The organism is Paraburkholderia atlantica, from assembly GCF_009362785.1.
Taxonomy (GTDB): Bacteria; Pseudomonadota; Gammaproteobacteria; order Burkholderiales; family Burkholderiaceae; genus Paraburkholderia; species Paraburkholderia atlantica.
In genome coordinates, this window is the sequence record NZ_WHNQ01000015.1 from 1 (window position 1) to 56343 (window position 56343).

51 protein-coding genes, 1 tRNA gene and 3 pseudogenes (1 of these 55 only partly in view) are annotated in these 56343 nt (G+C 63.9%); 28 read left to right on the forward strand and 27 right to left on the reverse strand.

From position 1 onward, the window contains the following. The coding region (locus GCT19_RS21130) for a Phenylacetic acid catabolic protein (RefSeq protein WP_193727433.1) at positions 1 to 298 on the reverse strand (298 nt) is incomplete at its 3' end. Between the two features lie 169 nt (positions 299 to 467). Between GCT19_RS21130 and GCT19_RS21135 the strand changes: the two genes are divergently transcribed. Next, a complete protein-coding gene (locus tag GCT19_RS21135; RefSeq protein ID WP_152853036.1) occupies positions 468 to 1457 on the forward strand; it encodes a zinc-dependent alcohol dehydrogenase family protein in 990 nt (329 codons plus the stop codon). Positions 1458 to 1498: 41 nt separating this feature from the next. Here the strand turns inward: GCT19_RS21135 and GCT19_RS21140 are convergent, their stop codons facing one another. The 3 genes from GCT19_RS21140 to GCT19_RS21150 form a co-directional block, all read right to left on the reverse strand. Continuing rightward, positions 1499 to 2530 carry an Acg family FMN-binding oxidoreductase gene (locus GCT19_RS21140; RefSeq protein WP_152853037.1) on the reverse strand — a complete coding sequence of 344 codons (1032 nt, stop codon included), beginning with the start codon at positions 2528 to 2530 and terminating at the stop codon, positions 1499 to 1501. A gap of 82 nt (positions 2531 to 2612) precedes the next feature. Then, complete coding sequence (locus GCT19_RS21145; RefSeq protein ID WP_018432616.1) at positions 2613 to 3260, reverse strand: response regulator; 648 nt, start codon at positions 3258 to 3260, stop codon at positions 2613 to 2615. A 336-nt stretch (positions 3261 to 3596) separates the two neighbouring features. Further along, positions 3597 to 5288, reverse strand: coding sequence for a bifunctional aminoglycoside phosphotransferase/ATP-binding protein (locus tag GCT19_RS21150; protein WP_152853038.1), 1692 nt, complete (start codon positions 5286 to 5288; stop codon positions 3597 to 3599). A 297-nt stretch (positions 5289 to 5585) separates the two neighbouring features. Here GCT19_RS21150 and GCT19_RS21155 point away from each other — a divergent pair, with 297 nt between their 5' ends. Next, positions 5586 to 6566 carry an acetyltransferase gene (locus GCT19_RS21155; RefSeq protein WP_152853039.1) on the forward strand — a complete coding sequence of 327 codons (981 nt, stop codon included), beginning with the start codon at positions 5586 to 5588 and terminating at the stop codon, positions 6564 to 6566. Between the two features lie 302 nt (positions 6567 to 6868). Continuing rightward, entirely contained in the window at positions 6869 to 7558 is a 690-nt protein-coding gene (locus GCT19_RS21160) for a CBS domain-containing protein (RefSeq protein ID WP_026228122.1), read from the forward strand. A gap of 82 nt (positions 7559 to 7640) precedes the next feature. On the opposite strand, the gene GCT19_RS21165 is transcribed toward GCT19_RS21160, so the two are convergent. Together GCT19_RS21165 and GCT19_RS21170 are read right to left on the reverse strand one after the other, a co-directional pair. Beyond that, positions 7641 to 7970: a hypothetical protein gene (locus tag GCT19_RS21165; RefSeq protein WP_152853040.1), complete on the reverse strand. Its 330-nt coding sequence runs from the start codon at positions 7968 to 7970 to the stop codon at positions 7641 to 7643. Positions 7971 to 8002: 32 nt separating this feature from the next. Further along, positions 8003 to 8524 carry a universal stress protein gene (locus GCT19_RS21170; RefSeq protein ID WP_152853041.1) on the reverse strand — a complete coding sequence of 174 codons (522 nt, stop codon included), beginning with the start codon at positions 8522 to 8524 and terminating at the stop codon, positions 8003 to 8005. A 183-nt stretch (positions 8525 to 8707) separates the two neighbouring features. Between GCT19_RS21170 and GCT19_RS21175 the strand changes: the two genes are divergently transcribed. The 3 genes from GCT19_RS21175 (at position 8708) to GCT19_RS21185 (ending at position 10611) form a co-directional block, all read left to right on the forward strand. Then, positions 8708 to 9385 carry a phosphoribosyltransferase gene (locus GCT19_RS21175; protein ID WP_152853133.1) on the forward strand — a complete coding sequence of 226 codons (678 nt, stop codon included), beginning with the start codon at positions 8708 to 8710 and terminating at the stop codon, positions 9383 to 9385. Between the two features lie 55 nt (positions 9386 to 9440). Next, complete coding sequence (locus GCT19_RS21180; RefSeq protein ID WP_321576843.1) at positions 9441 to 9890, forward strand: CBS domain-containing protein; 450 nt, start codon at positions 9441 to 9443, stop codon at positions 9888 to 9890. A gap of 151 nt (positions 9891 to 10041) precedes the next feature. Further along, positions 10042 to 10611: a hypothetical protein gene (locus GCT19_RS21185; protein ID WP_152853042.1), complete on the forward strand. Its 570-nt coding sequence runs from the start codon at positions 10042 to 10044 to the stop codon at positions 10609 to 10611. Between the two features lie 49 nt (positions 10612 to 10660). Here the strand turns inward: GCT19_RS21185 and GCT19_RS21190 are convergent, their stop codons facing one another. From GCT19_RS21190 to GCT19_RS21225, 8 genes are all read right to left on the reverse strand, one after another. After that, positions 10661 to 12382 carry a ShlB/FhaC/HecB family hemolysin secretion/activation protein gene (locus GCT19_RS21190; RefSeq protein WP_152853134.1) on the reverse strand — a complete coding sequence of 574 codons (1722 nt, stop codon included), beginning with the start codon at positions 12380 to 12382 and terminating at the stop codon, positions 10661 to 10663. Positions 12383 to 12831: 449 nt separating this feature from the next. Further along, complete coding sequence (locus tag GCT19_RS44625) at positions 12832 to 15579, reverse strand: putative bifunctional diguanylate cyclase/phosphodiesterase (RefSeq protein ID WP_321576844.1); 2748 nt, start codon at positions 15577 to 15579, stop codon at positions 12832 to 12834. A 634-nt stretch (positions 15580 to 16213) separates the two neighbouring features. Then, a complete protein-coding gene (locus tag GCT19_RS21200; RefSeq protein ID WP_013094360.1) occupies positions 16214 to 16744 on the reverse strand; it encodes a cytochrome b in 531 nt (176 codons plus the stop codon). Between the two features lie 63 nt (positions 16745 to 16807). Continuing rightward, entirely contained in the window at positions 16808 to 17245 is a 438-nt protein-coding gene (locus GCT19_RS21205; RefSeq protein ID WP_018432629.1) for a DUF6691 family protein, read from the reverse strand. 1 nt (position 17246) lies between these two features. Next, positions 17247 to 17678, reverse strand: coding sequence for a YeeE/YedE family protein (locus GCT19_RS21210; protein WP_152853044.1), 432 nt, complete (start codon positions 17676 to 17678; stop codon positions 17247 to 17249). Between the two features lie 48 nt (positions 17679 to 17726). Then, positions 17727 to 18530, reverse strand: coding sequence for a sulfite exporter TauE/SafE family protein (locus GCT19_RS21215; protein WP_152853045.1), 804 nt, complete (start codon positions 18528 to 18530; stop codon positions 17727 to 17729). Between the two features lie 31 nt (positions 18531 to 18561). Further along, positions 18562 to 19869 (reverse strand): NAD(P)/FAD-dependent oxidoreductase, encoded by a 1308-nt coding sequence (locus GCT19_RS21220; RefSeq protein WP_152853046.1) that lies wholly within the window; start codon positions 19867 to 19869, stop codon positions 18562 to 18564. Positions 19870 to 19903: 34 nt separating this feature from the next. Then, a complete protein-coding gene (locus GCT19_RS21225) occupies positions 19904 to 20785 on the reverse strand; it encodes an MBL fold metallo-hydrolase (RefSeq protein ID WP_152853047.1) in 882 nt (293 codons plus the stop codon). Between the two features lie 258 nt (positions 20786 to 21043). On the opposite strand from GCT19_RS21225, the gene GCT19_RS21230 reads away from it, so the two are divergent. The 4 genes and pseudogenes from GCT19_RS21230 to GCT19_RS21245 all read left to right on the forward strand — a co-directional run bounded on the left by GCT19_RS21230 (position 21044) and on the right by GCT19_RS21245 (position 25340). After that, positions 21044 to 22459, forward strand: a complete 1416-nt coding sequence (locus GCT19_RS21230) for a sigma-54 interaction domain-containing protein (protein ID WP_152853048.1) — start codon at positions 21044 to 21046, stop codon at positions 22457 to 22459. Between the two features lie 267 nt (positions 22460 to 22726). Beyond that, positions 22727 to 22822 (forward strand): annotated as a pseudogene (locus GCT19_RS45080) (XdhC family protein); the annotation flags it as partial. A gap of 291 nt (positions 22823 to 23113) precedes the next feature. After that, positions 23114 to 23431, forward strand: a complete 318-nt coding sequence (locus GCT19_RS21240; protein WP_026228127.1) for a hypothetical protein — start codon at positions 23114 to 23116, stop codon at positions 23429 to 23431. Between the two features lie 325 nt (positions 23432 to 23756). Continuing rightward, positions 23757 to 25340 carry a hybrid sensor histidine kinase/response regulator gene (locus tag GCT19_RS21245; RefSeq protein WP_152853050.1) on the forward strand — a complete coding sequence of 528 codons (1584 nt, stop codon included), beginning with the start codon at positions 23757 to 23759 and terminating at the stop codon, positions 25338 to 25340. 42 nt (positions 25341 to 25382) lie between these two features. Here GCT19_RS21245 and GCT19_RS21250 read toward each other — a convergent pair whose 3' ends face one another. From GCT19_RS21250 to GCT19_RS21260, 3 genes are all read right to left on the reverse strand, one after another. Beyond that, a complete protein-coding gene (locus tag GCT19_RS21250) occupies positions 25383 to 28214 on the reverse strand; it encodes an ATP-binding protein (protein ID WP_321576845.1) in 2832 nt (943 codons plus the stop codon). Then, a complete protein-coding gene (locus GCT19_RS21255) occupies positions 28211 to 29344 on the reverse strand; it encodes a substrate-binding domain-containing protein (protein WP_152853052.1) in 1134 nt (377 codons plus the stop codon). The genes GCT19_RS21250 and GCT19_RS21255 overlap by 4 nt, the downstream gene beginning before the upstream one ends. Positions 29345 to 29605: 261 nt before the next feature. Next, positions 29606 to 29914: a hypothetical protein gene (locus GCT19_RS21260; protein WP_152853053.1), complete on the reverse strand. Its 309-nt coding sequence runs from the start codon at positions 29912 to 29914 to the stop codon at positions 29606 to 29608. A 138-nt stretch (positions 29915 to 30052) separates the two neighbouring features. Here GCT19_RS21260 and GCT19_RS21265 point away from each other — a divergent pair, with 138 nt between their 5' ends. Both GCT19_RS21265 and GCT19_RS21270 read left to right on the forward strand, forming a co-directional pair. Then, positions 30053 to 30379: a hypothetical protein gene (locus GCT19_RS21265; protein WP_018432641.1), complete on the forward strand. Its 327-nt coding sequence runs from the start codon at positions 30053 to 30055 to the stop codon at positions 30377 to 30379. Between the two features lie 25 nt (positions 30380 to 30404). Next, positions 30405 to 31715 carry an NAD(P)/FAD-dependent oxidoreductase gene (locus tag GCT19_RS21270; protein ID WP_152853054.1) on the forward strand — a complete coding sequence of 437 codons (1311 nt, stop codon included), beginning with the start codon at positions 30405 to 30407 and terminating at the stop codon, positions 31713 to 31715. A gap of 226 nt (positions 31716 to 31941) precedes the next feature. On the opposite strand, the gene GCT19_RS21275 is transcribed toward GCT19_RS21270, so the two are convergent. Continuing rightward, positions 31942 to 32334 (reverse strand): cupin domain-containing protein, encoded by a 393-nt coding sequence (locus GCT19_RS21275; protein WP_227749300.1) that lies wholly within the window; start codon positions 32332 to 32334, stop codon positions 31942 to 31944. 216 nt (positions 32335 to 32550) lie between these two features. Next, a complete protein-coding gene (locus GCT19_RS21280) occupies positions 32551 to 32934 on the reverse strand; it encodes a hypothetical protein (RefSeq protein ID WP_013094374.1) in 384 nt (127 codons plus the stop codon). 244 nt (positions 32935 to 33178) lie between these two features. Here GCT19_RS21280 and GCT19_RS21285 point away from each other — a divergent pair, with 244 nt between their 5' ends. The 5 genes from GCT19_RS21285 to GCT19_RS21305 all read left to right on the forward strand — a co-directional run bounded on the left by GCT19_RS21285 (position 33179) and on the right by GCT19_RS21305 (position 35213). Further along, positions 33179 to 33622, forward strand: coding sequence for an Hsp20/alpha crystallin family protein (locus GCT19_RS21285; RefSeq protein ID WP_152853055.1), 444 nt, complete (start codon positions 33179 to 33181; stop codon positions 33620 to 33622). Between the two features lie 27 nt (positions 33623 to 33649). Continuing rightward, on the forward strand, positions 33650 to 34057 hold the full coding sequence (locus GCT19_RS21290; protein WP_013094376.1) for an Hsp20/alpha crystallin family protein: 408 nt from the start codon (positions 33650 to 33652) through the stop codon (positions 34055 to 34057). Between the two features lie 136 nt (positions 34058 to 34193). After that, positions 34194 to 34754, forward strand: a complete 561-nt coding sequence (locus tag GCT19_RS21295) for an Hsp20/alpha crystallin family protein (protein ID WP_152853056.1) — start codon at positions 34194 to 34196, stop codon at positions 34752 to 34754. Between the two features lie 45 nt (positions 34755 to 34799). Beyond that, positions 34800 to 34872: transfer RNA gene (locus GCT19_RS21300), tRNA-Lys, on the forward strand. A gap of 158 nt (positions 34873 to 35030) precedes the next feature. Further along, the gene (locus tag GCT19_RS21305) at positions 35031 to 35213 is read left to right on the forward strand and encodes a hypothetical protein (RefSeq protein WP_152853057.1); all 183 of its coding nucleotides are present in this window, start codon (positions 35031 to 35033) and stop codon (positions 35211 to 35213) included. 127 nt (positions 35214 to 35340) lie between these two features. On the opposite strand, the gene GCT19_RS21310 is transcribed toward GCT19_RS21305, so the two are convergent. Continuing rightward, a complete protein-coding gene (locus tag GCT19_RS21310; protein ID WP_152853058.1) occupies positions 35341 to 37104 on the reverse strand; it encodes a RecQ family ATP-dependent DNA helicase in 1764 nt (587 codons plus the stop codon). A gap of 332 nt (positions 37105 to 37436) precedes the next feature. Between GCT19_RS21310 and GCT19_RS21315 the strand changes: the two genes are divergently transcribed. The 6 genes from GCT19_RS21315 to GCT19_RS21340 all read left to right on the forward strand — a co-directional run bounded on the left by GCT19_RS21315 (position 37437) and on the right by GCT19_RS21340 (position 45062). After that, complete coding sequence (locus tag GCT19_RS21315; protein ID WP_152853135.1) at positions 37437 to 38645, forward strand: zinc-dependent alcohol dehydrogenase; 1209 nt, start codon at positions 37437 to 37439, stop codon at positions 38643 to 38645. Positions 38646 to 38724: 79 nt separating this feature from the next. Next, on the forward strand, positions 38725 to 39789 hold the full coding sequence (coxB, locus tag GCT19_RS21320) for a cytochrome c oxidase subunit II (protein WP_152853059.1): 1065 nt from the start codon (positions 38725 to 38727) through the stop codon (positions 39787 to 39789). After that, positions 39786 to 42413, forward strand: a complete 2628-nt coding sequence (ctaD, locus tag GCT19_RS21325) for a cytochrome c oxidase subunit I (protein WP_152853060.1) — start codon at positions 39786 to 39788, stop codon at positions 42411 to 42413. The genes coxB and ctaD overlap by 4 nt, the downstream gene beginning before the upstream one ends. 14 nt (positions 42414 to 42427) lie before the next feature. Then, entirely contained in the window at positions 42428 to 42757 is a 330-nt protein-coding gene (locus GCT19_RS21330) for a hypothetical protein (protein WP_018432651.1), read from the forward strand. Then, a complete protein-coding gene (locus GCT19_RS21335; RefSeq protein WP_152853061.1) occupies positions 42754 to 43704 on the forward strand; it encodes a cytochrome c oxidase assembly protein in 951 nt (316 codons plus the stop codon). Before GCT19_RS21330 ends, GCT19_RS21335 begins: the two co-directional genes overlap by 4 nt. Next, positions 43701 to 45062, forward strand: a complete 1362-nt coding sequence (locus GCT19_RS21340; protein WP_152853062.1) for a c-type cytochrome — start codon at positions 43701 to 43703, stop codon at positions 45060 to 45062. Before GCT19_RS21335 ends, GCT19_RS21340 begins: the two co-directional genes overlap by 4 nt. A 19-nt stretch (positions 45063 to 45081) precedes the next feature. On the opposite strand, the gene GCT19_RS21345 is transcribed toward GCT19_RS21340, so the two are convergent. From GCT19_RS21345 to GCT19_RS21360, 4 genes are all read right to left on the reverse strand, one after another. Beyond that, positions 45082 to 45834 carry an endonuclease/exonuclease/phosphatase family protein gene (locus GCT19_RS21345; RefSeq protein WP_152853063.1) on the reverse strand — a complete coding sequence of 251 codons (753 nt, stop codon included), beginning with the start codon at positions 45832 to 45834 and terminating at the stop codon, positions 45082 to 45084. Then, positions 45834 to 48155 carry a VTT domain-containing protein gene (locus GCT19_RS21350; protein ID WP_152853064.1) on the reverse strand — a complete coding sequence of 774 codons (2322 nt, stop codon included), beginning with the start codon at positions 48153 to 48155 and terminating at the stop codon, positions 45834 to 45836. The genes GCT19_RS21345 and GCT19_RS21350 overlap by 1 nt, the downstream gene beginning before the upstream one ends. Positions 48156 to 48292: 137 nt before the next feature. After that, a complete protein-coding gene (locus GCT19_RS21355; protein WP_018432656.1) occupies positions 48293 to 48544 on the reverse strand; it encodes a nickel-binding protein in 252 nt (83 codons plus the stop codon). A gap of 42 nt (positions 48545 to 48586) precedes the next feature. After that, positions 48587 to 51757 (reverse strand): ATP-binding protein, encoded by a 3171-nt coding sequence (locus tag GCT19_RS21360; RefSeq protein ID WP_321576846.1) that lies wholly within the window; start codon positions 51755 to 51757, stop codon positions 48587 to 48589. 125 nt (positions 51758 to 51882) lie between these two features. Between GCT19_RS21360 and GCT19_RS21365 the strand changes: the two genes are divergently transcribed. Next, a complete protein-coding gene (locus GCT19_RS21365; protein ID WP_152853066.1) occupies positions 51883 to 52251 on the forward strand; it encodes a helix-turn-helix domain-containing protein in 369 nt (122 codons plus the stop codon). A gap of 71 nt (positions 52252 to 52322) precedes the next feature. Here GCT19_RS21365 and GCT19_RS21370 read toward each other — a convergent pair whose 3' ends face one another. Both GCT19_RS21370 and GCT19_RS21375 read right to left on the reverse strand, forming a co-directional pair. Next, the gene (locus tag GCT19_RS21370; protein ID WP_152853067.1) at positions 52323 to 52862 is read right to left on the reverse strand and encodes an SRPBCC family protein; all 540 of its coding nucleotides are present in this window, start codon (positions 52860 to 52862) and stop codon (positions 52323 to 52325) included. 129 nt (positions 52863 to 52991) lie between these two features. After that, positions 52992 to 53297 (reverse strand): annotated as a pseudogene (locus GCT19_RS21375) (cupin domain-containing protein). Positions 53298 to 53485: 188 nt separating this feature from the next. Between GCT19_RS21375 and GCT19_RS21380 the strand changes: the two are divergent. Beyond that, a complete protein-coding gene (locus tag GCT19_RS21380; RefSeq protein WP_026228135.1) occupies positions 53486 to 53674 on the forward strand; it encodes a hypothetical protein in 189 nt (62 codons plus the stop codon). A gap of 127 nt (positions 53675 to 53801) precedes the next feature. Here GCT19_RS21380 and GCT19_RS21385 read toward each other — a convergent pair whose 3' ends face one another. Next, entirely contained in the window at positions 53802 to 54509 is a 708-nt protein-coding gene (locus tag GCT19_RS21385; RefSeq protein ID WP_018432663.1) for a ferredoxin reductase domain-containing protein, read from the reverse strand. 573 nt (positions 54510 to 55082) lie between these two features. Here GCT19_RS21385 and GCT19_RS21395 point away from each other — a divergent pair. The 3 genes and pseudogenes from GCT19_RS21395 to GCT19_RS21405 all read left to right on the forward strand — a co-directional run. Next, positions 55083 to 55571 carry a lysozyme inhibitor LprI family protein gene (locus tag GCT19_RS21395; RefSeq protein ID WP_152853069.1) on the forward strand — a complete coding sequence of 163 codons (489 nt, stop codon included), beginning with the start codon at positions 55083 to 55085 and terminating at the stop codon, positions 55569 to 55571. Positions 55572 to 55655: 84 nt separating this feature from the next. Continuing rightward, a pseudogene (locus GCT19_RS21400) lies at positions 55656 to 55851 on the forward strand (IS3 family transposase); the annotation flags it as partial. 87 nt (positions 55852 to 55938) lie between these two features. After that, positions 55939 to 56343, forward strand: partial view of a hypothetical protein gene (locus GCT19_RS21405; RefSeq protein ID WP_152853136.1) — the start only. Its footprint extends 651 nt past the window's final position; the window shows 405 of its 1056 coding nt (coding positions 1-405); the start codon lies at positions 55939 to 55941; its stop codon lies beyond the right edge, outside the window.

Consider the following 56343-nt stretch of genomic DNA (forward strand, 5'->3'; position numbering starts at 1 on the left):
ACAGGTAGAGCCCGTGGCCGGCCTCGTCCTGCACCTTGGCGATCAGGATCGCCTTGCGCTTCAGGCTCGGCGCGCGCGTGATCCAGTTGCCCTCGGGCAGCATGCCGACGATCTCCGAGTGCGCGTGCTGCGAGATCTGCCGCACCAGCGTCTTGCGGTACGCGTCGGGCATCCAGTCCTGCGGCTCGATCTTGCCGTCGGCGGCCATGACCGCGTCGAAGCGCGCCTGTTCGGGCGAATTCGCGTCCGCGTCCAGCGGGGCGACGTTGCCGGGGATATCGAGGGATTGGGTGTACATCTGCACCATCCAGAATGAGTGGCAATGTGACGCAGTATAAATTAACCGACCGGTCGGTCAATTGAATTTTACTTTCCGTCGACAAGTGGAATAGGATCGGGGATACCCTCGGACGATCTTTTGCACGCGGGCGAGATTGCTTCACCCTCAATCCATCCAGGAGGTAGTGATGTCACGGACTGTCAGGTTTACCGAGGCCGGTGCGCCCGAAGTGCTTCGATTCGTCGAAGAATCGGTCCGCGGCCCAGGCCGCGGTGAAGTTCGCATCAACGTGAAGGCGATCGGTCTCAATCGCGCGGAATCGATGTGGCGCACCGACCGGTACATCGAGCCCGTCCGCTTTCCGGCCGGGCTCGGGTACGAGGCGGCCGGCATCGTCGATGCGGTGGGCGAGGGCGTCGTCGATTTCGCGCCTGGAGACGAGGTCAGTGTGATCCCGTCGTTCTCGATGAATCAGTACTTCACCTACGGCGAAGTCATCATCGTGCCGGACCATGCGGTGGTCAGGCATCCGAAGTCGCTTTCCTACGCCGAGGCCGCTTCGGTGTGGATGATGTTCGTGACCGCGTATGGCGCGCTGATCGAAGATGCGAAGGTCGGCGCCGGCGACTATGTCGTCGTACCGGCCGCATCGAGCAGCGTTGGCCTGGCGGCGATCCAGCTAGCGAACTACGCGGGCGCGACGTCGATCGCCGTCACGCGCCATGCCGGCAAGAGACAGCAGTTGCTCGACGCCGGTGCCGCCCACGTGGTCGTGACGGACGAATCGGACCTTGTCGAAGAGATCATGCGAATCACGGATGGGAAGGGGGCTCGCGTCGCTTTCGATCCGGTCGGCGGCCCGAACTTCGCGAAACTGATCGAGGCGCTGTCCTTCCAGGGCATTGCGTATCTGTACGGCGCGCTCGACGAGCGTGCTACGACGCTGCCCGTGCTGCAAATGATCGCCAGGATGAATTCCGTGAAGGCGCACAACATCTGGTTGACGAGTGGCGACCCGACGCGCCGAAAGGCCGCGGTGGAGTTCGTGCTCAAGGGCCTCGAAAGCGGCTCGCTGAAGCCGGTCATCGATCGCACCTTTGCGTTCGACGAGATCGTCGACGCACACCGCTACCTCGAAACCAACGGTCAGTTCGGCAAGATCGTGGTAACGGTGTAGCCCACGGCCTGGCATCGGCCTGGGCAGACTTCCCGTGCTTGTCAGGACACCACATCGGCGAGCGGCCGCCTCGGCGCATGACGGACGCGCGGGCCGCGCCCGACGCGAAGCAGGAGCTGCGGAAACGCGTCCGTGTGCAACAGCGTTCGCAGCCGCTCTCGCAGTGCGTCCACTTCGATCGGCTGGTTCAGGTAGGAAGCGGTCAATCCCGCCGATGCCGCGACCAGCAGCATCCGTTCGAGCGCCTGTCCCGTCGCGAGCCATGCCTCGCGATCGTCGCGCATCGTCGCGATGCCGACCATCAGCGGCGAGCAATCCACGAGGTGCTGGTGCGTGGCTGGCTGCCCCGCGCCCGCGTCGAACACGCGGACGGCCAGGCTGACGAGCGGCGCCGCGAAATCGAGCAGCGCGCCGACAGCGGTACCGTAAGCGGGCATGCCATCGTCGCGCCGCCGCGGGTGAATCCAGCTCGCGAGCTCGCGCCTGAAACGTGGGTCGGCGAACTGCGCTTGATCCGCATCGGTGATCAGTTGCGCGAGCGCCTCGCGCGCGGCTTTTTGCTCCACGCAGCAGGCAAGCGCGCCTTCGTCGTCGCAGGCATCGCTGAGTTTGCGTTGCAGTGCGGCGGGCACAGGTTCGTCGACGAACGGCGCACGCGTCGTCACGCGCGCCGTCAGCGCGTCGAAAAGATCGTGCAGGTGCGGGTCGCGAGGTCCGTCGCGCGACACGCGTACGAGCGCCACGATGTCGGGGTCCGCTTCCGCTGGAAACAGTGTGATCGCATAAGCGAGACCGAGGCGGCACAGCGCCACGCGAAGATTGAACAAAGCGGCGCCGCAGCTCATCAGAAGTTCGCGATCGAAAGGATCGACCACGGGAAGCGCGCGCATGCGGTCGGCGCAGATCTGTACGGTCTCGCCGTCGACGATGAACCGCCACGGTTGTGTATTGTGATTCGACGGCGCGAGAACCGCATAGTGCAGCGCAAAGCGCAGCTGCTGTTCCACTGGCGTGGAGGCGGGAAAGTGCGGTTCACCGATTTCCCAGGCATCATGTTGCGCGGCATCGCTCATCTCGAAGTCTCCTGTCGGATCAGGGCCGCAAGCACGCGGTTGGTGTCGTTATCGTGTCACCGGGCGCCGTGGCAGGGAAGCACTACAAATCGTTCTCGTCGTCGAACAGCTTGTGGCGGATCGCATAGCGAACCAGCCCGTTCTCGTTCGGCATCTGCATTTTTTCGAGGATGCGCGTCTTGTGCGTGCTGATCGTTTTCACGCTGACGCAGAGTTCGTTGGCGATCTCGGTGATGCTCTGGCCTTCGACGAGCCGCCGGAACACGTCGAATTCGCGGTCGGACAAGCGCTGGTGCGGCAGCGCGTCGGCGGGCTCGTTCAGATTCTGCGCGAAGCGTTCGGCCATCGCGAGGCTCACATAGACGCCCCCTGACGCGACTTTCGTCACCGCGCCGACCAGTTCCGCGCTCGCGCTTTCCTTGGTCAGATAGCCCGACGCGCCCGCCTTGAACGCGCGCACCGCGTATTGCTGTTCGGCGTGCATCGTCAGCACCAGAATCCGCAGATCGGGTTTTTCCTCCTTGATCTGCTTGATCAGTTCAATGCCGTTGCGCCCCGGCATCGACAGGTCGAGCACGAGGACGTGTGCCTGGGTCGCGCGAATCAGCGCGATCGTCGTCGCGCTGTCGCACGCTTCGCCGGCTACCTCGAAGCCGTTCGTTTGCTGCAGGATATGGCGCAATCCGTCGCGCACGAGCGTGTGGTCGTCGGCCAGCAACACCTTGATCATGGGTGATCTTCCGGTTGCATCCATGGGCAGGGAAACCTGAAGCAATCGCGAAGTTCGCGCTTTGCGCTGAGTCAATGCGCATGGAATCGCCGGGCATCGACGCGCGTTCGCGCACGCAAATCGATTTTAGTCGGCTTTTCGTGACCGTTGGCTCCAGCGGTCTCGCGATCGGCGTGTCGTTCACGATCCATCGTCGGCTATCTGCGGCCCGCCTTTGACCGCGGCTGACTCAGGTCAATCACGCCGCTTCGCGTCGGAACAGGATGAGCCCATGGCAATCGACGCCGGCCACGAACGACCGCGGCGCGAGCAGGCACGCACTGACCGATTGCCCGGCTAACACGCGGCATTCGTAACACGCGAGGCAGCCGCGACGGCTTCCATGCGCGGCTGCATCCACCCGATCACCGCCCGCCAGTACTCGGGCGAGTCGAACGCCGCCATCGGTACCGCGGTGTCGAACGACAAGCTCAGCGCCTGTTCCTCCGGCGTCAGTGCGTCGGCGCTCGCGAGTTGATGCGCGAGCGTGGCGGTGTCCGCGTCGGACAGATCGCGCGGACCGAGCCGGCGCGCTTCGATGCGTTGCGCGAGCACCGCTGGGTCGGCCCGAAAGTCGAGAATGCGGGCCGGTACGCCAAGCCGTTCGGCGAGCGCGAAAAACGTGCTGCGGTGACTCGTTTCGAGGAAGGTCGCGTCGACGATCACGCTGTGGCCGCTTTGCAGCACGCCGTGCGTGAGTCCAAGCAGGTGATCGTAGATCGCGTGACGCGCAGCTTGCGTGTAGTGTTCGGCGCCGAGCGTCATTTGCGCGTCGGACACTGGCCGCATGCGTTTGCGTTCGGCGTCGCTCGACACGCGTACCGCGCCGCACAGGTCCGCGAGGGCGCGGCTCGCGACCGATTTCCCCGAACCGGAAAAGCCATGACACAGCAGCAGAACGGGTGCCGGATTCTGCGTTTGCTCTCGCGCGACCTCGAGGTAGCGCAGCGCCGGTTGCGGGACCGCGACGTTGCGGCCGGCCACGTACCCCGCTTTCAGACACGCGACCCACGCCCGCACCAGCGCCCGATAGGCGATGTACAAAGGCATCAAAGACAGCGCCGCATAGTCGCCCGAGGTTTCGAGCCAACGGTTCAACAGGCGATTTGCGAGCCGGGGTTCCGCTCGCGCGCGCAGGTCCATCACGAGAAACGCGACGTCCGCCGCGACGTCGATCCAGCGTAGCGCATCGTCGAAGTCGATACAGTCGAACATCGCGATGGCGCCGCGCCAGCGAACCACGTTGTCGAGATGCAGATCGCCATGGCAGCCGCGCACGAAACCCTCGGCGCGGCGCCGCTCGATCAGCGGCGCGAGTTCGTCGAGCTGTCGCGCGCACCACGCGGCAATGCCGGGCAGCGCGGGATGGCTGCAATTGGCCAGCAGCGGTGCGTTGATCGTTTCGATCTGGGTTCGCACCAGCGTCGCGCTGCCGTAGCGCGACGAGGGCGCGTTGCGGGGTGCGCTCAGGTGATAGTGGGCGAGCCGCTTCGCGGCGCCGTCGACGTCGCGCGGCGTCAGCGCTGCGTGTGCCGCGAGACTCGAAAAGAGCATCGCCTCGTCGAAGCGGCGCATCTTGACCACGTGCTCGACGGCCACGCCGCCAGCGCCGAGCGCCAGCACGCCGGCACGGCGCGCAATCGGTATCACGTCGGCGTAGAGACCTCGCGCGAGTGGCCGGTTCAGGCGCAGCTGGGCTTCGCAGCAGCGCTCGCGTGTCGCGGCCGAGGTAAAGTCCGCGAAGCCTGGTGCGACCGGTTTGATGATCTTGTACGCGAAGCGCCCGGCGAGATACACGACGGATATATGCGTTTCGATCCTGACGATCCCGCCCGCCGGATGACGGTAGCTGCCCGGCCTGCGCAGCGTCGCGTCGAGTCCGCGCAGGCTGCGACGCGCGGCGCGCAATCGGTTGGCGACATGCAGGATGCCGTGAAGTGTGGCATCGGCTCGGCGTGCGGAAGGCTTGCGGCTCGGCGGCGAACTCATGCCAGCCTCCATGTCGCGACGAGCGGCGCGCCGGGCCGCGTGTGATGGAGAAACACGAGCGTTTGATTCGTCACGTTGACCTCCACGTACCGGGACGGCCGGCGCCAGTCTTATGCGCGAGCCGAAATCGTCTACCCATTTAAGTCATCGCGTATGGTAACCGGCTTGATCTGTATCAACGAGGCGGTCAAGCGGACGATACCGGCGTACGCTTCCATATGAGGTGGAGCGGGGGCACCGTTTGACCCCAGTCGAACCGCGTGCGATCGTGGCAGCGTCGCGCGGGTGGAGCAGCGGATGAAGCAATTCGATATTTTCAATGGCGATGCCGACGGCATTTGCGCGCTGCATCAGTTGCGGCTCGCCGAGCCTGCCGACACCGTCCTGATCACCGGAGCCAAGCGCGAGGTCACGCTGCTGCACCGCGCGAACGCGCAGCCGGGCGACAGCGTGACCGTGCTGGATATTTCGCTCGATGCGAACCGCGGTCCGCTCATGGCATTGCTGGATCTTGGCGTAAAGATCGACTATTTCGATCATCATTTCTCCGGCCCGATACCCGCAAACGCGTTGCTGACGACGCATATCGATACGTCACCGGATATGTGCACGGCGCTGCTCGTGGACCGCCATTTGCAAGGCCGGTACACGCGCTGGGCGGTGGTCGCGGCCTATGGCGACAACCTGCATCCGGCAGCGCATCGGGCCGCCACCGCGTGCGCGATCAGCACGTCCGACGAGCGTAAACTGCGCGAACTTGGCGAAGCGATCAACTACAACGCGTACGGGGACAGCGTAGGCGATCTTGCAGTCGAGCCAGTCGACATGTATCGCGCAATTCAGCCCTATTCGGACCCGCTCGAATTCATTGCGTCGACCAGCGTGCTGCCCGAACTGCAGACGCGGCGAACGGAAGACCTCGAACTGGCCTTGGGACTCGCGGAGGTCCGGCGGCTCGCCAATGGAACGCTGCACATTCTTCCCGACGCCGCGTGGGCGCGACGCGTGCGAGGCGATTTCGCCAATCTCGTCGCGCGACGCGATCCGGCGCGAGCGCACGCGGTGCTGACGGCCGGCGCCGATGGCCGATACACAGCGAGTGTACGGGCGCCGCTCGATTGCCCGGGCGGCGCCGACATCCTTTGCAGGAAGTTCGGCGGAAACGGCAGGGTCGCTGCGGCGGGTATCGACGGGCTCGATCGCGCGCGGCTCGACGAATTCGCGGCCGCATTCAGCACGGTTTTTTGCCGCGAATCTCGCGGAGCGGGTGGTCGCTAGTTCGATGCTGCATCCTCGCTTGGCGGGCTTGATGCAAGTCAACAATGGCAGGCCGCTGTGCATCGATCATTGGGCTGTACCGGAACCGGGGGCTGATCATCAGTGGCCGGTTCTTTTTGATTGGCGCATCGCACGGCGAAATCGACGCGTTGCAACAACCGGTCGACACGCCGAGCGAGCGGATTCGAAGTGGGTGCCGAAGGGAGCACGGCGACGCGTCCTTCAGCGCCTGTCCATTGCGTCGCCTCGTGCCTGCCTGCGTCGGTGTGCGGCAGCGCAGCGCACTCGAAACGGAGATCACTATGCAAGCCTCGGACATCATGACGACCCAGGTCGTGTCGATCGCACCGGACAGCTCGGTCTACGACGCGGCAAAGCTGCTCGCCGACAGCAAGATCAGCGGCATGCCCGTTCTCGACGACACAGGCAGCGTGATTGGCATCGTCAGCGAGGGCGACCTGCTCCGGCGCGTCGAAACCGGCACCGAAACGCCGCGACGCTCGTGGCTCGCCCAGTTCATCGCGCCTACGCGACAGCTCGCGGTCGAGTATCTGAAGGAGCGTTCGATTCGGGTACGTGACGTGATGAGCGCCCCCGCCGTCACCGTCGACGAATCCGCGCCACTCACTGCGGTCGCCGAACTGCTCGGGCGCAAGCACATCAAGCGGCTACCCGTGTTGCGCGACGGCAAGCTCGTCGGCATCGTCAGCAGGGCCAATCTGGTGCGCGCTCTCGCGAGTTGCGCGCCCGCGCAGCTCGATGCGCAACCGTCGGACGAGCAGATTCGCGCCGCGATCATGAAGGAACTCCAAGGGCAGCGTTGGGCGCTTGATGCCGACGACCTGATCGTCACGGATGGCGTCGCACATTGCTGGGGTCCGATACGCTCCGAGGAAGAGCGCCAGGCGATCCTCGCCGCCGCCGCGCGCGCGCCAGGCGTAAAGGAAGTAAAGGATCATCTGGAATATCCGGTCCCGTTCACGCCGATGTGAACAGGGGCGCCGCCGCTCGGACCTGCCAGCCCGGTCCAATCGCAATCGACGGATGTCCCGTGGGCGGGGCGCGTCGGTCACGTCACCGGGCCTCGCTGTCCAGCAGCGCATCGAGCTTGTGAAGGCGCATCTCCCAGATCAGGCTCAATGCATGAAAAGAGGCTTCCAGTCCCTGCAGGCAGTGTCGCGCAATGGACTGATCGACTCCGCCAACAGCAAGTCCATGCACGAGCGCCCGTTGCCGCAGCAGACGTTGATGGGATATGGCGACCCGGGCCCGAGTGGCGGCTTCGCAGCGGATCGCCGCGGACAGCTCCGTCGATTCCGCGTCTTTACGCGCATTCGCGTCCGCGGTGCAGGCGAATGCATGATCGCGGAGTTCGGTAACCTCTCCATTCATGACGACGTCCATTGTCTGTATTGCGGATCATGCAGTGCCAGGAGTCAGCTCTGAGATTGCCCGGTATCTGAATATGTCGTGACGGCGCCCCCCGTCTGCTCCGCTGAGGCGGGGGCGGTCCGGCGCGCGGGGATCGCCAGCACCGGGCGGGTGGTGCTGCGCAGTATCTGTTCGGCCACGCTGCCGAGCGGTGCGTAGCCGGGGCCGCGTCGACCGTGTGTGCCGATCACGATGACATCGGCCTCGAGCTTCGCCGCGGCGACCTCGATGCGGTGAGCGACGTCCTCCTCGGGGCGCACCAGATCATCGATTTCCGGCGTGCCCTGCACACCGTGCCGCGCCATGGTCCCGACGCAGTGCTTCATGAGCCGTTCGCCGTCCTGCCTGAGCGCCTCGCGCATGGCTGCCGCGTTGACGCCCGGCACTTCGGGAAGCATGACCGGCAAATCGATGACGAACAGCGGATGCAAGCGCGCGCCGGTATCAGAGGCGAACTGCAGCGCTGTCTCGAACGCCTGGGCGGCGCTCTCGCTGCCGTCCACCGCGACCAGAATGTTGGAGAACATCGTCGGCCTCCGCGTCTCGCGTGTTGTCGGTATTCATGATCGGCCGCCGATGCGGATCGACTACTGACCTACGTCAATCGAAATGCGCTTTCATGACCCTGCATCGAGGAACGCTTGATGCTGGCGATTGATGGCATAGTGACTGAGGCAACGCGCCCCGGCGTTGCGGGGGGAGAAAACGTGATGGGCAACCGGTTTCGCGACCGCACCGACGCTGGCAAACAGCTGGCCCACGCACTGCGCGACTATCAGGGCCGCGGCGATCTGGTCGTGCTGGCGCTGCCGCGCGGCGGCGTTCCTGTCGCATTCGAAGTCGCGCGGGAGTTGCGTGCGAAGCTCGACGTTCTCGTCGTCAGAAAGCTCGGCGCGCCTCAAGACGAGGAACTGGCGATGGGCGCCATCGCGACCGGGGGCGCCCTTCATCTGGAAAGGTCGGTACTTCGCGAACTGCAAATCAGTGACACCCAATTGGCCGATGTGATCGCCCGCGAAAGGGCCGAACTCGCGCGCAGGGAACTGGCGTACCGTGGGGACAGCCCGCCGGTGGCAGTGCAGGGTAAGACCGTGATCGTGATCGACGACGGCATCGCGACAGGGGCGTCGATGCATGCTGCAATCGACGCACTCCGTGGCAGAAATCCTGCCCGGATCGTGGTGGCGGTCCCGGTGGCGCAATCCGATGCGCCGATGGCATTCGAAGGAATCGCGGACGCGTTCGTCAGCGTGTTGCAGCCGGACTTGCTGATGGGGATCGGCGGGTTCTATGTGAATTTCGAACAGACGACCGATGAAGAAGTCCGCGCGTGTCTCGCTGCGGCGCGCGGCTGGGAGCCCGAGCAGAGCTCGGACCCGATCGGGTGAAGGCGCGGCGAACGGATACACGGCGGCAGGTCGTGTCGAACGTGGGGCATGTATCGTGAATACGGGAACCATTTGTACGCGGGACGTCACCGTCTGCGGACGGCAAGCGACGATTCTCGAGGCCGCGCAACTGATGCGCGAACAGCATGTCGGCGACATCGTGGTGGTTGAGACGATCGGCGGGCGTAGCGTGCCCGTCGGGATGTTGACCGATCGCGACATCGTGTTGGCGATCGTGGCCAAACAGGCCAACTCCGAGAAGATCTTCGTGAACGACGTGATGTCATCGCCGCCGGCGCTCGTCGACGCGGGCGATGATCTCTGGCTTGCCGCCTCGCGAATGCGTCTGAACGGCGTGCGGCGCCTGCCGGTCGTCGACGCCGCTGGCGCGCTGACCGGCATCGTGTCGCTCGACGATCTGCTCGAGGCGGTGGCTGGGCTTCTGTCGGAGCTGGCGCTGGTGACGGATCGCCAGCCCCACATCGAGCAGAAGACCCGTGCTTGACGCAAACGCGGCGCATGCATTGACCCGGATCAATATCCGCGCCGCCAGGCGCCGTAGGCTTGTATGTGGAACGCCGGTCAGACAGCGGCCCGCAACGCGACGCAATCGACCGGATGCAATTCGACTGTCTTGATCGAAGGCACCGCGAATCATGGAAGACGCTCTCGAAAGGCGCGCGCTGCTGCTTCATCTGGGGCGCGTGATGCAATTGATCGTTCGACTCGACGATATGGCGCCGAGCGCGGCAACGATTGGCGAGCTGATCGCACGACACCCGATTCTCGATGACGAGCCGCTGCTCGCGCAGCTGCGCCCGGATATGCCCGTGGCCGTGTTCAGAACCCGTGCGCTTCACGCATTCTGCCGGTGGCCGCAATGGTTGCTGGACAACCGTCTCGACAGGGACGCGCTGGCTGCATCCGTGCGCGCGTCTCTGTTCAGTGACAATCCGCGAGGCTGGCGTGCCTACGTGGACGGCTTGCGCCGCGACGTCGCGTGGTTCGATGCGAAGGCGGCTAGCCGGCGCTCGTCGCGTCGCGTTGCGGACGTGGCACCGTCGGTTCCGGACGACGGCCCGCCAGCGCTCGACGCGCCGGCCGGCCGAGGCGTCGCGACGGACGTCGAACGCGGCTTCGGCGCCGCAGGTGATTCCATCGAAAGCGTGGAAGGGGCGAGACGGCTAGATGAGGGCCGCGCCGACGAGCAACGTGCCGCGCAATGAAATGAGCAATCAGGCGTCGTTGACTGTCGGGAGATGACTCGTCGATGGCTCATGTTCCGAGCGACACGTACAAAAGCACGATCGGTGCCTTCGAACCATTCGGCGTTGCCGAGCGCAACGGTGCGCCATAGGTGCAGCGAAAATCCACGAATCTCGACCATTGAAAGCGCACGCCCGCGCCGATGCCCGCGAGCAGACCGGGGTTGTTCTCCGCTGGCTGGTCGATGGTGCTCCAGACGCGGCCGGCATCGAAAAACACGAAGGGTTGCACGACAGCGTTGCTCGCGCCGAGAGCGATCGCAGGCGTGCGCACCTCGGTCTGGATGTTCCAGCCGCGGTCGCCGAGCGTCACGTATGGGTCATAACCTCGCACACTGAACTCCCCGCCGAGCCCCATCTCCTCGCTTGGCAATAACGTGTTCGGCGTCCACTGAAACGTTCCGTTCGTGATCAGTGTGAAACCCGCGCCCAGCGCGGTGGCGCGGGACGCAGTCAACTGCATATAGATGTAACGGGCCGTCGCGCCCTGCCGCGCGGCGTTGAATGCCGCGTCCTGGTTGCTGCCATCCCATCCACCCGGACTGGCGACGAGTGTCGCCGCCGCGTGCGCCGTGCCCGCCTCGGTCGGTTTGCTGATGTCGTAAGCCAACACGAACTGATGGATGTGCGTATTCGAGTTGAAAACCTGGGAGCCGCCGAATTCCAGATCGTTGTTGCTCCGCTTGAAGTCGTATCCGATCTGGACCAGCTGCGCCATGTCCGTGATGGTCGGCAGACGCAAGTCATAACGGAAGCTAAGCTGCGCGGAAATGCCCGTCTGTCCGTACGTGTCGGGCAACCGTGGCGTGCTCTGCGCGTAGACGCCGAACAACTCGATACTGTCGAGCCAGGGCAGCGGCGCCGTGTAGTTCAGCGCGTGCGCGGTGAAGCGGGCGCGGTTCGGGCGGCCTTCGATATCCGGATTGCCGCTGAAAAAATCGTTGCTTGCCGTGAATTGATAGGCGATCTGCTGATCGAGCCCAAACAGGTTGCCGTAGCCGATGCCCGCAAAGAACCGGTCACGGCCGAGGTCCGGCACGCCTGCATTGTCGTAGCCCGCGCTGACCCGAAGCGGCAGACGGTCTTCGGTTTGCAGCACGACGTCGGTCGTGTCCGCTGCTTCACCGGGTGCAAAGACAGCATCGACCCGTCGATAAGGATTCGCGTTGAGCACGGCAAGTCCCTTTGAGACCGTCGATTGCGGGATCGGTGCGCCGGGCTCGAGCGGCATTTCACGTTCGAGAAGCCTGCTCGGAAAGTAGGTGTTGCCGCTTGCATGAACCCGCCCGAGCTTGAACTCGGCAATGGCGATGCGCACGACCCCCGAGCTGACGTCCTGTTCCGGCACGTAGACGTCGACTAGCGGCTTTCCCGCTGCCCGATAACGCGCGACCACGGCGCGGCGAATCTCGGCGAGGCGGCCGAAGCTCAGCGGCTTGTCGAGGTCCGTGCCGAAGCTCTGCAGGAACGCGGCGTCGAGTACGGGCAGTCCTTGCGCGACGATGCGTTGTTGCTGCGTCACCGATGCCGCCGCGGACGCGCCGGCCGGTTCGAAGATCAGCCCGGCAAGCCGCTCGACTGCGATCCGTGCGGACTCGGCCTGGGTTTCCGGGGAGGCGGGCGGCGGCGCGCTTCGCGGCGCCTGCGGGGTGGGTTGAGGCGCGAGATCGCGCCATGCCTGTGCCGCTACGGGTGAGGTCTGCATGAGGCCCGCAACGCACGACGCGATCATCAGGACAGCAGCGCAGTCGGCGGATCGCGGTTTCATCGATCGTTTGATTGCAAAGCGCTGCGGCTGGAGGCAGCAGGCCGCGGCGACGCTGCGCGCGCGTTGCGCTGCAAGCGATGCCATCGCGCATGCAAGACGAGCCTTCCGTGGTTCATCGCGATACCTGTTGACGGGTGTAGTGCATCGAGTGCGGAGCCGCGCGTCGAAATCATTCTAGTCGAAGCACCTCGCGCGAATCTCCAAAAGAAGCTCGAACCCTCTGCACACCTCTCGAACGACTCGCAGTTCGGATGGTCGTCGTAGGCACCCGCCACCGCGTGCCTGCCGCGTTCGACGTATGGAGGAAACACTTACCTAGGGTATCCACCATATGTACCGCCGCTAATCCGTCCGCGTCTCGAGGCGGCCTGATCACGCGAGCGTAGTGGCCGCGCGGGGGCTCTCACGACGCGCTATTTTTGCAACTCGTGTAACTCGCCGATCAGGCTCGCCGCGTAGCCCGGAATATTCGCCGCTTGCTGTGGCGCGGCGAAGTAGTATCCCTGAACGATCTCGCAGCCGGCCTCGGCAAGAAAAGCCAATTGCTCCGCTCGTTCGACGCCTTCCGCGACGACTTCGAAACGCAGGTTGCGGGCAAGTGCGATGATCGCACCGATAATCGTCTCATCCGCACGACTGCTGCCAATGCCGCGGATGAACGACATGTCGATCTTCAGACGGTCAGCGTGAAAGCTGCGCAGATAAGCCAGGCTCGAGTAACCGGCGCCGAAGTCGTCGATCGCTATGGATACGCCGATGTCGTGCAGGGCGCGCAGCGTGGGCAGAGCGCCCGGGGCGACCAGGCCTCCTTCGGTAATCTCCAGTTCCAGCCGGTCCGCGGCCAATTGCGACGCGGCAAGAGCACGCCGCACGACGGCGCCGAAATCACTCGAAGTAAGCTGGCTCGGCGACACGTTGACCGACATGCGCAACTCCGGCAGCACTTCTTCCCAGCGCTTTGCCTGTGCACAGGCAGTTTGCAGCACCCATTCTCCGATTGACGAAATCAAACCAATGTCTTCGGCCAAGGGTATGAACGTCGTTGGGCTGACCGTGCCGAAGTCCGCGTCGTGCCAGCGGATCAGCGCCTCGACCCCGGTCAGCCGGTAACTGCGTATCTCCACTTGCGGCTGGTACACCAGCTCGAAGCCGTTGTGCTCGACGGCGTTGCGCAGCTTGTGCGATAGCGCGATGCGCTGAGCCGCTTCATGTGCGAGCGAAGGTGCAAATCGCTCGACGCCGTTACGCCCGCCTGCCTTGACTCGATACATCGCGAGGTCGGCGTGTTTCAGCAGCGTTTCGCAGTCTGTGCCGTCCTGCGGATAGCAGCTGACCCCAACGCTCATCCGGACCCGCAGTTGCATGTCGTCGATTTGCACCGGCTCGTCCAGCGTTTGCGTCACGCGCGCCAACAGCGCGGAGAGTTCGGCATCGCCGGTTGAGCCCTTCAACATCGTCACGAACTCGTCGCCGCCATAGCGGGTGACCACGCCATCCGATCCGACCGATGCCGACAGGCGTCGCGCAACTTCCTGCAACAGGCGATCGCCGGCGCCGTGGCCCAGGCTGTCGTTGATGTCTTTGAAATGATCGAGGTCGATGAACAGCAGCGCGAACTCGTGACCCTCGAGGATCGCCGCGTCGATCAGCTCACGCAGCGTCACGCGATTCGGCAAGTCCGTCAGCGCATCGCGGCGCGCCTGCCTGACCAGCAGATCGCGCGATTCGATGAGCTCTGTCAGGTCGCTCACCACGCTGATGTGATGGGTAACCTTTTCCGACTCGTCGCGTACTTGCGCGACGTATAGCTGATACCAGAACTCTGTTCCGTTCGCGCGGCGGCTCTTCGTCAGCGTGGTGGCCTCGCGTTTCCCGGCAATCGCCGTACCGATCTGTTGCCACAGTCCGGGTGTTTCCGGCCGAACTGAGTGATCGCCGCCTGCGTTCTGCGGGCGCTCATAGCCGGTTATTTTCTCGAATGCCGGGTTCGCGTATTCGACCACGTCGCCGCTTGGACCGGGTCGCGTGATAAGCACGCCGTTGCCGATTGCGTCCAGTGCACGGCTTCGCAGCAACAACGCGAGCTCGGCGTTCTTTCGCTCCGTGACGTCGACGGCCGTGATGAAGCACGCTCGATGATGGCCATAGGTGAGGAAGTGGTACGACAGTTCGACGTAGACGGGCGTGCCGTCGCTGTGTCGATGCCTGCATACACCGGCCGAGCCGCTGGTGGTAGCCGCGGCCAGCAGTTCGTGCAGATCGCGCAGAAACGACGGCAAGTCGGCTTGCGCATACAGAGCGGCCATGTCGAGCGAACATAGCTGATGGCGCGTGCGCCCGTATTGCGAGGCGGCGGCGCGGTTCGCAGCGAGAATCGATAGCGTCTCGACGTCGAAAATCAACATCGGCAGTGGATGATGATCAAAGTACTGACGGAACCGGCGCTCGCTTTCTGAGGCGATGACGCGCGCGCTTTGCCGCGCGATACGGGCGCGATAGTGAGCAATCAATGCATAGCAAAAGAGAAAACATGCCGCCAGCGCCGTGGTTGCAAGCACGGTCCGTTCTATCACCAGGTGGCGCGTCGCGCTGTCGGATGCAGCCCTCAGGGAAGCGGTCTGCGCGTCGCGGAGGGTCACCAGCTGGGTCACGATGTTCGCCAGCATGCGGTTTGCTGCGAGCAGCTCAGGGCTGTCGACCGAGGCGCGGCCGTCCGCCACGCGCGCACGTACCGCGATGTCGGCCAGAAGCCACGCCCAGCCGGCCGTCTCGCCGCGCAGGCGGCGCACCACCAGTTGGCTTCGCGGGTCGCTTGCGTAACTTTGTTCCAGCCGGTCGAAGCAGGCGGCGGCCGACACCACACGCTGCACCGGCCACGCGAAAGATGCCACCCGTGCACTGTCGAGCCCCACCAGGAAGTCGGCGTTCGCCTGGATGTGCACTGCTTGCAGCGTCTCGATGTCGTCGCGGGCACGCAGGGCGTGAATGCGCTCCGCAACGGACCGCTCGTGCCATATCAGCGTATAACCAATGCCGACAGCGAAAATGACGAGGCCAGTCAACACCAGGGCGACGGTGATGATCAGTTGCCGGTCGACGCCATGTCGCCGCCTCCACCGGCCAATCACGCCAGCGATGCCTAAGCTTGGAATGTATTGCATCGATTCAGAATCAGCGCGCGTGAGTGCAGAACATTGATACTCGACGGCGGCATGGCTGTGCGTCAGCATCTTTTACCGGTTATTGCGCGCGGTAACCGGGTTATTGTCTCCTCAGTGAAGGTATCGGCAGCAAGAAGAAGAACTTGAGAATCAACCTGCTTCGCCCGTAGTCTGGACGACCGACGGTTCGACGGAGAACGTTCAACAATCACCTGAAAAAGAGCGCTCAGAGTTTGAGCGTAGAATCCATTCACGAATCCAACACGCCAGCGTTCGGTCCGCGCTAGTGCCTGGCGTTCGGGCATCATCGCCTGCAAATGCCTTCGACATGTCCGTCTCCCCGACGGCCAGTTCCGCATTCGGTCATGCGCAGCGCGCACGAACCCCTGCCCACTGCGGTAACTGTGCGACAGCATCGCACTTCGCGCTCGGCATGACCGGCGTCGCATTTACATCGGCGTAGTGGGGCAAGCGAATACCGCGTTGGGTGGATGCTTGCCTGCGCGAAGCGCCTTCTCCGGACTCCAGAACGAGCGCGCACGCCGATTTATTCCCGCCATGCGCGTGAGCGCGCATGGCGGAGATCGAAAGAGACCTTGTTGAGTTGCGGTGGCTTTGCTTATACGGGGTCGCGCTAGATCTTCATGCGCTGCAGAACCCGGTCGCCGGAGACGAACTGATGAAACATTGCCGCAGCGATATGCAGGCAGATGACACCGAACAGCACCCACGCGAGAACGCCGTGAACATCGCCCATCGCATGCCCGAATGACGAGCCCGGTGCCGACAGTGCGGGTAAGGAAACAAGTCCGCCGAGACGGACCGTCCACGTACGCGACGACGCGTTGATCCAGCCGAGCAGCGGTACCAGCACGAGCAGCACGTACAGCGCCAGGTGCGTGATTTTGGAAGCGATGCGAAACAGCGGCGGCAAATTGTCGGGCGGCGACGGGTGAGTCACGCGCCACAGCACCCGCAACACCATCACCGCGAGCAGTGCGGTGCCGACGCCAAGGTGCCAGGCGATTGCGCCGTCCGGCACGGTATCGCGGTGCACGTCCGGCATCGTCCAGCCGATCACGAACTGTGCGGCAACCAGCCCGACGACGAGCCAATGGAGCAAACGTGCGACGAGGTCATAGCGGTGTTCAGTCGAGACTTGCATAGGGGCGCCTGTGAGTGGGTTTCGGGTGAAACGGATGGTACATGGCCGCACCTTAAGGTCAGGTTAAGAACCGGTCGCCAAGGCCGTCTGTCTGCGCCGTTCGAACAACTCGAAGATGGCCATTCCCACGATCATCGCCCCGACGAACACCCACGCTTTGGCCGACCCGAGGCCGAGCGCGACGAGCGCGGGGCCGGGACAGAACCCGGCAATTCCCCAACCGACGCCGAACGCGCCACTGCCCAGCACGAGTCTTCCCGTGACGTGCGTCGACGCGGGAATTTGCATCGGCAATCCGAGCAGCGACTTGTCGCGGCGCTTCGCGATCGCGAAGCCGATTGCCGCGACGGCCACCGCGCCCATCATCACGAAGGCGAGCGACGGGTTCCAGCGTCCGGCGAGATCGAGGAAGCCCTGTACTTTCGCGGGGTTCGCCATGCCCGACAACAGCAGGCCGAAGCCGAACAGCAGCCCGCATACGAATGAAACAGCTGTTGCCATCTTAGGCTCCGAGAAGATGTCGAATGATGTAGACGGTGACGAAGCCGGCCGCCATGAAGGTCGCCGTCGCGACCAGCGAGCGCGTGGCGCCGCGTGAAATGCCGCACACGCCGTGTCCGCTCGTGCAGCCGCTGCCATAGCGGGTGCCGATGCCGACCAGCAAGCCGGCCGCGATTACGGCGGGCCACGACGCGTCGACGGTGATTGCGACGGGCGCATCGACCGCGCGCGCGATCAGTGCGGCAACGATCAACCCGGCAACGAAGGCGACGCGCCATGGGCCGTCGCGCCTGGTCCAGCGCAGCAGGCCGCCGACTATCCCGCTGATTCCGGCGATGCGGCCCAGCAAAAGCACCATCGCCGCAGCCGCGACGCCGATCAGCAGGCCTCCGCACAGGGAGGCGATCGGAGTGAAATTGTCGAGATCGATCATCGTTCTCTCTGTTTGATGGTTGGGTGGGGTGGAGGGCAGCCACAGCGCTTACATCAGCACTGCTTTGACCAGCAGGCCGACCGCCACGCACACGAGGATGCTCGCAAAGCCCAACTGCACCTGATGGGCGGCGATGTGATGCGACGCGAGCCGTCCGCTGAGCATTCCGGCGGCGGTGGCGCCAGTGAACCACAACGCGACTTCGAGTGGAAGTGTCGCGCCGTGCGCGGCCGTCGCGAGAACGCCGCCACTGCCGACGAGCGCGATCACCATCAGCGAAGTCGCGACGATGCCGTGCATCGACACGTCAGTCAGCCTGCGCATCATCGGCACGATGATGAAGCCGCCGCCGACACCGAGCATACCCGTCATCAATCCGGTCAGCGAACCGGTGGCCGCGAGCGCGGCTGCGGTCGGCCAGGTCCAGCGAAAGCGGCCGGTCGCCGGGTCGACATGCGCGACGCACATCGACGATTGCGCGTGGCCCGACGCGCGGCGCGCGAGCGTCTGACGCAGCAGCCGGAACGCGACCACCAGCATCACCGCGGCGAACAGCCCGAGCAGCCCCCGTTGCGGCAACGCATGCGCGAGGCGCGCGCCGGCGGCGGTGGCGGGCATCCCCGCGGCGGCCATCAGCAGCGCGGCGCGATAACGGACGAGGCGCTTGCGGAACGCCTCGAGCGCGCCCACCGCTGCGCTGCCGGCCACCGCGACGAGCGCGACCGGCGTGGCCTGCTGCAGCGGCCAGCCCATGCCGAACACGAGCACGGGCACGGCAAGAATGCCGCCGCCCGCGCCGGTCAGCCCGAGAGTCGCGCCCACCAGCGCGCCGAGAACAAGAGACAGCAGCATCGAAGACCCCGTGAGCAGTGCGTGTCAGCGCTCAGTCCGCCAGTTGCGGGTTCGCGAGCCATTCGCGGCCCTTCAGCATGCCGCGCCAGTACAGCGGCGGCAGGATTCGCTCTTTCAGCAGCCACGCGAGCCGCGATGGCCTTCTGCCGTCGATGAGCCACGCGGGAAACGTCGGCGCGACCTTGCCGCCATACAGAAACTCGGCGAGCACGATCTTCCCGCGCTCGACGGTGAGCGGGCAGGAGCCATAGCCGTCGTAGGTCGCCAGGCCGCGCGCCGCGCCCAGCGCCGCGAGCACGTTGTGCGCGACGACCGGCGCCTGCTTGCGCGCGGCGGCGGCAGTCTTTGCGTTGGACGTGTTGGTCGCGTCGCCGAGGCCGAAGATGTTCTCGTGGCGCTTGTGTCGCAACGTGGCCTGATCGACGTCGAGCCAGCCGGCCGCATCGGCGAGCGCGCTGTCACGGATGAAGTCGGGTGCCTTCTGCGGCGGCACGGCGTGCAGCATGTCGAAGCCGGTCTCGAAGGTTTGCTTGCTGCCGTCGGCTAACGTGTGCGTGAATCTCGCCATTTTTGCGTCGCCATCGACCGCGCTCAGTGCGGAGCCGAAGTTCAGCGCGATGTCGTAACGCTCGACGTATTGCATCAACGCGGGCACGTAGTCGGCGACGCCGAACAGCGCAGCGCCGGCATTGCGGAACTCGACGCCGATATGTTGCAGCCGCCCGCTGCGGCGCCAGTGATCGCACGCGAGATACATCGCTTTCTGCGGCGCGCCGGCGCATTTGATCGGCATCGGCGGCTGCGTGAAAAGCGCTCGGCCCCTTTCCAGCTGCTGGGTCAGCTTCCACGTATACGGCGCGAGGTCGTAGCGGTAATTGGACGTGACGCCGTTGCGCCCGAGCGTGTCGACGAGACCGTCGATCGCGTTCCAGTCGAGTTTGAGGCCGGGGCACACCACCAGCTGGCGGTATTCGACGGCGCGCGAGCCGTCGAGAATCACGAGGTTTTCCGCTGGCTCGAAGTGAGTGACGGCGGCCTTGAACCACTTCACGTTCGCGGGCAGCACGCTGGAAATCGGACGTGCCGTCGTTTCCGGGTGGAATACGCCGGCGCCCACCATCGTCCAGCCCGGCTGGTAATAGTGCGTGTCGGCGGGATCGATGACCGCGATGTCGAGATCGGGACTGCGCGCGAGCAGGCTCGATGCCGTCGCGATGCCGGCCGCGCCGGCGCCGACGATCACCACGTCGTGCCGGTGCGTCGGCCGCCTCCGTTGCGATGTGAAGCCGGGCGTGTCGGCGGCTGGATTCGAAGGGTCTGTCAGTTTCGTGTTCCGCATGTAGGGTCCTCTTGTTTGTCTTACGCAGCCGCGCTCACAGCGCATCGACCGGTACCTTGATGTACGACACGCCATCGCTTTCGGGCGGCGGCAGGTGGCCCGCTCGCATGTTGACCTGCACCGAAGGCAGGATCAGCACGGGCATCGCGAGAGTGGCATCGCGGGCCGTGCGCATCGCGATGAACGACGCTTCGTCGATGCCGTCGTGGACGTGGATGTTCTGTTCGCGCTGCTCGGCCACGGTGGTCTCGAACAGCAGCGGCCGGCCGCCCGGCTGGTAGTCGTGGCACAGATACAGGCGGGTTTGCGGCGCGAGACCGAGGATGCGCTGGATCGAGCGGTACAGCGCCGCCGCATCGCCGCCTGGGAAATCGCAGCGCGCGGTGCCGTAGTCGGGCGTGAAAAGCGTGTCGCCGACGAACGCGGCTTCTTCGCTGCCGTCGCTCGCGACATAGGTCACGCAGGCGGGCGTGTGGCCTGGTGTGTGCATCACGCGCACTGACAGGTCGCCGACGTTGAACGTCTCGTCGTTATCGAACAGGCGATCGAACTGCGAGCCGTCGGCGCAAAACTCTGGTCCCGCGTTGAACAGCTTGCCGAACACGGCTTGCACGCGCGTAACCTGCGCGCCGATCGCGATCTGACCGCCGAGCCTCGCTTTCAGATAAGGCGCGGCCGACAGGTGGTCGGCGTGCACGTGAGTTTCGAGTATCCATTGCACGCGCGCGCCGAGCGACTCCACGCGCGCGGCGAGGCGATCCGCGGTTGCGGTGCGGGTGCGTCCCGACTTCGGGTCGTAGTCGAGCACGGTGTCGATCAATGCGCAATTCCTCGTGCCTGCATCCATCAGCAGATAGCTGATGGTCGATGTGGCAGGATCGAAGAAGCCCTCGACGGCTAGCTTGCCGGTTGCCATTGCGGTGGGTTCCTCACGATAGCGGACCAGGTCAGTCCGGGCGCTCACTTTTGCAGGAGTCGTGCCATCCAGCCGCAGCGTTGTAAGCCTCGTTCGTAAGGCACTGATTTTTAGCGGTTTGTCGCTCGTGACCTGGTGCGCAGAATATGCCGCTGCCAGACAATTGGCATCTCGCGCGGCATAGCGTCACTGCCATTTGGCAGTCGTGGCAGAAATGGCAGTTCCGGCGTATAGTGCGGCTGCCACGGAGTAACGACGATGATCCCACCCGACTTTCCGCCGCCCCCTTCGACCGAGCTTTCGCCGCCAACCCTTGGCGCGCCTGACGGCGTGCCCGCGGTGGTGCCCGACGTGAGCACGCTGGTGTCGTATCTGGAGCACGATCCGCAACCGGCGATCGTGCTCGATCCGCACTATCAGATTCTGGCCGCGAACCGCGCCTATCAGCGCCAGTTCGGCGTCGAAGGTCAGGCGCACATCGGCCGCCGCTGCTATCAGGTTTCACATCACTACGACGTGCCGTGCGATCAGGCGGGCGAGCACTGCCCGATGAAACGCGCGACCGAAAATCGCAGCGCGGATCGCGTGCTGCATATCCACCACACACCGAGAGGCCCGGAGCACGTCGACGTCGAATTGCGGCCGATTTTCGACCGGCACGCGCGCATCGTCGCCTATGTCGAGCGTCTCGCCACGGTCAGGAGCGCGTCCGCGCGGCCAAGCTCCGAAGGTCTGGTCGGGCGCGCGCCGGCGTTCAACGAGGCGATTTCCGCTTTGCAGCGCGTCGCACCGTCGATGCTGCCCGTGCTGCTGCTCGGCGAATCGGGCACCGGCAAGGAGCTGTTCGCGCAAGCGCTGCACGAAGCGAGCAGCCGCGCCCAGGGGCCGTTCGTCGTGGTGGATTGCTCGGGCATCACCGAGACGCTGTTCGAAAGCGAGTTGTTCGGCTTCGAGAAAGGCGCGTTCACCGGCGCGACGAGCCGTAAGCAGGGCCTCGTCGAAACCGCGCAGGGCGGCACGCTGTTTCTCGATGAAATCGGCGACGTGCCGCTATCCATTCAGGTGAAGCTGCTGCGGCTGATCGAAACGGGCACCTTCAGGCGCGTGGGCAGCACCGATATGCTGCGCGCCGATTTCCGGCTCGTCGCGGCCACGCACAAGCCGCTCGAGCGGATGGTCGCGGACGGCCAGTTCCGCGCTGATCTGTATTTCCGCATCAGTGCGTTTCCGATTCATTTGCCCGCGGTGCGCGAGCGTGTCGACGACATCGCGCTGCTCGCGGATTCGATCCTGCGGCGCATTGCGTCGGCGCGCGCCGGATCGTCGCATAAAGCGTCGATTTCGGCGGAGGCGTTGGCGCTGTTGCGCGCCTATGCGTGGCCCGGCAACATCCGCGAATTGCGCAACGTGCTCGAGCGCGCCAACCTCCTCGCCGACGGTGGCGTGATCCGCGCAGAACACTTGCCGGAGGCGGTCCGCGATAAGGCTTCCGGCGCGGTGAAGGAATCGCTGGCCGTGGGTCTGGGCTTGCTCCGCAAGCTCACCGATGCGGAACTCGCGAACGCAGCGGCGCAATTCCGCGGGAAGCGCAGCGAGCTTGCCGCGCAGTTGGGTTTGAGCGAGCGCACGCTTTATCGCCGGCTTAAAGCGATCGCCGGCGGTGAGGGTGCCTAACCAAACCTGAGCGATGCTCGCAATGCGACGCGAGCATTGATCGGCTGTCTTGATCAATCGATAAAAAATCGCTGATTCCGCGCACCTGGGTGCTTGTTTACACTGCTCGCGCGAGCCGGCCATGTCGTGTCCGGCATATGTGTCGCAGAGCAGGAGGCGATGATGGACAGCGTCAATCTCGAGGTGCTTCGCGCATGCCAGCGCTGGCTCTGCGCAGGGCACCGCGTGCTGCTCGTGACCGTTGTGAAGACCTGGGGCTCATCACCTTACGTCGGCGCGCTCGGCTCGCGGCGCAACAACGCGGCGCGGCGCGAGCGTCTGCGTGAGTTCGATCTCTCCAATGCGGAACTGGCGAGGTTGCACGCAGCGGATTGTCCCTCGGCAGCGTGATCAGCGTATTCCAGATGTAGAGATGATGAGATCAGCGGCGCAGGGTCGCATTGCCTTCGGAATCCGGAAACACCCGATTCGGACCCAGCCGCACGCCCATTTGCGGTCGTCCGGATTTCCTCCATCGGAATCGGCATGGCACTAAGGATTTCCTGACACGCGAATCAGGATGACTCACCCTGATTTTCCAGCTTGCGCTGAATGCGACACAACTCCGGCTCATAGATGATGAAGTATCGAAATGCAATGTCTAATTGATGGATCATGATGGGCTATCTGTCGGAGCGGGAGAACGTCGTCGAGCAGATCGATTCGATATGTCTACGGCTGTTCGACTCGTGGTGCGAGGCGCGCTGCGTGAGATCGCTTGCATATTTGATGCACTGCTGGCCGATGATCGACAGCACGCCTGCCGCGCTCCGACGCCTGGGCGAAACGATGCGCGAATTGCGTCGCAATCACGCGGAGCAGATCAACGAGTATGAGTTTCGCGCGCTGTGCGAAGTAGCCGACCTGATCGACGAACTGACGGAGCCTCGCACAGTCCGGCTGCTGGCCGTGGTGGGCGAGGTGGCGGAATAGCGAACCGCATCCCGGCAAAAAGCGCAGACGAGCGTAGAAAAGCGTGCAGCCAGCGTGCGGCGGCAGTGAGGCCGCGGCGCATATGTTTCATCGGACGTTTCAAAACCGGTGAGCGCGCGATGGACCAGGCTCTGACATCGAGTGCAGAATAGGACACCCACAACGGCGGCACTCGCGGGGATATATGGCGTTCGACATTTTCGCCGCATGGCGGGGCGGCCTTCGTCATGTGCGCGATGAACGAATCGCATCAACCCGCGCGCGCCGGTCGGTGGAAGGTCACCCCGCAACTCGTTGAGCGGTCTCTCAAAGGGAACACCGCATCATGAGCCATTTGGCCACCCCGGTCGCGCAGACCGGCACTATTCTGATCGTCGATGATACGCCGGGCAATCTCGGCGTAGTTGTCGACAGTCTCGAAGCGCGAGGCATTCGCGTGCTGGTGGCGCTCGACGGTATCGAAGCGTTGGAGCGCGCGGTCTTCTCGCAGCCCGATGTGATCCTGCTCGACGTGAAGATGCCGGGCATCGACGGCTTCGAGACCTGTCGACGCCTCAAGCTTGATGAGCGCACGCGCGATATTCCCGTCTTGTTCATGACGTCGCTGACGGGCAACGAGGACCGCGTCGAAGGTTTTCTGGCGGGTGGCGTCGACTATGTGACCAAGCCGTTGCGCGTCGACGAGATGGTGGCGCGCGTTGGCGTGCATCTCGAGCTGCGGGTGATGCACAAGCAGGTTCTCGCGCAAAACCGGCAACTGCTGGCGGAAGTGGCCATTCGCAAGGAAACGGAGGCTGCGTTATCGCAAGCGCGCGACGATCTCGAGCGGCGTGTCGCGCTGCGTACGGAACAACTGGCGCGCGCGAACGCGTGCTTGCAGGCAAGCGAGGCTCGCTTTCGCGCGATCGTCGAAACGAGTCCGGTGCCGCTGTGCATCACGTCGATGCCTGACGGGCACATCCTGTACACGAATCAGCCGCTGCGCGAACTCTTCGGCATGGACGAACGCTTGATCGCCAACATCGCGGATTTCTACGCCGACCGGGCGGAGCGCGAGCGTCTGATCGAGCATCTGCGAACGAAGGGCAGCTTGCGCAACAGGGAGATACAGTTCCGGCGTGCGGACGGTACACGGTTCTGGGCGATGGCGACGGCGCGCGTCGCGACTTACGACGATTCTCCCGCGATCTATGTCGGCCTGAACGACATTACGGGACGCAAGCAGATGGAACAGGAACTCGTCGAGTCGCGCGAGCAGCAGCGCGAACTGTCCGCGTATATGGAGGCGATCCGCGAGGAGGAGAGAAAGCGCATTGCGATGGAGATTCACGACGAACTGGGCCAATTGCTGACTGCGCTCAAGATGGACGTGTCTCTGCTCAAGATGCGCATAGCGCACGACCCGGAAGCTTCGAAAAAAGCCGATGATATGCGTCAACTGGTCGAAGGCACGATCTCGATGGTGCGCAATGTCGCGAGCCATTTGCGGCCCGCCGCGCTCAACTTCGGAATCGTGTCCGCGCTCGAATGGCTTGTCGAGGAGTTCAACCGCCGCCATGCGATTGCGTGTGAATTGCGCATCGAAGGCGGCGACCCCGCGCTGTCCGATGCCCATGCGACGGCCCTGTTCCGCATCGCACAGGCATCGCTGACGAACGTCGCGCGGCATGCCGACGCCACACGTGTCGAGGTGACGCTTGTTTCGACGGCGGCGAAGCTCGTGCTGCAGGTGCGTGACGATGGCCGCGGCTTCGACCATCAAGTCGTGAGGCGCGACTATTCATATGGCCTGCTCGGCATGAACGAGCGCGCGCGGCTGATTGGCGGATCGCTTTCAATCGACAGCGCACCGGGCGCGGGCACCATGGTTTCGATTCACATTCCGCTCGATGGTGAAGCTCGAACATGATCTGGAATGTGAGACGAAGCGATTCACGCTCCGCGGCGCAAATCATCGAGTTTGTCTTCCTTCCAGATATTGCTCAACGAAGTTGAGAATCGACTTGGACCGGTAAGCCTTTGCCAACCTGCAGAGGTGGTCCGCGAAGGGTCGATAGCGCTCATCGAGCTCGGTCAAGTGCTGGGCGTGTTGCACGATGGCACGCATATCGCCGAGTCGCGCGAGGTAGTGCAGCGCTTGAATTTCCTCCGGCGGAGGCGCCGTCAAGTGGTCGGGAAGAGGCGCGCCAGCGGGTACGGCCGATTGGCCGGCTGCAGTGACCCGTGCCTCTGAACCTGCATCGATCCACTCGACATTCAGGAGGGCCGCAACGACGGACAATAGCTGGCCGAACTCGATCGGTTTGGCCAGAAAGGCATTTGCGCCGGCCTCCAAACTGTGCGCCGCATCGGTTCTCGACGCGCGCGCGGAAACTGCGACGATCGGGAGGTCGCGGAACTCGGGCATCCGGCGCAAGCGACGCGTGGTTTCGAGGCCGTCCGTGCCGGGCATGACCACATCCATCAGGACGAGCGCAGGATGCAGGGATTCGATTTTCTCCAGTGCTTCAGCTCCATTACCAGCCTGCGCCATGTCGAATCCGAGCGGACCGAGCATATCGACCATCACGGCACGGTTCTCCGCCACGTCATCCGCGACCAGGATAGTCTTGCGCAACCCATGGTAGCCGCTCACGAGCCGTTCGGACGCGGCGACAGCCGCGTAAGGCGCTACCACTTCGACGTCCAGCTCGATCGAAAAGGCGCTGCCTATATCGCGGCGACTTTCGACGTGAATCTCGCCTCCCATCAGGCGGACGAGTTGCCGGCTAATGGCTAGCCCCAGGCCCGTCCCGCCGAAGCGATGGCGGTCGTCGCTCACCTGCTCGAAAGGACTGAAGATTTCCTCCAGACGCCCTTGATCTATGCCGATGCCGGTGTCCCGCACTTCAAAACATAGGCGCGCCGGCGGCAGGAAAGCGACGCGCAGACGCACGCTGCCCTTCTCGGTAAATCTGATCGCGTTGGAGAGCAGGTTGAGCAGCGCCTGACGCAGCCGTATTTCGTCCACCCGCACACACGCGGGCAGATCCGGCGGCATCTCGCAAACGAAGTCCAAGCCTTTTTCCGTGGCCTTCACCCGTATCGTCTCGGCGATAAAGGAGACGAACTGTTCGAGCGGGACGTCGGATAAATTGAGTTCCATTCTCCCGGCCTCGATTTTGGCGATATCCAGGATGTCGTCGATGAGCGTAAGCAGGTGCTCGCCGCTGCGCTGGATTACTGTCAGTCCGTCGAGCTGGTGCTGATCGAGGGTCGTGTCGCGCTTGAGGATTTGCGCGTACCCAAGAATTCCGTTGAGCGGCGTGCGCAGCTCGTGGCTCATGTGTGCCAGAAACTCACTCTTGGCCTGATTGGCCGCATCGGCGCGCTCCTTGGCGACGGCCAGTTCCGCTGTCCGCTCGCGAATCATGTCTTCGAGGTGCTCGCGATAGCGCCGCAATTCCGCTTCGGCCTGCTTTTGCTCCGTGATATCACGTGAGATGCCGAGCAGGAATCGGGGCTCGCCGCGCATATCGACGATCGGAATCTTCATCGTGTGTACGAGGCGAAGTCCATGGCGCGTATGAACCGGCTCCTCCGGTATGTCGATCATTTGTCGCGACTCCAGCACGGCGCGATCCTTCAGAGCGAAGAAATTGGCCTCGTCGACGGGAAACAGGTCATGGACGGAGCGGCCGAGGAGTTCCTCGCGCCGGTAGCCGAGAAGTTGCTCCGCTGCCTTGTTGAAGCGCACGTAATGGAAGGTCTCGGCCTCCTTGACGAAGACCATGTCCGGGATGTTTTCGATGATGCTGTTAAGAAAGTTCTCGCTTTCCCGAAGCGCATCTTCGGCGTGCTGACGTTCGGCGATTTCGCCGGCCTGACCCGCAAGCGCTGTACTGAGTTCCGCCGTTCGCTGGGCGACGCGTGCCTCGAGCTCGGCGTTGAGCTCCTTTAACGCATCCTCGGCCTGGCGGCGTTGGCGTCGGTCTTCGAGGAACTGCTCGACGGCACGCGCCATATCGGCAATCTCGTCGCCGCCGTGCACGGGGACGCCGGCTTGCGTGTTTCCGGCGTCGCCGTGTCGCAGAAAATGGCTGACGCGGCGCAGGCGCGCCACGACGTGCCGCCCCAGGAATTCGCGGGCGATCAGCCAGGTGAGCAACAGGCTGACAGCGACTCCGCCTGCCACCCATTTACGTGTGCGATCTGCGCGAGCGGCCAGATCCTGGACTGCTTCGCGGTATTCACTCGTCAAATCATCCGACTGCCGGTGCGCCGCGGCGGCGAGAGCGTCGGCCGCGCCGCGCAGATCCGCGTCGAGGCTGGCCAGCGACACGCCTGCCGGTTGCATTGACGCCGAGGCACCGCGGCTGGCGAGCGCGGTCTCGCGCACCTGCGCCTCGATGTTGACGATGTTGCGAAAGCGTTGGCTCGACCGATAAAGTGTCAGCGGGTCGACAGCTGGGTCTTCGCTCGTCGTCGCGGAGGCCAGCCGGTTGACCAGGCCGTCGAAGGATGCCAACTGTTCGAGCACCTGCCGATGCGTCTCACGCACGGCTTGAACCGTATCGTCGCTGGATAACTGCAACGCGAGGCGTTCGATCGTCAGCGTGTGCTGCACGAGATCCTGCGCATCCACGAGGCGGGCGAGCCGCTCTTCGGCCAGCTGACGGATCGAGTAGGTCGAACTGGCCAACGAGTAGATCGACGTGGCGCCGACCACGACCACCAGCGCGGCCAGGCACGAGGCAACGAGCGCATACTGAGCGGTCAGCGATTGTGGGAATGGCAGTTTCACGGGCGGTGCCAGATCCGACGATAAATGTCGCGATAGCCGTTGTCAGGATCGTAGAGCAGGCGATCGCCGCCGTCAGCGGCGATGTTGTCCACCGTTACGAGATGCACGGGACTCACGAACCCCGTGACGCCTTCTCCAGCAAAAAGCCGGTTCAGTTCGTCGACCAACTGCCAGCCGTGCAGATTCAGCGGTTCGGCGACGGTCCCCGTCTGGAACGTACCCGTGCGAATGCGCAGGAAGGCAGACTCGCTGCCGTCGCCGGCCGACAGCATGATCATTTCAGCGTTTCGTATTCCCGCCTGCGTCAACACCGGCACGGCGTAGTCAAAGTAGATGTCGTTGATCCCCAGCGCACAGGTCCAGCGTGGGCCGTAGCGCGCGAGCAGCGCGCGTGTCGCCTCTGGCACCAGCTTCTCGCTGCGCGAGATCGCCACGTCGCGCACTTCGAGCAGGGCACAGCCACTGCACGCGCGGACGACAGCAGCCATTGCGTCCGCCTTTTCCTGTGCGATGCGGAAACCGGTATCCGTGAAGATGACGACGCCCGCATGTCCGGCAGACTGCACGACGGCCGCGAGCGCGGTCACCCGTGCAACCTCGAGCGCATCTGTCGAGACGTTCATCGCGACGGGCGTGCCCGGCACCGGGCCGGCCCGCGCCGCCACATGCCAGCCGACGATCGGGATGTTGCTGTCGGTAAACGGCTGCAGTGCGGGGAGCAGCGCATGTGCGTCGCCGCCGGCGAGGATCAGACCGTCGGGGTGGCCTGCCAGCGCATTCGCGAGCATCTTCAGACGGAGTTCGGCCGTGCCGCCGGAATCGAAGATCTTGACGCGCCAGCCTATGACCTTGGCCGCCTCCAGTACACCATCGACCACACCGAGGATGCCGCCGTTGCGCAAATCGTCGGCGACGACGGCGATATGTTTTCCGGATTGCGCGCGTGGCCCGTTGCGCGGCCCGCTCCAGGGCGCGGCGGGTCGCGAAGCGGCGTCGACCACTCGCTTCGCCATGGCCAGGAAGTCCGTCGTGGCGACCGGCGCTGCAGTCCGAGGGGCAGGTAATAAATCCTGCGCCGTGGCGGCCGACAGTTCGCACGCGCATGCCAATGCCAGAAGGAAGCCTCTCATGCTGTCCCTCCACGGGGCTCCGTCGAAGTCGATTGGTGTCGCCCAAGCCGCTCGCGGAGGATCTCCTGATTAGGATATTACAACCCGATTCCCGCGTGTCATGGGTTGTGCGGCGGCGCCGAATGTCACGCTGCGCCTGGACGTGCATGAACGGGCGCGAGGTGTCGGCATCGACTTTTCCCGCACCTGCGAAGAGGTCTTGCGCGCCTTGCGCGACGGCTCGCCCGTCTTCAGCAAAAGAGCGCGCGCCTGCTCGATCCATCAAACCTCATGGCGCGTGCCGGGCTGCGCGACCTCGTCGCGCAGCCTGCGCCTTTGAGACGGCGTCGACAACATCGAATCGACATAGGTGTGCGCCCGATTTTCTCCATACCTGAACGCCTCCCGCTCAGTCAGAAAATCGAACTGCTCCGGAAAACTGACCACTTCCTGGTGCGGATTGCCGGGCAACCTCACGGTCCATGACACGCGATAACGGCGATATTTACCGCCGAGCCAATGCGTCTTCGATAGCGTGACGTTCACCTCGATATCGCAGCCGCGATACGGCGCATATTCCTGAATGGACATCGCTTTTCTCCCGCCACTGAACGGGTCGCGCCGTTCGGCCGCGAAAAGCGCGCAGCCCATGGCTGTCTCCGTTATGCGTTTCGTATTGACGATGTTACGTCGAGCAACGAGCGTTCCCGGCGAACCGCCGCGGTGTTGATGGGAAACGACAACGGAGTCTACTGGTACGGCTCCCGTCTGACCACGCCGCAAGCCCGTCGCCTCGCGCCGCACAACGACGCAACGAGCCTGCAGGTGGTGGCCGGCATCCTTGCCGGCATCGTATGGGCGCTCGGGAATCCGGACGCCGGCGTAGTCGAACCGGACGACATCGACTATCGAACCGTGATGCGGGTCGCGCGACCCTATCTGGGCGAGATGATTGGCGTCTACGATTCGTGGACGCCGCTCGCGCAACGCTCGCAACTTTTCGATTCGCCGTGTGACGACGATCCCTGGCAATTTCTCAACATACGCGTTCCATAGCGGGCAGACCTTCGGAGACCGGCTTATGTCGTCGCTGTTGACCAAAGAACAGGGCGTCGTCGAGGACTCGTATTACGAGGCGAGCGTCACCCGTCCGCCGCCTGGCCCTCCGTTGCAGGAGAAGCTCAACGCGGACGTGTGCGTGATCGGCGGTGGCTATGCGGGGCTTTCGTGTGCGCTGGAGCTTGCCGAGCGCGGCTTCGACGTCGCATTGCTGGAGGCGCAGCGCATCGGCTGGGGGGCGTCCGGGCGTAACGGTGGTCACGCGATCGTCGGCTTTGGCGCCGAAGGCGAAGATGCGATCGAACTCCAGTGCTCCCGCGAGATCGCGCGAAGGGCGTGGGATGTGTCGCTCGAGGGCATGCGACTGTTGGAAGATCGGCTTGCGCGCTTCGGCATCGATTGCCATTATCGGCGCGGATATCTGACGCTTGCCGTCAGCGACCGGAAGGCGGAACAACTGATGAGCTGGATGCGGCACACGCGCGAGCGCTACGACTATCCGCTCGAATGGCTGGACCGCACGGCGCTTGGCGCACAGATAGCCTCGCAGCGGTTCGCGGCGGGCGTGTACGACGCCGGGTCTGGCCATCTTCATCCGCTTCTTTATTGCCTCGGTCTCGGCGAGGCGGCGCGTCGCGCGGGCGTCAGGATTTTCGAGAATTCCGCCGTGTCGCGGCTCGATCGGGGCGCCCGGCCCGTCGTGAAGACAGCGGAGGGCGAGGTGTCGTGTGATCGTGTGGTAATGGCTGGAAACGTTTATCTGGGAGAGTTCGGCGATCATCCCGCACCGGAGATCGAAGCCCGCATCATGCCCGTGGGCACCTACATGATCGCAACGGAACCGCTTACCAGCGCACGGGCCGACGCGCTGATGCCGGGCCGCGCCGCAGCGTCCGACAACGATCTGATACTCGATTACTTTCGGCTGAGCGCGGATCACCGTCTGCTGTTCGGTGCAGGTGAAACGTATGACGCGACCACCCCGCGCAATCTGATCGACCGCATGCGCAGACGCATGACGGGTGTTTTTCCGCAACTCGCGGACGTGAACATCGAATATGCATGGGGCGGCTTTGTCGACATCACGATGAACCGCGCGCCGGATCTCGGCCGTATCGGCGACAACCTCTACTATGTGCAAGGCTTTTCCGGACATGGGCTGGTGTTCGCGGGAATGGCCGGCAAGATTCTGGCGGACGCGATCGGCGGCGATGCTTCCCGCTTCGACGTGTTTAGCCGCATCAGGCATCGACGGTTCCCGGGCGGCAAGAGACTGCGCACGCCGGCTTTGGTTCTGGGCATGTGGTATTACAAACTCCGTGAACTCATCTGACCGGCGCGCACTGCGGTGGCGAAGTACTCAGACGTACGTCCTATCCGTGCGCCCGCTTCGCCGGTCGTTCGATCTGGATCGAGCCTGCTCATAGTGACCTCCCTCGTTTCTGCTGGTATCCGCCTGGCCGCAACTGCCATGCCCGCCGGCCGATGAGAACCAGCAACTCATGGTCGGCTTCGCGGGACGCGGTGCTTCAGACAGCAAGCCCAGCCGTGCAAATGAGCTAGTCGGGAGGTGAGTCGCAGCGGATCGTCGTGGCGTTGGTTCTTTCTACCGTCAGATTGATCGATCGTTCCGTGGCAGGACGGGTACGGTGGCGCACGCCGGCTGGAACGGTGAGCATTTGGCCTCGGCGTAACTGGACCTGGCCGTCGTCGAAATCGATGATCAATGTTCCGTCGATCGCGATGAACGTCTCGTCGGAGTCGGGATGGATATGCCAAAAATATGGCGCATTCATCACGCTGATATGGACATCGTGATCATTGACGGTCGTCAGGACTTCATTTCGGTAACCGTCGCACGCGGCGTCGACCATGGTGAGAAATTCGACTGGCTCAATCATCATCTCTCCCGTCGGCGGATCAATTCCAACACGTGGAAGCAACGCAATCATCCTGCAATCAGGACGCTTGCAGTCCACGCCCTATGGTCGATGCTAGTTCCAGCGGATCTTTCGGCCAAGTCAATAATCTTCGCAAACGCGTGAGCGCGTTTGACATATGAAGTTGCGGCCTGGCCCCGGTGAACGAACGGGCCCGGGTCGGGCCAGGCGCTCGTCGTTCGCGGCAATCGGGCGCGCGTTGCCGTTACCTGTTCAGGGTGTCACGCGTTACTGGATCGGCGGCACAACGCCGAGTTTTTCAGCCAGCATTCTTTCGTAAACGCCGAAGTGCAGATCGACCTCTTCCTGCGTAACCACCGTCACAAAGATATTGATCTGCGCCAGCTGCAAGCCCAACACCGTGGCGATCGCTGCTTCCAGCTGCGGCGCGCAAAGCCGGTCGTCCGCGAAAGTGGTGCCGACAGAGATTTCATAAGCCGATTCCTGTCGGAATACCACTTCGACCAGCCGCGCGCGGGCGCTCATATTGTTGTCGATCGCCAGCCGGATGACTTCGGCCGCGGAGCGCATCGTCTCGGTTGGAAAACCCTTCGTTGAGCGCAACCGGATTCGGTGCCGCCCAAGGGTGAGCCAGTCATGTTCGAATTCCATGATGTCCTCGCATGGTTCGTCGGAGTGTCGTGAAAATAGTGTTCGGTGAGCCGAATTCAAGAACAAAAATTTGCGCTACGCCCCTTGAAATTTTCCGCGTGCATACTATTCTAAATTCCGCTCAGGCAGTCGCGCCGGCCCTGCGGCGCGCTGCGTGTTTCGATTTGTTTGCCCGCAGCTCGGCAGACGGACTGGAGCGCGTAGGCCGGTTCGTTTCCGTGCTGCATCGAAGGAGGAAACGATCATGAGTGACCTTTACTTCGGGGCCGACCTGTTCGGTGAGCTCGACCGTCTGCAACGGCAGATGGCGAGCCTGTTCGGCGGCTTCCCTTCCAGTATCCGTTCCGGCAGCGCTGGCGCCTTCCCGCAGATCAACATCGGTTCGACCGACGACTCGATCGAGATCGTCGCGTTCGCGCCGGGGGTCGATCCGGCCAAGCTCGAAGTATCACTAGACAAGGGCTTGCTGACCATCAGCGGCGAGCGCGCGCCCTCGCAACCGGAAGCTCGCGGCGATGATGCGCGCACCTATGCACAAGAGCGATTCGCTGGCGCTTTCCGGCGCGTGGTCGAGCTCCCGCAACATGTGGACCCTGGCAAGGTCAGCGCGCGGTATACCAATGGATGCCTGATGGTGAGCATCGGCAAGAGCGAGGCGTCAAAGCCGCGGGCGATCACGGTTCAGTGAGCGCTGCGCAGAACTACGGAGGACATCATGAACGACACGACTGAACTCGCCAGAAAGGATCAAACGGCGGTGGCACAGCGGGACGGTGATTCGTCGCAACGCCGGATCACGTTGACGCCGCCGGTAGACATCTTCGAGGACAGCCGCGGCATCACGCTGTGGGCGGATCTTCCGGGCGTGACCAAGGAGCGGCTGGACGTCAAGGTCCACGATGGCAACCTGTACATCGAAGCAGAAGCGATGGTGCCGACACCGGCGGAACTGCGCCTGCAGCACGCGGAGATCCGTCAGCCTCACTTCGCGCGGGCGTTCTCCATGAGCGCCGACTTCGACGCTTCGAAGATCGAGGCCAATCTGAAGGATGGCGTACTGAAACTGACGATACCGCGCCGCGACGAAGCGCGACCGCGCCGGATCGAGGTGCGTACCGACTGAGGTCGGCCGGAGGGGGACAGCACTGGCAAGAAGCTGGATGCTGTCCTCCGGCCACCGCCTCTCGGCTGTCGAGTCGAAGCGGTCGCGGCGCTGAGACCGGAGTCCCGTTTCGTCGCTGATAGGAAAGGAGCACACGATGAACACTGATCTGAAAAAATGGAACCCCTTCAAGTTCCTTCGCGGAGCCGCCCGCAAATCCGAAGGGGACGACACAGACGGCCGGCGCGCGGATGAGTGGCGGACCGCGTGGCCTGACATTCCACGACTATCTCTTCGCGAACCGTGGCGTGCCGTGGAGGAATTCTTTCGTGACCCATTTGCAGGCGGTGGTCCGTTTGAACGATGGTTTGGCGACTTCAGTTCCTCGCGCTTCCAGCCGCGCATCGACGTCGTGGACGAGGGGCAGGTGCTTCGCGTTACTGCGGAACTGCCTGGGATGGCCCGCGAGGACTTGAACGTGAGCGTCGAGGAGGGGGCAATCGTGCTGCGCGGCGAGAAGAAGCAGGACGTGCGCAGCGAGGAAGACGGATGCTATCGGCTCGAGCGAGCCTATGGAAGCTTCGTGCGCAGGATTCCGATGCCGGACAATGCGGACCCGGACCATGCATTGGCAAAGTTTGACAACGGCATTCTTACGTTGACCGTGCCGAAAACGGAACCGGCACGGTCCGCTAGTCGAACGATCGATATCGGCTAGCACCGACGCCAGAATTACCGGCAGCGGGTGGCCATCTGGCTGGCGGGGCCGTTAGCTCAATTGGCAGAGCAGCGGACTTTTAATCCGTTGGTTACTGGTTCGAATCCGGTACGGCCCATACGAGTTCCAGCTCTATGGTGCAGACGGAAGGCAATTCGCGCCTGCTTCCGGGTGCGAACATCGTCACGATCAAAGGTCTTGTGCTCCCGGGCATCGTCCATGCTGAGTGATGTCCACGCGGCATCACGCGCCGTGTGACACTGCAAGGAGCAAATCATGACGACCCAGCAACAGCAGCCGAAAACGCCGAAGCCTGCTGACGCCGGCACGGGCAACGAAGACACCTTCGAAACGGACATTTCCGAATCCGGCGATGACGGCACGAGCGTGCGGCAAGCAGAAGTCAAAAAAGAAGACCTGTCCGAAGTGAAGCCGTCGCAGGAAAAGGGCGGCCAATAATGATGAGCACAGCGTCTCGCGTGTAGAGCTGTCGTTCGGACAGGGTTACGGACACTCCGCGGTGCGGGCGCGTTTCCGATAGGCGCGAAGAGCAGCACTGCATGCTCCGCGCGAAGTTTGCCGCGCATCACGCGATCTCGGTCTTCACGAACCTCGCCATGAACGTGCGGGTCGTGCCATCGGGAAACAGCACCGCGACCTGTTCGTCGGTTGAAAACACCACATGGCCCGAGCCGTATTTGCGCACGCGGACTGCGTCGCCGCGGCAGAAGCGCGCCTTCCTGCTGGCGTGGCGCGGCGGCCGTTTATCGTCGGGGGCGGTTCGTTGCGCTTCGAGCGTCGCGGCGAGCGGATTCAGGCAGTTGTCACAAGTGCCGCAGCGCTCGAACTCCTGCGCATCGCCGAAATATTCGAGCATCACGCGCCATCGGCAGCCGCCGGTTTGCGCGTAATCGATGATCTGCTGGAGTGCGTCGCGATCGCGCGTCGCGAGCTGCGTATATCGTTCGACCGCGGCCTCGATCGCGCTGTCCTCGGCGCGATCGCGTGCACCGTCGCGGCCGCGCTCGCGTAGCCGATACCGCTGCAGCCGGCTGCGCGATACGTGCCCCGAGTCGGTCAGCATCTTCAGCGCCACGGCGAGCTTGTTGCGGCCGACGTCCGGCACCGCGTCGAGCAGCTCGCGCGCCGTCACGCCAGCACCGGGCGCTTTCGTACGCTGCGCGAGCGTGTCGCAGATCCGCCGCAGCAGCGCGGCGTCGGGATAGCGGCCAAGCGCGAGAAACTGCTGCACGCGCCGATCGTTCAGATCGAACAGCAGCTCGCAGCGCGCGACCTTGCCGTCGCGTCCCGCGCGTCCGCTTTCCTGGTAATACGCATCGATGCTGCCGGGAATCTGGTAATGAACGACGAAGCGGATATCGGGAATATCGACACCCATTCCGAACGCGTTGGTTGCGATCATCACGCGCACGTCGCCCGACACGAAACGCTCCTGCGCATCGTGCCGCTCGCGCGCGGATATGCGGCCGTGATAGCAGGCGGCGGCAACTTCCCAGCCGCGCACCGTTGCCGCCAGTTGTTCGGCTTCGCGCACGGTCGCCGTGTAGACGATGCCTCGGCCGGAATCACTCGCGAGCAGCGTGCGCAACGCGGCCGTCTTCGCCTCTCTCGCGCGCGTCGATGCCCGTTGGCGTCCACCTCCTACCGACACCTGCGTCACTCGATAGTGAAGATTGTCGCGATACACGCCGGTGTTCACGATACGCGGCTCGTGAAGGCCGAGCGAGCGGACGATGTCCTCGCGGATGTCCGGCGTCGCCGTCGCGGTCAGCGCGAGGATCGGCGGCTTGCCGAGCGCCTTGACCGCATCGACGATGCGCAGGAACGCCGGGCGAAAGTCATGGCCCCACTGCGATACGCAGTGCGCCTCATCGACGACCACGAGTTTGATGCGCTGGCGCGAACCCGCCTGCAATGCGTCGATCAGCTCGGGCCGCGTCAGCTGCTCGGGCGTGACGAACACGATGCCGCGTTGCATGCCGCGCAACGCTTCGTAAGTCTCGCGCAGCTCGGCAGCCGGCACCGCGCTATTGATCCGCCAGGCGTCGATGCCGGCCTCGCGCAGCTTGTCGAACTGGTCTTTCATCAGCGCGATCAGCGGCGACACGACGAGCGTCCAACCGTCGAGATGCAACGCCGGCAACTGGTAGCACAGCGATTTGCCGGCCCCCGTGGGCATCACGGCGAGCGTGTCGCGCTGTTCGAGCACGCTGCGGACGATGTCCCGTTGGCCGGGGCGCAGCCGGCTGATACCGAACACCTCACGCAGCGTCCTGCGCATCGCGTTCAGACGGGCAGACGTGTCGCGCGTGAGGTCGGTGTCGGTCATGAAGATCGGGATCGCCGGTTGGCTTGGGGTGCAGCTCGTCAGCCAGCGACATAGCAACCAGCGTACCTCGACGGGGCGACACGGGGGGATCGCCCCGCACAGACCGTATGGCAGATCGGCACGAGCCGCGCGACCGGTGGCTCGGTATGGCGTTTGCTCGACGGTGGAACCCGGTCGATCAACGGAGCCGCCATGAATGACGGCACAACGGATTGCCCTTCCGGCGAAACGGAACTCGCCGCTGCGCGCGGAACCACGAGACCACCGGGCAGTCGCGCGGCCGGCGACAGGACCTGACGGGCGCTAACGCCATCGAGCATCGGAGGTGAATGATGAAGGCAGTGGTATTTCACGGGATCGGGGATATCCGGCTCGACAACGTGCCGGACCCGCAATTGCAGCAGCCGAGCGACGCGCTCGTGCGACTCACGTCGAGCGCGATTTGCGGCACGGACCTGCACATGGTGCGCGGCACACTCGGCGAGATGGAGCCCGGTACGATCCTCGGGCACGAGGGCTTCGGCATCGTCGAGGAAGTAGGGCACTCGGTGCGCAATCTGCGCCGGGGCGATCGCGTGCTGATCCCGTCAACGATCTCGTGCGGCTTCTGCTCGTATTGCCGCGCCGGTTATACCGCCCAATGCGATACCGCGAATCCGCATGGGCCGGCGGCCGGCACCGCATTTTTCGGCGGCCCGAAATCGACTGGACCGTTTCAGGGTTTGCAGGCGCAGTTCGCGCGCGCGCCGCTCGCGAACGCGAGCCTGATGCGGTTGCCCGACGAGATTGACGACGACCGCGCAATCATGCTGTCGGATATCTTTCCGACCGGCTATTTCGGCGCACAACTGGCGGGCATCCGTACCGGCGATACGGTCGCGGTGTTCGGCGCGGGACCGGTCGGGCAATTCGCGATCGCGAGCGCGAAGCTGATGGGCGCGGGCCGGGTGTTGGTGGTCGATCGCGTTGCTTCCCGTCTCGACATGGCGTGCGCACAAGGGGCCGAAGTGATCAACTTCGACGACGAAGACCCGGTCGACATGATCCTGCAACTGACCGGCGGCATCGGCGTGGATCGCGTGATCGATGCGGTCGGCGTCGATGCGGTGCGCGCGGAGCACGGACCCGCCGCACAGAAAGCGAAGGACCAGCAGACGCTGTTCGATCAGGAGGTCAGCGAGATCGCGCCGCACACGAAGCCCGACGGGGACAACTGGCAGCCCGGGAGTGGCCCGTCGCAGGTATTGCAGTGGGCGGTGCGCGCCGTCGCGAAGGCAGGCACGGTGGCGATCATCGGTGTGTATCCGCCGACCGATCGGGTGTTTCCGATCGGCGAGGCGATGAACCGCAACCTGGTGCTACGCATGGGCAACTGCAACCATCGCGCGGTGACGCCGCGGTTGATCGAACTCGTACGCAACGGCACGTTCGATCCGCTCGCGGTGTTGACTCAGCGCGAGCCGCTAGTCGATGCAATCGCGGCGTATCGCGAGTTCGACCGGCGGGAGCCTGGTTGGATCAAGGTGAAGCTGGTGCCTTGACTAACACACGGGCGAGAGAAAACCGGCTTAACGGATTCTCCATCGCGGGATCGTCGCTATCGCTGGACCCATCAGACTCATGGCTCTTCTTTCCAACTCGCTCGATGCGCGAAAGCTCACGGTTGCACTGGTTTGCTGCGTGGCCGAAGCAGCTCGCGCTCAGCTCGCCCCACAGGATGCGCTGCATCCGGCCGGCATTCAGGCCGCGCACATCGTGCGGCTGTGGCACCTGTCGTTGATCGTATGCGGCGCGGTATTCGCCGCTGTGCTATTGGCGGTGCTGGTTGCACTGGTGCGCCGGGCAGACCGAGGCGCCAATACGGAAGGCGACGAGCACCCACCGCTCGCTAGCCCGAGCGAACGCGGACCGCAGCGCGTGGTAGCAGTAGTCAGTATCGCCTCGGTCGCGCTGTTGCTCGGGCTGATCGTCGCCGACGTATTGACGGATCGCGCGCTGTCACGCTTACCCGTCGACAACGCGTTGCGTCTCGAAGTCACCGGCGAGCAGTGGTGGTGGAAAGTCGACTATCCCGGTGACGCCCAACAGCCGGGGTTTTCGACCGCCAACGAATTTCACGTGCCCGCGGGACGCCCGGTCATCATCGCGCTGAAGACGACCGATGTGATCCACAGCTTCTGGATGCCGAATTTGCACGGCAAGAAGGACATGCTGCCGGGCATCGATTCGACGATCGAATTCCGCGTCGATCAAGCCGGCATTTATCGCGGCCAGTGCGCCGAATATTGCGGCGCCCAGCATGCATGGATGGCGATGTTCGTGACCGCCGACACGCCCGAAAAATACGCCCAGTGGCGCGCGCAGCAGGCGGCGCCCGCCGTGACCGAGGCGCTCAGTCCGTCCAATGTGCTCGTGCAACGCGGCCTGCGGATCTTCGAGCAGTCCAGCTGTGCGAACTGCCATACCGTGCGAGGCACGTCGGCGCAGGGCACGCTCGGCCCAGACCTGACGCACCTGATGAGCCGGCAGACGATCGCGGCAGGCGTTCTGCCGAACACGCAGGAGAACCTCGCGGCATGGATTCGCGACCCGAACGCGACGAAGCCGGGCACGACGATGCCGACGGTGCCGCTCCCCGCATCCGACCGGCAGGCGCTGGTCGCCTGGCTAGGAACGCTACGATGAGCACGCTTGAACGCCCGCCCGTCTTGCACGTCGACCTTGCGATCAAGGACGGACCCGACGCGCCCGCCGATACGCGCGCGCTGCTCGCCGACACGTGGCGCGACCCGCCAGGCGTGATTGGCTGGTTGTCAGCGATCAACCATAAAACGATCGCGCGGCGGTTCATCGTCACGACGTTTGCATTCTTCCTGCTCGCGGGGCTCCTTGCGCTGGCGATGCGCACGCAACTCGCGCGACCGAACAACCACCTGCTCGGTCCCGACCTCTACGACCAGCTGTTCACGATGCACGGCACGACGATGATGTTCCTGTTCGCCGTACCGGTGATGCAGGCGGTCGCCGGCTACCTGATCCCGCTGATGATCGGCGCTCGCAGCGTCGCGTTTCCGCGTATGAACGCGTACGCGTACTGGGTGTTCCTGTTCGGCGGACTGACGCTCTACATCGCGTTCGCGATCGGTGCGGGGCCGCGCTCGGGCTGGTTCAGCTACGTGCCGCTGGCGGGCCCGGACTATGCGACCGGCAAGGGCTCCGACATCTGGGCGCAGATGATCACGTTCACCGAGCTGTCCGCGCTGCTCGAAGCGATCGTACTGATCGCGACCATTCTGAAGATGCGCGCGCCCGGCATGTCGCTGAACCGGTTGCCTTTGTTCGCGTGGGCGACGCTCGTCACGCAGTTCATGGTGCTGTTCGCCATGCCCGCCATCATGCTGGCAAGCACAGCGCTGATCCTGGACCGGCTGGTCAGCACGCAGTTTTACAACCCGTCGCTCGGCGGCGACGTGCTGCTTTGGCAGCACCTGTTCTGGTTTTTCGGACACCCGGAGGTGTACCTGATCTTCATTCCGGCGCTCGGCTTCATGTCGTCGATCATCGAGACGTTTTCGCGCCGGCCGGTGGTCGGCTATCCGGCGATCGTGCTCGCGCTGATCGCGACCGGGTTCCTTGCGTTCGGCCTCTGGGTGCATCACATGTTCGCGACCACGGTGCCCGAACTGGGCAAGAGTTTCTTTACGGCGGCGAGCGTGCTGATCGCGGTACCGTCGGGCATCCAGATCTATTGCTGGCTCGCGACGCTGTTGACCGGCAAGCTCAGGCTTCGTGCGCCGCTGCTGTTCGTGCTCGCGTTTTTCTTCATCCTCGTGCTGGGCGGCATGACCGGCATCATGCTCGGCTCCGTCTCGCTGGATCTGCAGGTGCACGACACCTACTTCGTGGTCGCGCATCTGCACTACGTGCTGATCGGCGGCGCGGTGTTTCCGCTGTTCGGGGCGTTCTACTACTGGTTTCCCAAGATCACCGGACGCATGCTCGGCGAGCGCCTCGGGCGCTGGCACTTCTGGCTGTTCTTCATCGGCTTCAACGTGACCTTCTTCCCGATGCACTGGCTCGGCCTGCATGGGATGACGCGGCGCATCTGGACTTATCCCGCTGGGCTCGGCTGGGGGCCGATGAATCTGGGCGCGACTGTCGGCGCGTATCTGATGGGCGTCGGCGTCTTGCTGTTCCTCGTCAACGTGGTGCGCAGCGGCCGGCGGGGCGCCGCTGCGCCGGCCGATCCGTGGGGCGGCGGCACGCTCGAATGGAGCATGCCGAGCCCGCCGCTGCCGCACAACTTCGACGTGCTGCCGATCGTGCATGGCCGCCACCCGCTGTGGGAGCCGTCGCAGCAGCCGGCGTCGGTGTCGGGTTTCACCGCCGGCGCGCGCGAGGTGCTGACGACGAGCGCCCTCGATGCAATTGCCGAAACCCGCCCGCTGTTTCCGACGCCGTCGATCTGGCCGTTTCTGAGCGCTGTCGCGACGACGATCTTCTTCATAGGCTCGATCTTCACGCCGACGGCCGTATGGTGGGGCACCGTGCCGGTCGCCGCGGCGATGATCGCGTGGTTCTGGCCAACGCGCGCGAGTAATGCGCTGGCGCGCGCGCTGGAGCGATGGCCGTCGCCAATTGGCGGTACAGCGCAGCACGAAAAACCACAAATCCGTGCCGTCACGGCGTCCGGTGGCACGCCGGAGTGCACCGTCTCGACCCTAGACGTGCGCGCGTTGCCGAGCTTCGACTTCAGCCATCGCAGCCTGATGTGGTGGGCGACCGCAGGGTTGATGGCGATCGAAGGCACTGTGTTCGCGATCGCGGTCGCGATGTACTTCTATCTGCGCGGCGTGAACGCGGTGTGGCCGATGCACGCGCCGCCGCCCGCGCTGCTGTGGGGCACGCTGAACACGGCGATCCTGTTGCTGAGCCTCGCGCCGAACCAGCTCGTAAAGCGCGCAGCGGAGCGTGGCGAACGGGCTCGCGCATGCTTGTGGCTCAGCGTTTGTCTCGCATTCGCGCTGGCTTTCCTCGTGCTGCGCGGCTTCGAGTTCACGGCGCTGAACGTGATGTGGTACGCGAACGCTTACGGGTCGATCGTCTGGCTGCTGCTCGGGCTGCATACCACGCACCTGGTGACCGATACCGTCGATACAGCGGTGCTCGCGCTGTTGCTGAAGATCGGTCCATTTGAGGGCAAGCGGCTGCTCGACACCAGCGAGAACGCGATCTACTGGTACTTCGTCGTGTTGAGCTGGCTGCCGATCTATGCGGTGCTGTACCTGGCGCCGCGCATGCACGGCTGATTCGTGAGGTGCCGATGGATATCTGGCTAGGTTTGCTCGCGGCACCCACGGCGGTGCTCGCCACACAGAGCGTCGACTATGCGCTGATCCGGCTCGCCTGCGCGAGCGGCGCCGCGTGGCCGATGCATGCGGTCAGCGCGGCCGCGTTCGCGTTCTGCGCGTTTGCCACGTGGCTCGCCTACGGCCGCTGGCGTGCCGAACGATCGCGCGGCACGCCGGCGTATGCTGCGCGCGCCGCGCGCGCCGGCTTCTTCGCGCTGATGGCGATGATCGTCGGTGCGCTGTCCGCGCTCGTGCAACTCGCGATGTGGTTTCCGCAATGGCTGCTGCCCGCTTGCCGATGAGAAGGCACATTCGCTGGTTCGCATGCGCGGCCTGGCTGCCCGGCACGACGGCTGCCGCGCATGGGCTGTCGGCCGCCGATCGCGCGAGCCTGTCGTTCGGCTGGAGCTTCGAGCCGTGGATCGTCGCGTTGATGGCACTCAGCCTTGGCGGGTATCTGATCGGCGATGCGCGGCTGCAGCGCCGCTCGCGCGCGCAGCGGCGCGGCGCCGGCTCGCGCAGGCTGCATCTGCTGGCCTTCGCGGGCGGCTGGAGCGCGCTCGGGCTCGCGTTGATGTCGCCGCTCGATACGTTGTCCGGCGCGCTGTTTTCCGCGCATATGGTGCAGCACGAATCGATGATGCTGATCGCGGCGCCTCTGTGCGTGGCTGGGCGTCCGCTCGCCGTATGGATGTGGGCGCTGCCCCGGCGCGCGCGTCTGGCGCTCGGGCGGGCGGTGCGCGCTCGCCCGTTCGCGCGTGCATGGCGCTGCCTGAGCGCGCCGCTCGTCGCGTGGGCGCTGCACGCCGTCGCTTTGTGGGCGTGGCATGCGCCGACGTTGTTCGACGCCGCGCTTGCGCATCCATCCGTGCATACGTTGCAGCACGCCAGCTTTTTGCTGAGTGCGCTGCTCTTCTGGTGGACCGTGACGGGCGACGGCGCGCGCCGCGGCAACGGCGGACACGCGATGCTGTCGCTGTTCACGACGATGGTTCACACGAGTGCGCTCGGCGCGCTGATCACGCTGGCTCCGGGCCTCTGGTATCCGTCGTATGTCGAGCCGTGCGCGGTGTTGGGCATCGATCCTCTGCACGATCAGCAACTGGGCGGACTGATCATGTGGGTGCCGGGCGCGCTGGCCTATCTGATCGGCGGGCTGCTCGTCGCGGCGCGCTGGCTGAGCCGCGCGGACCGGCAACCGGCTTTCACGCAAGACGCGGCGCGGGCCCGCGGGGAGGGCGCGCGATGATGCGAAGGCGCACGGTGGTGCGATCGGCGGCGGCGGGTGCGTTGCTCTCGGTGTGCGTTGGGCTGCTGGCGATCGCGTTCAGCGGCGGGGCGACCGCGACGGATAGCGCGGCGGCGAGCACTGACGCGCAGGCTCCGGGCGGCGCGGCGAGCTTCGATCCGTCCCGGCTCGCGCGTGGCGAGTACCTGGCGAAAGCCGCCGATTGCGCCGGCTGCCACACCGCGCCGCGGGGCGGCGCGCCATACGCGGGCGGGCTTGGCATGGGTTCGCCGTTCGGCACGATCGTGTCGAGCAATATCACGCCGGACCCGCAGTACGGCATCGGCCGCTACACCTACGAAGAGTTCGGGCGCGCGCTGCGAGAGGGTGTCGCACGCGGCGGCAAGCGGCTCTATCCGGCGATGCCATACGTGTCATTCTCGAAGCTCAGCGACGAGGACGTGCACGCGCTCTATGAGTACATGCTGCACGGCGTCGCGCCGATCGCGAAACCGACGCCGCGCTCGGACGTCGCGTTTCCGTTCAACCAGCGCTGGGCGCTGCGCTTCTGGCAGATGGTGTTCGTGCCGTCGCAGCCATACGTGCCGCGCCCGCAAAGCGACGCGAAGTGGAATCGCGGCGCTTATCTGGTGCAAGGTGCAGGACATTGCGGCGCATGTCATACGCCGCGCGGAATGTTCTACCAGGAAAGCGGCCTTGACGAGTCCTCGAGCGACTATCTGGTGGGCGGCGTCAACGATCACTGGTTCGCGCCCAACCTGACCGGCGACATGGGTTCGGGACTGGGCCGTCTCACCGCCGCGGACATTGCCGCGTTTCTGAAGACCGGCCACGGCGCGGGCGTCGTCGCGTACGGCAGCATGGTCGAACAGGTCGAGGACAGCTCGCAATATCTGACTGACGAGGACCTGCACGCGATCGCGCATTACCTGAAATCGCTGCCCGCCCAGCGGCCGTCGGGCACCTATACGGGCGGCGCCGATCCCGCGCGTTCGAGCGTGAACGGCAACCGCGTGGCCGACTCGCTGAGCGTCGGCTTCAACGTCTACCAGTCGTTCTGCGCGAGCTGCCATCACGCGGACGGACGTGGCGTGCCGAACGCGTTTCCCGCGCTCGCCGGCAATCCTTCGGTGATCGCGGAAGATACGACTTCGCTGATCCGGCTGCTCATCGAAGGCGGCAACAGCCCGACAACGCAAAGCGGCCCGCCGCGTCAGTCGATGCCGGCGTTCGCGACGACCCTCGCCGACGTCGAGATCGCCCAGGTGTTGACGTACATCCGCGGCGCCTGGGGCAACAACGCGCAGCCCGTCACCGCCAACGACGTCGCGACGTTGCGCAGCGAGTTGCACAAATAGCGGGCGAGCCGCGCGCGGATCATCCATTAACCGACGCGCTGATATGCGCGATCAACGGATAGTGATCCGACGCGACTCGCGAAAGCGGCGTGCGATGCACATCGACAAGCAACAGCCGTTCGCCCGGATGCACCCAGATGCGATCCAGCGCGAACAACGGAAAGCGCGTAGGAAACGTACGCAGCGCGGTCGCGCGACGAAAATGCGTGACGAGCCGCCTGAGCGTACGGCCGTAAACGAACCACTCGTTCAGATCGCCGAGCAGGATGACGGGCAGCGCGGGCGTGTCGAAGCTCTGCAACACCTGTTCCACCTGCGCGCGCCGTTCGCTGGAGGCAAGGCCCAGATGCGTCGCTACGACGCGCCACAGTTCGCCGTTGCAATCGATATCGGCGTCCAGCGCGCCGCGTGGCTCGCGGCTCCTGAAAGACAGGTCCAGCGTGCGCACCGCGCGCACCGGATAGCGCGTCAGCACGGCGTTGCCAAAGCGTCGCGCGGGCGTGTCGAACGTTGGGCCCGCGACGGCGTCCAGGCCCGTCATGCGTTGCAACAGTGCAAGCACATCGGGCGAACTCGCGCCGCCCAATGGCACTTCCTGCAGCGCGAAAATATCCGCGTCTATCTCAGCCAGCACATCGCCAATGCGCTCCGGCGCGAACTTGCCGTCGATCCCCACCGCGCCATGCAGGTTGTAAGTCCCGATGCGCAGTTCGCGTTCGCGCGCAAAGGTCATGCGCGGCTGATCGATGCCGGGGTCGTGCATCAGTGTCATCAGCTGGCCTCGTCCTGACATTGCGTTGATGTTTTGCCCGAGGCATCGCGAGGCATCCCGCTGTGGTCGCGCAAACGCTGCGCGCGTTCGGCTTCATCGCTGGCGCGCGGCTTGTCATCATCGCTCGGCGCGCCTTCGTGCGGGTCGCTCCTGCCCGATCTGCCGAGAAAGCGCTGCAACAGCACCGACAACCCGATCAGCACCGCGCCAATGCCGATCAGCACGGCGAACGAGCCCGCCGTCGGGCGCCGCAACGAAGCAACCAACTGATGCGCGAATGCCACCGTCAGGAAGATGCCCGGACCCATGCCGAGCATCGTGCCGATGATGAAATCGCGCATGCGGACGTGTGATGCGCCTGCAACGAGATTGACGATGGCGAACGGCGCGACGGGCAGGAGTCGCAACACGACGACCGCGACGATTCCGCGCTTGGCGACACGCTCCGAGAGCCGGTTCACGCGTGCGCCCGCGAGTTTGCGCACCGCATCGCGCCCGAGCCGGTTGCCTATCCAGAACGACGTCGCGGCGGCCACCGTGGTGCCGATGAACGCATACAACCCGCCCCACGCCGCGCCAAAGACGACTCCCATCGTCGCGATCAGCCAGGTTACCGGCGCGCAGACAACGGCCGCCGCGATATAGGCGAGCACGATCCACAGCGGCGCGAGCGGCAGCGCCTCGATCTGGCGCGCCGCATTCGCGAGGGATTTGAGGTTGAGATAGCCGGCGAGCGGCGACCAGTGCCACGCCGCCGCGAACCCGACGACGAGCAGCGCGAGCACGCCGAGCAGCGCATATCGTCCAATCAGCGGCCGCGCCTTCTCGGCGGGCACGAACTGATCGATGAGTTCGTTCGCGGCGATGGGCGTTTCGGGATCGATGAGCGCATCGGGCGGAATAAGACGATCGAGCTCGGGTGAGACCTGCGGATCGAGATCGACGAGCGTTCGATGCTCGTCGCGATCGCGCTGCAAGGCACGAATCGCCGCTGTCACGCTGCCGCGCGCATCGCGCTCGCGCACGAAGTCCGCGACTTCGCAGCCGAGATGCTCGGCGAGCAAGGTATCGCGCATCTTCGCGATCGCGCGGCGGATGCGTGCATCGGCGCCGGCATCGATCGACACATTGCACTCGCTGTCGAGCACCATCGAGCGATTGTTCAGATTCGCGGAACCGACGATCAGCAATTCGTCGTCGACGATCATCAGCTTGCTGTGCACGTTGACGATGGATTCGCCCAGGCCGGGCACGTCGGGACTCAGCAGGCGATAACGGCCGTACTTGTCGGCCTCCTTGAGCATGCCGTGCAGGCGCGCACGGAGCACGCCCATCGTCACTTTCTGCAGCCAGCCGGTCTGATTGCGAGGCACGACGATCGTCGGCTCCGGACCATTCTCCCGCGCGAGCGATTCGCTCAGCGCCGCGCCAATCGGTGCCGACGTGAAGTACTGGTTCTCGATGTAAATGCTGCGGCGTGCCCGCGCGATGGCATCGAGGTACTGGGTGCGGATTTGCTGCTTACTGTCGCGGCCCATGTATGCGGGCTCGGTGAGCGAGATGGCAATGTCGACATTTTCCAGCTCGACGCCGCGCGACGGCGGCCACGGGTCCTGCGTCGGCGGCACGGGTTGCGCGCGGATTGCGGGCTTGCTCTTGCAAGCGCGTGCCCACCGCTCGCGCGCGAGTATGCCGATCTCACGTGCGGCCTCGCCATCGAACATCGAATGGACATCGTGACACGGCTGATACCGTGCGCCGTTTGCATCGCGGCGCAGGGGATCATCGGCCTGATGCTGTTGCGTGTCCCAACGCGAACGCGTGAGATCGAGACCGCCGACGAACGCGAGACAATCATCGATTACAACGATCTTCTGGTGGTGCGAGCCGCCCAACGGATGCTTGCCGTCCATCTGAAACGCGATGCGCCGGTGCGTGCGCCAACCCATCTTGAACACCGGTAGCCATTCGCGCTCGAACGCGTAGAGCATCGCGAAGTCCCACGCGAGAATGTAGACGCGCAGCAGGTGCTTTTTCGCGGCGACTGCGTGCAGAAAGTCGCCGAGCGCTTCAGGAAAGCCGTCGTTCGATCCTTCGGGCGTGAGCTTCATGCGGCTGTCGATATCCCAGCCGAGGATGAACACCGTGCGCTCAGCGCGCGTGATCGCCTCGCGCAGCACGCGGAAATAATCGGCCCCGTCGATCAGCAGCGTGAAGCGATTCGCATGGCGCACGCACTCGCAGTTGCGTCCCGGCTCGAAGAACGATTCATTGATGGGAACGATACGCGCAGCATCACTTGGGTATAGAGGGTCTTGCATGGCATGTTCGCGGTCACATTGCCGGAACGATGCGCAAGATGCGTGCCGCGCGCCTATCAGGTGGAAAGGGCAGGTAACGCTCGAGGCGAAAGCATCAGCCCACGCTGTTGCCACCGTCATGCAGGGACGCATGCCGATCAGCTTTCTATGACCTCGCCCGACCAGATGTGATCGAACGCAGCGCCGGCCTCCCGTTGCACCTTGCGGACGGTTTCCGCGTCGGGGGCGTCGTATTCGCAGATCATATGTCTGCGATCGACAGAAACGACACTGCGCTTCCAGACGACGCCGTACAGTTCACTGCACGGTGCGAGGCGGTCTTCCACCACGGACAGCTCCGCATCCGACTGTGGCGTCGGAAAGCTCCTTTCAACGACGACGTGCGACATGTCAATGCTCCGTTGGGCGACAGAAATTGCCTCTGCTGCAATTTAGTCCGCGGGCGTTTGAACGATCGTTGTAATCGAGGGGTAGCGCTGATGGAGCCGTTGTAGTGCTGCGTGACTCCTGGGCGAAATCGGCTCGCCTCCGAGCAACTCACGCAATGAAGCGAGAAGGGACTCGGCGGATTCCATCTCGCTTCGCGCGAGCGCTGCCTCGACCAGCACGGCTGTCGCAACGATTCTCCCGGTCGGCGAATTGAGGATTTCCGCTGCCTCGAGCGCTTCACGCGCGTGGACAATGGCATGCTCGCTTGCTCGACGGTCCAGACAGGTCAGCGCCACCTCGTTGAGGACATAGCAGAGATGCCGCTTGTCGTCCGCCTCGCGCAAGGTGTCGAGCCCTTCGAACCGACAGTCGCGCACGTCGCCGCCCGTCAGACGAAGCGACGCAATCGCGCTGAGGATATTCGCGTAAGGCGCGCCCGAGTAGCCCATGCGCCTCGCGGCCACGACGATCGCGCCGGCCAGCTGCGTGACTTGCAAGTAAGCGCCGCGCTCGAAATCGACGGTCGCGAGCCAGACGAGACACTGATACTCACGCCAGTGGTCCCCGATCGCCCGCGCCTGCCGCACCGCGTCGTTCAACTGTGCGGACCCGGTGTCCAGTGCTCCATCGGCTCGCGCAAGCAGCGCCGCGCCCCACATCAGTTCCACGACGCGCAGGTCCAGAAGTTCAGCCAGCGCTTGCGCTTCCTGCAAAAGGCTGCGTGCCCGCGGCAGTTCGCGCTCCAGTTCGAGCAGACACCGGCCTGTATTGGCAAGCTGCTTGCAGCGGGTCGTCGCATCGGCTTTGCGCGCCGCGGTTGCTGCGCGGATCGTGACTTCACGCGTCCGTTCGACGTCGTTCGCCTGTTGTGTGAGCCACGACAGGCTATGGAGACCTTGCACCACCTCGGCATGAAGCGCCAGCGCTTCGGCTTGCTGGATGGCGGCCTCGAATTCCTGTTCCATCGACGCGGGACATGCTCTGCCCGAACTCGCCAGAGCGACGAGCCGCGCAGTGAGCAACTGGATTTCGAGCCACACCCGCTCGCTCCCCCGCGGCAGTGAACGGGCATGGGCCAGACCGCGATCCGCGACAGCGCGAGCCTCGCTGGCCGCGAACACTGCCAGGCAGTGCTGGCTGGCTTCGACGCACGCTAGCGCCGTCATCCGCGAGTCTCCCGCTAACGTTGCGTGATGAACGACTTCACCGTGCAGTCGCGAGTCGTGGGTGCTCGACGCCAGCAGTTGCTGCGCGATCTGATGGTGAATCGCCCGCCGGTGGGGCTGCGAAAGCATCCGATAGACAGTCTGTCGCAGCAGATCATGGGTGAAATCGAACCCGGTTTGCGAGGCTGCGGTCAGGACGCCTCGACGTTCCAGTTCAGCCAGGCTCGATAGAACGTCAACGAGTGGTCGGTCGAGCAGTTGCGCGAACTGCTCGGGGGCAAATTCGCGCCCGATACAAGCCGCGAACGAAAGCAGGTCGCGTGTGCGCGCATCGAGCGGTGTGAGCCGATCGGCGATCAAGGCCTCGATCGTGAGGGTCGCGGTTTCGTCGGGCGCTTGCGTCGAGCGCGCTAATTCGAGCACATAGAGTGGATTGCCACCACTGCCTTTGACGGCCTGCTCGACCTGGAGATCGCTTCTCGATGCGCCCAGAAGTGCTGCCACTTCGTCGGCGGAAAGTGGCGCCAACTCGACGCGCGTCATCTTGGAGTCGTGCGCGAGCGACTGCAACAATTTCGCTGCAAACCGGTTGTCCTCGGTTTCGGCGGGCCGCGCGGCCGCGACGAAGACGACCGGCAGGCCGGGCGCGAGGCGTCGCAGCACGAAGTGCAGCAATGCCGCCGATGCTTCGTCGAGCCACTGCAGATCGTCGAGGACGAAAGCCAGTTGCTGTTCGACCGACAGACGGCCGAGCAGCGCGACGACCGCTTCGAAAAGCCGCTCGCGGCCACCCTCGTCGCGCTGAATGCCGGACGCGCTGTTGACCGTCGCACGCACGAGCGGGGCCAGGGCTTCGTCGACGGGCGGCGCTGCGTCGCTCGCGAGGTCGCGCAATGCATCTATCCAGATGCCGTATGGGCGGATTGCCTCGGCTTCGTAGCAGCGCGCGCGAAGCACGCGATACGCGGCATTCGATGCGCATTCGCTGAAATACTCGAGCAGACGCGTCTTGCCAATACCGGGCTCGCCCGTCAACAGCGTCAATGTTCCGGCGCCCGACGACGACGCCAACAGGTCGTCGAGTCGTGCGCGTTCCACTTCGCGCCCGACCAGAGGCAAACGCGAGACCGGTTGCTGGTCGCCGCCGCTCGCATGCGCGTTTTGCACGGCCGTCCGAAGACGATCTTCAGGCGTGCGGTGTTCATCGCGCGGCATACGATCGCCACCGTGATTCGCGCGACTTCGGCGTGTATCGTCTCGCATGCGCCGAACCGCGTCGTCGAGGCTCGCACAGGCGCGCGCCCCGACCTCGCGGTGGAGCAGCTCGCGCGCATACCGGTGATGCTCCTGCGCATCCGCATGACGGTCCGCGGCTTCCAGCAATGCGATGAGCGCTGCGTGGGCCGACTCATCGAGCGGATCGGCGTCGATCAGCTCGTGCCCGTACTGCAACGCGCGCGGCACGTCCGTCGCCAGCGTCGCGACCAGCGCACGCAGGACCGTGCCGCGAATGCGGCCGAATCGTTCACGCTGGCCAATACACCAGTTGTAGAAGCGGTAGCAGCCGGGCAGTTCGAGCCCGCCAAGAAAGTCACCACGCAGCAACTGCGCTGCTTCCTGCAGCGCGGCAACCGATGTCCGCTCCGCTCCCCCTGCGAGCAGCGCATCAAGCCTGGTTACATCGACAACTGCGCCGGCGGCTTCGAACGCGACGTGCGTGCGGCTCGCCACGATGCGCTCGTGCGATGCGTCGTCGAGCAGAGGGCGGAGCTTGGACAGGCTCCAGCGAAGGGCGGCGCGCGGATCGTCGGGACCCTCCCAGAGCATGTCGCACAGCGCCGGTCTCGATACCGGGGCGCCGGACAGAACGAGATAGCCCAGCAGCGCACGCGTGCGTCGGGAAGCGGGCAACGGAACCCGCGCGCCGCCGCGCGTCAGTTCGAGTTCGCCAAGCAGGCGAATGCACAGTGGTCCGCACGAAGCGTCAGCAATTTCGACGTTTCCCACGATGGCTCCAACGCTCAATACAACCTTCCAGGTGCACGCTGATCTCGTCAAATAGCAAAAAAACATCGGATCGCCGCTTACGCGCAGATTACTACCAGAGCTAAACGCGGTGCTACTGGAAATCAATGGAGGTCAACGTGGCTAACTATCAGGGCAAGCTCTTCGCATGCCTCGGCGCACTGGTGCATCGAGGCGGAGCCTCGAGATTGGAAACAACGTCGGCCGAAGTGGACGCGCTCCGGCTGTATGAAGCACTGGCTGACAATCCGCTCTGCGCGCAGCAACTCGCGAAGAGGACCGGAACCGATCGGCAGGCAGTGCTCGAGTGGTTGGGGCGGCAGGTGTTGCGCGGCAATGTTCAGTATGACGCGGCGCGGCAGCAATATTGGATCAGCGAACCACAGGCATCGGCAATCGGCTGCGAGCCGGGACTTTGTGTTGTGCCCGTTGCTTTCCTGGTCTCATCGCTCCATACCGGACCCTTCGCCCGATGATGCAGCATGCGATGGCAGCAACTGCTTCGCCCGGCGCTTGCGCTCCAGGGCCACGACACGCGAAATCCAGGCTAAGGCATCCTTTCCAACGCTTTCTTCAGTCGCGCGACTGCCTCCTCGGACTCCTGCTGGATTCGCGTGCGAACGAATAAGACATTGACCAGCGCAAACCATAGTGTCGGTGCGCGGTACACGAACTCACGCTCGAATCGTGTCCCGGACGCTACGGGTGTCAGCGCGTAGCTCACCGTGCCTGCGGGTTTCCCGTCTATCGCGCCGACAATCACCCATTTGTGAGGACGGTCTCGTACGGCAACCGTCCAGAGTACGCTTCCCCGACGACCCGCCACGCGAAATTCTTCCGTAACCTGTTCACCAACGTTTAACGAGTGGCCGATCGCCCCTGTTACCAATAGCGAAGACGGGTGCCACTCGGGCCAGTGAGCGGGCGTCGTTACGTAGTCGAAAACCACCGCAGCCGGTCGCTCGATCGAGATCACGGTGGCAATCTTCGTCGTCAGATTGACCGACGCAGGCAACGGGACTGCAAGCAGTGCAGCGACCGCGATGACTGCCAGGACCGCGCTCATCCATTTCGATGGCCATTTCATCTGGGACTCGCGAAGTATGCTCCGTGCGCCGATAGTATCGCATCGCGGCGCTCGTTCCGATCAAATCATGAACATCTGAGCGGTCTCAATACGCGGGGCGAGCGTAACGACAGTTGACCATGCGGATCGCTAGAAAATGACATAGACCTGGGCTTCGAAGAACAACGTGTCACCGCCTGTAAAGTGGATCGCGTCTTCGCCATCGGGCGTGAAGCGGCCACGGCCGCTTAGAAAGTGCATCACCTAAGCCTGCCCGACAGAGCGCCGATAGGTGCCGGGCGTGCATTCGAAGATGCCTTCGTCGATCCCTTCGCTGCCCGGAATTATCTTCCGCATCCCGGAAACTCTGATCTCGGGCGTCCCGACAGGACCGGCCGTGCCCCAGTTTCCCAGTCCCTGTAATGCGATGCTTTGTTTGATCTGCTGGACTTTCACGTTTCGTATCCGTCGATGAGTGAGATGAAAAAACGCTATTGAGGTCCTGCCAACCGCCGTTCCGGTCTGCCCAGTCGCACGACGGTCACACCCGCGCGCAACTGTCGCGGGTTCGACTGCAGCGTGTTCAGGAACGCGGCATGACCACCGTGCAGTTTCGGCTAGAATCCTCTGAGGAGGTGCCAGTCATGTCCGCTACCAGGCGCATCGATCCACGCCATCGCGGCTATCAGGCCGCACTGGACAAGACGACCCGCTACCCCGCGGAGCACGTCACGTTGACAGCCAGTTCCAGGAAAAGGTTGCGCCGCTGCGCGCCGCATCGCAAGGTCGGGCGCGGCAAGGTCGGCGTCGGGGGTAAGAGCAGCGACGGGTAGGTCCTCATTCCGTCGCAAACTTATACCAACGTATTATGCGACGCATCCTTAGTCATCCCGTGCATAAATCCACAATAGAATGGTTCGAATATTTCCATCCGATTAAGCACTACTCCCGCATTTGATGTCAGGGTCGTTTTCGATCCTCCGCGAGCCTTTCTCCGAGAATGATTTTGTGAATGTTGGATGGATACACCCAATCAAGTGCCTGGTGTTCGACAAGCTTCATGAAGGACGGCGGACCGCTACAGATTATTTGTGTGTTGGCCTGTGCGGGGCTCACGGCGTGAGATATAGCGTTCAAAATCTCTGCGTCGCTTAAACCAATTTTGTGGCAAACCCGAGCGTGTCCCAGGAAGTCGTCTAGCTCTTTCCTGAAGACGGCGCGCTGAAGTGTTCGAGCGAAATTGTAAATCTCGAGACATCTGCCAGATGAAGCAAGCCGCTTTGCAGTGCCAGCGATGGCAATCGATCCAACGCCCGCCGAGAACAATATATAACGGGGAGTGCTGTCCATCACGATAGCGGTACTTCTCGGCTTTCCGACGCGAATCTCATCTCCCTCGTTCCAGGAAAATCCCGATTGCGGGAACTCTGACTCTTTCGCGATCCGTTGCCTGACGCCAAGGATGAACGCGTCGTCACGAGCAGGAACGCGCCACAGGGGATGGGATCTGACAATGTTGCTACTGGTGTGCCGGACAAGGTCGACGATTGCACCGTCGTCAAATGGCGGCAGCTGGGTGGGGTATTTTGTCTCTATCTCGATCGCGAGGTACCCCTGCGCAAGTTGCCACTTTCGTGTCACAACGGCAGCAAGCATTTTTTCGTGCATGACTCCTCCGGTACGAACCTGATATGAGCGGGAAGCTACCGGTGCAACCCAACACAATGCAGATGGCCCGGGCATTTATCGTTGTGAGTCCGTGTCAGGGTAGGGCGCACCGATGAAGCCCGCAAGATGTGGTTCGCGCATGCCTCGTATACGCTAATCACGATATTCGTCCGAAACCGGCCACAGCTGTGGTTCGTGTGTTGACCTTGACTTGTCCGCTTACGGCTTGCGGATTCAACCGGTGGATGCAACACAATGAACGCCTCATGAGTGGCGGGAGTATTGCAAATAAAACAGCGGCCCCCAGGATCTATTGCAGCGAAAGCCAGAGAGCGTTGATTTGGGAGCGCTGGTGTAGAGGAGGGTTGTTGCAGCACATCGCCCAGCTATTTAACCACATGGAATTCTGGTGCAAACTGGAGGAATCCAACCCCACCTGCGCGACGCCGGCGATCGAGACGACAGGTGTCTAGATGCCAGCCGAAGGTGACCGGTGACACCAACAGACTGTCGTACAGGAGCGTCCGGCAGACCCAACATAAAGCAGCCTTGTTTAGTCACATACCGACAGTCATGAATCGGCTCATGCTATCTAATCCGACAATTGAACTACTCCTGCGCATGTCGCGCAGCGCCGCGCTTGTTGGCACGTGGCTGTTCTGCCCGACAATCCAGTCAGCAATGGCCACCGAAAAAGCGGAGGCCATGTACCAGCAATGTCGCAGCCAACAGTCGACTGCCCGACAGCGCGATTGCTATCCTGCCGTGCTCAGGCAGGCCGAAATCGAACTGGCGGCTGCCGGGAATGAGGCGCGGGCCGGCCTGGTGGAACTCGAAAGTGTCAGCGAGGGGAGCCGTGCTGTGCATCCCGTGCTTGCCTTTGACGAGGCTGCCCGCGCCTTCGGCGCGTTTCGGGATGCGGAGAGCAGACGTGTGCGAGCTTCGTATGGCTCAGGCAACGGCGGCGACCTTGCGGCGTACGCGACGTCCATCGAAATGACCATCGCGCGCGCGAGGCAACTGGCCGGCGAAGCGGGGGCGCGCAGAGCAACGGGATACTGACGTACAACGTTCCGAATATCATTTTGCGGCGGTAATTTCTCGATTCGCGGCGTGGGACGCGTGCCCGGATCGGCCGAGCACTGTCGTCGCGGAAACTGCCATGACAATGCCATGGCCGAGAGTTTCTTCAGTGCGTTGAAGAAGGAGCGAATCAAATGGCATATCTATCCGAGCCCGGGCAATGGCCACCTCGGACGTATTCGATCACATTGAGATGTTCTATAACCCGATTCGCCGACACGGTTTCGCCGGCGATTTATCGCCTGTAGGGTTTGAGCAAGTGCCGGAGTTCCTTAAATCACCTCGCCCCCCGTTGCCAAGGGGCACAGGCTCTGCGATATTGAGCACCATTTCAATCGAGGGAAGCATGGTCACTGCCAAGACAAAAGACAGGGGATTGCAGTTCCAGCACCTGGAGGCGCACATTGGTAACGTAGCCGCAGCCGTGAAGCAGCATGAGGCTGACCTGAAGGATGAATTGTCCAAAGTGGCGGCAGGAGGCGGGCAGCATGCCTATGCACGGCACGGCTGGCAGACGGGCTGGCAGGCGCAGATGGTGCGCGCGGTTGCGGGAAAAACTCCAGATCAAGCCTTTGATCCCTATGGCTGCAATCCCGAGATTCGTACCTGGGGTCGAGTCATGATCGCAGACCCCGCTGGTCTGGTGATCGGACACTACGGACTCGGTGCCGATGGTCGTCGCGTAGTGGCACCGGTTCAACCCACCTTCACGCCCCTGCCTGATACGGCAGCTCCCCCGAAGGGAGCATCC

What these genes read in the sequence shown, in the direction of transcription:
- coxB (WP_152853059.1), top strand. Translation starts at nt 38,725, where the DNA reads ATGGCTCTTCTTTCCAACTCGCTCGATGCGCGAAAGCTCACGGTTGCA.
- GCT19_RS21355 (WP_018432656.1), bottom strand. Translation starts at nt 48,544, where the DNA reads ATGTCGCACGTCGTCGTTGAAAGGAGCTTTCCGACGCCACAGTCGGAT.
- GCT19_RS21340 (WP_152853062.1), top strand. Translation starts at nt 43,701, where the DNA reads ATGATGCGAAGGCGCACGGTGGTGCGATCGGCGGCGGCGGGTGCGTTG.
- GCT19_RS21255 (WP_152853052.1), bottom strand. Translation starts at nt 29,344, where the DNA reads ATGAGAGGCTTCCTTCTGGCATTGGCATGCGCGTGCGAACTGTCGGCC.
- GCT19_RS21175 (WP_152853133.1), top strand. Translation starts at nt 8,708, where the DNA reads ATGGGCAACCGGTTTCGCGACCGCACCGACGCTGGCAAACAGCTGGCC.
- GCT19_RS21240 (WP_026228127.1), top strand. Translation starts at nt 23,114, where the DNA reads ATGATGGGCTATCTGTCGGAGCGGGAGAACGTCGTCGAGCAGATCGAT.
- GCT19_RS21185 (WP_152853042.1), top strand. Translation starts at nt 10,042, where the DNA reads ATGGAAGACGCTCTCGAAAGGCGCGCGCTGCTGCTTCATCTGGGGCGC.
- GCT19_RS21330 (WP_018432651.1), top strand. Translation starts at nt 42,428, where the DNA reads ATGGATATCTGGCTAGGTTTGCTCGCGGCACCCACGGCGGTGCTCGCC.
- GCT19_RS21395 (WP_152853069.1), top strand. Translation starts at nt 55,083, where the DNA reads ATGAATCGGCTCATGCTATCTAATCCGACAATTGAACTACTCCTGCGC.
- GCT19_RS21155 (WP_152853039.1), top strand. Translation starts at nt 5,586, where the DNA reads ATGAAGCAATTCGATATTTTCAATGGCGATGCCGACGGCATTTGCGCG.
- GCT19_RS21270 (WP_152853054.1), top strand. Translation starts at nt 30,405, where the DNA reads ATGTCGTCGCTGTTGACCAAAGAACAGGGCGTCGTCGAGGACTCGTAT.
- GCT19_RS44625 (WP_321576844.1), bottom strand. Translation starts at nt 15,579, where the DNA reads ATGCAATACATTCCAAGCTTAGGCATCGCTGGCGTGATTGGCCGGTGG.
- GCT19_RS21365 (WP_152853066.1), top strand. Translation starts at nt 51,883, where the DNA reads ATGGAGGTCAACGTGGCTAACTATCAGGGCAAGCTCTTCGCATGCCTC.
- ctaD (WP_152853060.1), top strand. Translation starts at nt 39,786, where the DNA reads ATGAGCACGCTTGAACGCCCGCCCGTCTTGCACGTCGACCTTGCGATC.
- GCT19_RS21345 (WP_152853063.1), bottom strand. Translation starts at nt 45,834, where the DNA reads ATGACACTGATGCACGACCCCGGCATCGATCAGCCGCGCATGACCTTT.
- GCT19_RS21305 (WP_152853057.1), top strand. Translation starts at nt 35,031, where the DNA reads ATGACGACCCAGCAACAGCAGCCGAAAACGCCGAAGCCTGCTGACGCC.
- GCT19_RS21160 (WP_026228122.1), top strand. Translation starts at nt 6,869, where the DNA reads ATGCAAGCCTCGGACATCATGACGACCCAGGTCGTGTCGATCGCACCG.
- GCT19_RS21165 (WP_152853040.1), bottom strand. Translation starts at nt 7,970, where the DNA reads ATGGACGTCGTCATGAATGGAGAGGTTACCGAACTCCGCGATCATGCA.
- GCT19_RS21280 (WP_013094374.1), bottom strand. Translation starts at nt 32,934, where the DNA reads ATGGAATTCGAACATGACTGGCTCACCCTTGGGCGGCACCGAATCCGG.
- GCT19_RS21335 (WP_152853061.1), top strand. Translation starts at nt 42,754, where the DNA reads ATGAGAAGGCACATTCGCTGGTTCGCATGCGCGGCCTGGCTGCCCGGC.
- GCT19_RS21245 (WP_152853050.1), top strand. Translation starts at nt 23,757, where the DNA reads ATGAGCCATTTGGCCACCCCGGTCGCGCAGACCGGCACTATTCTGATC.
- GCT19_RS21350 (WP_152853064.1), bottom strand. Translation starts at nt 48,155, where the DNA reads ATGCAAGACCCTCTATACCCAAGTGATGCTGCGCGTATCGTTCCCATC.
- GCT19_RS21275 (WP_227749300.1), bottom strand. Translation starts at nt 32,334, where the DNA reads ATGATTGCGTTGCTTCCACGTGTTGGAATTGATCCGCCGACGGGAGAG.
- GCT19_RS21380 (WP_026228135.1), top strand. Translation starts at nt 53,486, where the DNA reads ATGTCCGCTACCAGGCGCATCGATCCACGCCATCGCGGCTATCAGGCC.
- GCT19_RS21385 (WP_018432663.1), bottom strand. Translation starts at nt 54,509, where the DNA reads ATGCACGAAAAAATGCTTGCTGCCGTTGTGACACGAAAGTGGCAACTT.
- GCT19_RS21145 (WP_018432616.1), bottom strand. Translation starts at nt 3,260, where the DNA reads ATGATCAAGGTGTTGCTGGCCGACGACCACACGCTCGTGCGCGACGGA.
- GCT19_RS21200 (WP_013094360.1), bottom strand. Translation starts at nt 16,744, where the DNA reads ATGCAAGTCTCGACTGAACACCGCTATGACCTCGTCGCACGTTTGCTC.
- GCT19_RS21315 (WP_152853135.1), top strand. Translation starts at nt 37,437, where the DNA reads ATGAAGGCAGTGGTATTTCACGGGATCGGGGATATCCGGCTCGACAAC.
- GCT19_RS21205 (WP_018432629.1), bottom strand. Translation starts at nt 17,245, where the DNA reads ATGGCAACAGCTGTTTCATTCGTATGCGGGCTGCTGTTCGGCTTCGGC.
- GCT19_RS21150 (WP_152853038.1), bottom strand. Translation starts at nt 5,288, where the DNA reads ATGAGTTCGCCGCCGAGCCGCAAGCCTTCCGCACGCCGAGCCGATGCC.
- GCT19_RS21295 (WP_152853056.1), top strand. Translation starts at nt 34,194, where the DNA reads ATGAACACTGATCTGAAAAAATGGAACCCCTTCAAGTTCCTTCGCGGA.
- GCT19_RS21285 (WP_152853055.1), top strand. Translation starts at nt 33,179, where the DNA reads ATGAGTGACCTTTACTTCGGGGCCGACCTGTTCGGTGAGCTCGACCGT.
- GCT19_RS21230 (WP_152853048.1), top strand. Translation starts at nt 21,044, where the DNA reads ATGATCCCACCCGACTTTCCGCCGCCCCCTTCGACCGAGCTTTCGCCG.
- GCT19_RS21290 (WP_013094376.1), top strand. Translation starts at nt 33,650, where the DNA reads ATGAACGACACGACTGAACTCGCCAGAAAGGATCAAACGGCGGTGGCA.
- GCT19_RS21140 (WP_152853037.1), bottom strand. Translation starts at nt 2,530, where the DNA reads ATGAGCGATGCCGCGCAACATGATGCCTGGGAAATCGGTGAACCGCAC.
- GCT19_RS21370 (WP_152853067.1), bottom strand. Translation starts at nt 52,862, where the DNA reads ATGAAATGGCCATCGAAATGGATGAGCGCGGTCCTGGCAGTCATCGCG.
- GCT19_RS21170 (WP_152853041.1), bottom strand. Translation starts at nt 8,524, where the DNA reads ATGTTCTCCAACATTCTGGTCGCGGTGGACGGCAGCGAGAGCGCCGCC.
- GCT19_RS21190 (WP_152853134.1), bottom strand. Translation starts at nt 12,382, where the DNA reads ATGATCGCGTCGTGCGTTGCGGGCCTCATGCAGACCTCACCCGTAGCG.
- GCT19_RS21135 (WP_152853036.1), top strand. Translation starts at nt 468, where the DNA reads ATGTCACGGACTGTCAGGTTTACCGAGGCCGGTGCGCCCGAAGTGCTT.
- GCT19_RS21210 (WP_152853044.1), bottom strand. Translation starts at nt 17,678, where the DNA reads ATGATCGATCTCGACAATTTCACTCCGATCGCCTCCCTGTGCGGAGGC.
- GCT19_RS21260 (WP_152853053.1), bottom strand. Translation starts at nt 29,914, where the DNA reads ATGTCCATTCAGGAATATGCGCCGTATCGCGGCTGCGATATCGAGGTG.
- GCT19_RS21265 (WP_018432641.1), top strand. Translation starts at nt 30,053, where the DNA reads ATGGGAAACGACAACGGAGTCTACTGGTACGGCTCCCGTCTGACCACG.
- GCT19_RS21220 (WP_152853046.1), bottom strand. Translation starts at nt 19,869, where the DNA reads ATGCGGAACACGAAACTGACAGACCCTTCGAATCCAGCCGCCGACACG.
- GCT19_RS21215 (WP_152853045.1), bottom strand. Translation starts at nt 18,530, where the DNA reads ATGCTGCTGTCTCTTGTTCTCGGCGCGCTGGTGGGCGCGACTCTCGGG.
- GCT19_RS21225 (WP_152853047.1), bottom strand. Translation starts at nt 20,785, where the DNA reads ATGGCAACCGGCAAGCTAGCCGTCGAGGGCTTCTTCGATCCTGCCACA.
- GCT19_RS21310 (WP_152853058.1), bottom strand. Translation starts at nt 37,104, where the DNA reads ATGACCGACACCGACCTCACGCGCGACACGTCTGCCCGTCTGAACGCG.